Source organism: Erwinia sp. AnSW2-5 (assembly GCF_045107195.1).
Taxonomy (GTDB): Bacteria; Pseudomonadota; Gammaproteobacteria; order Enterobacterales; family Enterobacteriaceae; genus Erwinia.
Genome location: NZ_JBJGXA010000020.1, coordinates 1 through 57,240, shown reverse-complemented (window position 1 = coordinate 57,240; position 57,240 = coordinate 1). Strand labels below are relative to the sequence as shown.

At 54.2% G+C, this 57,240-nt stretch carries 59 protein-coding genes (1 of these 59 only partly in view); 40 read left to right on the top strand and 19 right to left on the bottom strand.

Going from position 1 to position 57,240, the window contains the following annotated elements:
• The 8 genes from solA to grxB form a co-directional block, all read right to left on the bottom strand.
• Window positions 1-848, bottom strand: the 5' portion of a protein-coding gene (solA, locus tag ACFL9S_RS15490) for an N-methyl-L-tryptophan oxidase (protein WP_405262782.1). The gene continues 268 nt to the left of window position 1, outside the view; the window shows 848 of its 1,116 coding nt (coding positions 1-848); the start codon lies at window positions 846-848; its stop codon lies beyond the left edge, outside the window.
• Between the two features lie 106 nt (window positions 849-954).
• A complete protein-coding gene (bssS, locus tag ACFL9S_RS15485; protein WP_133842771.1) occupies window positions 955-1,209 on the bottom strand; it encodes a biofilm formation regulator BssS in 255 nt (84 codons plus the stop codon).
• A gap of 235 nt (window positions 1,210-1,444) precedes the next feature.
• On the bottom strand, window positions 1,445-1,717 hold the full coding sequence (locus ACFL9S_RS15480) for a hypothetical protein (protein WP_405262792.1): 273 nt from the start codon (window positions 1,715-1,717) through the stop codon (window positions 1,445-1,447).
• 182 nt (window positions 1,718-1,899) lie between these two features.
• Window positions 1,900-2,142, bottom strand: a complete 243-nt coding sequence (gene dinI, locus ACFL9S_RS15475; protein WP_133842775.1) for a DNA damage-inducible protein I — start codon at window positions 2,140-2,142, stop codon at window positions 1,900-1,902.
• Between the two features lie 88 nt (window positions 2,143-2,230).
• Window positions 2,231-3,283: a dihydroorotase gene (pyrC, locus tag ACFL9S_RS15470; RefSeq protein ID WP_405262781.1), complete on the bottom strand. Its 1,053-nt coding sequence runs from the start codon at window positions 3,281-3,283 to the stop codon at window positions 2,231-2,233.
• Between the two features lie 115 nt (window positions 3,284-3,398).
• Window positions 3,399-4,163, bottom strand: coding sequence for an N-acetylmuramoyl-L-alanine amidase (locus tag ACFL9S_RS15465; protein WP_405262780.1), 765 nt, complete (start codon window positions 4,161-4,163; stop codon window positions 3,399-3,401).
• A gap of 214 nt (window positions 4,164-4,377) precedes the next feature.
• Window positions 4,378-4,941, bottom strand: a complete 564-nt coding sequence (locus ACFL9S_RS15460; RefSeq protein WP_405262779.1) for a lipoprotein — start codon at window positions 4,939-4,941, stop codon at window positions 4,378-4,380.
• A 153-nt stretch (window positions 4,942-5,094) separates the two neighbouring features.
• Entirely contained in the window at window positions 5,095-5,742 is a 648-nt protein-coding gene (gene grxB, locus ACFL9S_RS15455; protein ID WP_405262778.1) for a glutaredoxin 2, read from the bottom strand.
• A gap of 261 nt (window positions 5,743-6,003) precedes the next feature.
• Here grxB and rimJ point away from each other — a divergent pair, with 261 nt between their 5' ends.
• The 4 genes from rimJ (at window position 6,004) to murJ (ending at window position 9,859) form a co-directional block, all read left to right on the top strand.
• On the top strand, window positions 6,004-6,597 hold the full coding sequence (gene rimJ / locus ACFL9S_RS15450) for a ribosomal protein S5-alanine N-acetyltransferase (RefSeq protein WP_405262777.1): 594 nt from the start codon (window positions 6,004-6,006) through the stop codon (window positions 6,595-6,597).
• Window positions 6,598-6,607: 10 nt separating this feature from the next.
• A complete protein-coding gene (locus ACFL9S_RS15445; RefSeq protein WP_405262791.1) occupies window positions 6,608-7,258 on the top strand; it encodes a DUF480 domain-containing protein in 651 nt (216 codons plus the stop codon).
• On the top strand, window positions 7,255-8,178 hold the full coding sequence (locus ACFL9S_RS15440) for a Gfo/Idh/MocA family protein (RefSeq protein ID WP_405262776.1): 924 nt from the start codon (window positions 7,255-7,257) through the stop codon (window positions 8,176-8,178). The genes ACFL9S_RS15445 and ACFL9S_RS15440 overlap by 4 nt, the downstream gene beginning before the upstream one ends.
• Window positions 8,179-8,320: 142 nt before the next feature.
• Window positions 8,321-9,859 (top strand): murein biosynthesis integral membrane protein MurJ, encoded by a 1,539-nt coding sequence (gene murJ, locus ACFL9S_RS15435; protein WP_405262775.1) that lies wholly within the window; start codon window positions 8,321-8,323, stop codon window positions 9,857-9,859.
• A gap of 258 nt (window positions 9,860-10,117) precedes the next feature.
• Here the strand turns inward: murJ and flgN are convergent, their stop codons facing one another.
• From flgN to flgA, 3 genes are all read right to left on the bottom strand, one after another.
• Entirely contained in the window at window positions 10,118-10,549 is a 432-nt protein-coding gene (flgN, locus tag ACFL9S_RS15430) for a flagellar export chaperone FlgN (RefSeq protein WP_405262774.1), read from the bottom strand.
• A 3-nt stretch (window positions 10,550-10,552) separates the two neighbouring features.
• Window positions 10,553-10,855, bottom strand: coding sequence for a flagellar biosynthesis anti-sigma factor FlgM (flgM, locus tag ACFL9S_RS15425; protein ID WP_167864384.1), 303 nt, complete (start codon window positions 10,853-10,855; stop codon window positions 10,553-10,555).
• Window positions 10,856-10,959: 104 nt separating this feature from the next.
• Window positions 10,960-11,628, bottom strand: a complete 669-nt coding sequence (flgA, locus tag ACFL9S_RS15420) for a flagellar basal body P-ring formation chaperone FlgA (RefSeq protein ID WP_405262773.1) — start codon at window positions 11,626-11,628, stop codon at window positions 10,960-10,962.
• 156 nt (window positions 11,629-11,784) lie between these two features.
• Here flgA and flgB point away from each other — a divergent pair, with 156 nt between their 5' ends.
• The 11 genes from flgB (at window position 11,785) to flgL (ending at window position 21,711) form a co-directional block, all read left to right on the top strand.
• Window positions 11,785-12,198, top strand: coding sequence for a flagellar basal body rod protein FlgB (gene flgB / locus ACFL9S_RS15415; protein WP_154750752.1), 414 nt, complete (start codon window positions 11,785-11,787; stop codon window positions 12,196-12,198).
• A 2-nt stretch (window positions 12,199-12,200) separates the two neighbouring features.
• Entirely contained in the window at window positions 12,201-12,605 is a 405-nt protein-coding gene (gene flgC, locus ACFL9S_RS15410; RefSeq protein ID WP_062743747.1) for a flagellar basal body rod protein FlgC, read from the top strand.
• Between the two features lie 11 nt (window positions 12,606-12,616).
• Entirely contained in the window at window positions 12,617-13,288 is a 672-nt protein-coding gene (gene flgD, locus ACFL9S_RS15405) for a flagellar hook assembly protein FlgD (RefSeq protein WP_405262772.1), read from the top strand.
• A gap of 30 nt (window positions 13,289-13,318) precedes the next feature.
• Window positions 13,319-14,527 (top strand): flagellar hook protein FlgE, encoded by a 1,209-nt coding sequence (gene flgE / locus ACFL9S_RS15400; RefSeq protein ID WP_405262771.1) that lies wholly within the window; start codon window positions 13,319-13,321, stop codon window positions 14,525-14,527.
• Between the two features lie 21 nt (window positions 14,528-14,548).
• Window positions 14,549-15,304: a flagellar basal body rod protein FlgF gene (locus ACFL9S_RS15395; protein ID WP_405262770.1), complete on the top strand. Its 756-nt coding sequence runs from the start codon at window positions 14,549-14,551 to the stop codon at window positions 15,302-15,304.
• 15 nt (window positions 15,305-15,319) lie between these two features.
• Window positions 15,320-16,102, top strand: a complete 783-nt coding sequence (gene flgG / locus ACFL9S_RS15390) for a flagellar basal-body rod protein FlgG (protein WP_405262769.1) — start codon at window positions 15,320-15,322, stop codon at window positions 16,100-16,102.
• An 86-nt stretch (window positions 16,103-16,188) separates the two neighbouring features.
• Window positions 16,189-16,890: a flagellar basal body L-ring protein FlgH gene (locus ACFL9S_RS15385; RefSeq protein ID WP_405262768.1), complete on the top strand. Its 702-nt coding sequence runs from the start codon at window positions 16,189-16,191 to the stop codon at window positions 16,888-16,890.
• A 9-nt stretch (window positions 16,891-16,899) separates the two neighbouring features.
• Window positions 16,900-18,006 carry a flagellar basal body P-ring protein FlgI gene (locus tag ACFL9S_RS15380; RefSeq protein ID WP_405262767.1) on the top strand — a complete coding sequence of 369 codons (1,107 nt, stop codon included), beginning with the start codon at window positions 16,900-16,902 and terminating at the stop codon, window positions 18,004-18,006.
• Entirely contained in the window at window positions 18,006-18,947 is a 942-nt protein-coding gene (flgJ, locus tag ACFL9S_RS15375) for a flagellar assembly peptidoglycan hydrolase FlgJ (RefSeq protein ID WP_405262766.1), read from the top strand. Before ACFL9S_RS15380 ends, flgJ begins: the two co-directional genes overlap by 1 nt.
• A gap of 132 nt (window positions 18,948-19,079) precedes the next feature.
• Window positions 19,080-20,723, top strand: coding sequence for a flagellar hook-associated protein FlgK (gene flgK / locus ACFL9S_RS15370; RefSeq protein WP_405262765.1), 1,644 nt, complete (start codon window positions 19,080-19,082; stop codon window positions 20,721-20,723).
• A gap of 19 nt (window positions 20,724-20,742) precedes the next feature.
• Window positions 20,743-21,711, top strand: a complete 969-nt coding sequence (gene flgL / locus ACFL9S_RS15365) for a flagellar hook-associated protein FlgL (RefSeq protein WP_405262764.1) — start codon at window positions 20,743-20,745, stop codon at window positions 21,709-21,711.
• A gap of 341 nt (window positions 21,712-22,052) precedes the next feature.
• On the opposite strand, the gene rne is transcribed toward flgL, so the two are convergent.
• Window positions 22,053-25,535, bottom strand: coding sequence for a ribonuclease E (rne, locus tag ACFL9S_RS15360; RefSeq protein WP_405262763.1), 3,483 nt, complete (start codon window positions 25,533-25,535; stop codon window positions 22,053-22,055).
• A gap of 688 nt (window positions 25,536-26,223) precedes the next feature.
• On the opposite strand from rne, the gene rluC reads away from it, so the two are divergent.
• Entirely contained in the window at window positions 26,224-27,186 is a 963-nt protein-coding gene (rluC, locus tag ACFL9S_RS15355) for a 23S rRNA pseudouridine(955/2504/2580) synthase RluC (protein ID WP_405262761.1), read from the top strand.
• Between the two features lie 52 nt (window positions 27,187-27,238).
• Here the strand turns inward: rluC and ACFL9S_RS15350 are convergent, their stop codons facing one another.
• On the bottom strand, window positions 27,239-27,832 hold the full coding sequence (locus ACFL9S_RS15350) for a Maf family protein (RefSeq protein ID WP_405262760.1): 594 nt from the start codon (window positions 27,830-27,832) through the stop codon (window positions 27,239-27,241).
• Window positions 27,833-27,974: 142 nt separating this feature from the next.
• Here ACFL9S_RS15350 and yceD point away from each other — a divergent pair, with 142 nt between their 5' ends.
• The 14 genes from yceD to ptsG all read left to right on the top strand — a co-directional run bounded on the left by yceD (window position 27,975) and on the right by ptsG (window position 40,269).
• Window positions 27,975-28,496, top strand: coding sequence for a 23S rRNA accumulation protein YceD (gene yceD / locus ACFL9S_RS15345; protein ID WP_405262759.1), 522 nt, complete (start codon window positions 27,975-27,977; stop codon window positions 28,494-28,496).
• Between the two features lie 14 nt (window positions 28,497-28,510).
• The gene (gene rpmF / locus ACFL9S_RS15340; protein ID WP_003849870.1) at window positions 28,511-28,681 is read left to right on the top strand and encodes a 50S ribosomal protein L32; all 171 of its coding nucleotides are present in this window, start codon (window positions 28,511-28,513) and stop codon (window positions 28,679-28,681) included.
• Window positions 28,682-28,703: 22 nt separating this feature from the next.
• Window positions 28,704-29,738 (top strand): phosphate acyltransferase PlsX, encoded by a 1,035-nt coding sequence (gene plsX, locus ACFL9S_RS15335; RefSeq protein WP_405262758.1) that lies wholly within the window; start codon window positions 28,704-28,706, stop codon window positions 29,736-29,738.
• A gap of 6 nt (window positions 29,739-29,744) precedes the next feature.
• Entirely contained in the window at window positions 29,745-30,698 is a 954-nt protein-coding gene (locus tag ACFL9S_RS15330) for a beta-ketoacyl-ACP synthase III (protein WP_405262757.1), read from the top strand.
• Window positions 30,699-30,732: 34 nt separating this feature from the next.
• Window positions 30,733-31,662: an ACP S-malonyltransferase gene (gene fabD / locus ACFL9S_RS15325; RefSeq protein WP_405262756.1), complete on the top strand. Its 930-nt coding sequence runs from the start codon at window positions 30,733-30,735 to the stop codon at window positions 31,660-31,662.
• Window positions 31,663-31,675: 13 nt separating this feature from the next.
• Window positions 31,676-32,410, top strand: coding sequence for a 3-oxoacyl-ACP reductase FabG (gene fabG / locus ACFL9S_RS15320; protein ID WP_062743729.1), 735 nt, complete (start codon window positions 31,676-31,678; stop codon window positions 32,408-32,410).
• A gap of 154 nt (window positions 32,411-32,564) precedes the next feature.
• Window positions 32,565-32,801 carry an acyl carrier protein gene (gene acpP / locus ACFL9S_RS15315; protein ID WP_004157115.1) on the top strand — a complete coding sequence of 79 codons (237 nt, stop codon included), beginning with the start codon at window positions 32,565-32,567 and terminating at the stop codon, window positions 32,799-32,801.
• Window positions 32,802-32,889: 88 nt separating this feature from the next.
• Complete coding sequence (gene fabF, locus ACFL9S_RS15310; protein ID WP_405262755.1) at window positions 32,890-34,131, top strand: beta-ketoacyl-ACP synthase II; 1,242 nt, start codon at window positions 32,890-32,892, stop codon at window positions 34,129-34,131.
• Between the two features lie 132 nt (window positions 34,132-34,263).
• Window positions 34,264-35,064 (top strand): aminodeoxychorismate lyase, encoded by an 801-nt coding sequence (gene pabC, locus ACFL9S_RS15305; protein WP_405262754.1) that lies wholly within the window; start codon window positions 34,264-34,266, stop codon window positions 35,062-35,064.
• A gap of 12 nt (window positions 35,065-35,076) precedes the next feature.
• Window positions 35,077-36,102 (top strand): cell division protein YceG, encoded by a 1,026-nt coding sequence (gene yceG, locus ACFL9S_RS15300; protein ID WP_405262753.1) that lies wholly within the window; start codon window positions 35,077-35,079, stop codon window positions 36,100-36,102.
• Window positions 36,092-36,724: a dTMP kinase gene (gene tmk / locus ACFL9S_RS15295; protein ID WP_405262752.1), complete on the top strand. Its 633-nt coding sequence runs from the start codon at window positions 36,092-36,094 to the stop codon at window positions 36,722-36,724. Before yceG ends, tmk begins: the two co-directional genes overlap by 11 nt.
• Complete coding sequence (gene holB / locus ACFL9S_RS15290; RefSeq protein ID WP_405262751.1) at window positions 36,721-37,719, top strand: DNA polymerase III subunit delta'; 999 nt, start codon at window positions 36,721-36,723, stop codon at window positions 37,717-37,719. Before tmk ends, holB begins: the two co-directional genes overlap by 4 nt.
• Window positions 37,720-37,729: 10 nt before the next feature.
• On the top strand, window positions 37,730-38,521 hold the full coding sequence (locus ACFL9S_RS15285) for a metal-dependent hydrolase (RefSeq protein WP_405262750.1): 792 nt from the start codon (window positions 37,730-37,732) through the stop codon (window positions 38,519-38,521).
• 314 nt (window positions 38,522-38,835) lie between these two features.
• A complete protein-coding gene (ptsG, locus tag ACFL9S_RS15280) occupies window positions 38,836-40,269 on the top strand; it encodes a PTS glucose transporter subunit IIBC (protein ID WP_405262749.1) in 1,434 nt (477 codons plus the stop codon).
• 54 nt (window positions 40,270-40,323) lie between these two features.
• On the opposite strand, the gene ACFL9S_RS15275 is transcribed toward ptsG, so the two are convergent.
• Complete coding sequence (locus ACFL9S_RS15275; RefSeq protein ID WP_405262747.1) at window positions 40,324-41,463, bottom strand: glycoside hydrolase family 105 protein; 1,140 nt, start codon at window positions 41,461-41,463, stop codon at window positions 40,324-40,326.
• Window positions 41,444-43,054, bottom strand: a complete 1,611-nt coding sequence (locus ACFL9S_RS15270; RefSeq protein WP_405262746.1) for an MFS transporter — start codon at window positions 43,052-43,054, stop codon at window positions 41,444-41,446. The genes ACFL9S_RS15275 and ACFL9S_RS15270 overlap by 20 nt, the downstream gene beginning before the upstream one ends.
• Window positions 43,055-43,426: 372 nt before the next feature.
• Here ACFL9S_RS15270 and hinT point away from each other — a divergent pair, with 372 nt between their 5' ends.
• The 8 genes from hinT to ACFL9S_RS15230 all read left to right on the top strand — a co-directional run bounded on the left by hinT (window position 43,427) and on the right by ACFL9S_RS15230 (window position 49,606).
• Window positions 43,427-43,777 (top strand): purine nucleoside phosphoramidase, encoded by a 351-nt coding sequence (hinT, locus tag ACFL9S_RS15265; protein WP_405262745.1) that lies wholly within the window; start codon window positions 43,427-43,429, stop codon window positions 43,775-43,777.
• A 26-nt stretch (window positions 43,778-43,803) separates the two neighbouring features.
• Window positions 43,804-44,172: a YcfL family protein gene (locus tag ACFL9S_RS15260; protein ID WP_405262744.1), complete on the top strand. Its 369-nt coding sequence runs from the start codon at window positions 43,804-43,806 to the stop codon at window positions 44,170-44,172.
• A 46-nt stretch (window positions 44,173-44,218) separates the two neighbouring features.
• Complete coding sequence (gene lpoB, locus ACFL9S_RS15255; protein ID WP_405262790.1) at window positions 44,219-44,785, top strand: penicillin-binding protein activator LpoB; 567 nt, start codon at window positions 44,219-44,221, stop codon at window positions 44,783-44,785.
• Window positions 44,769-45,614: a thiamine kinase gene (gene thiK, locus ACFL9S_RS15250; RefSeq protein WP_405262743.1), complete on the top strand. Its 846-nt coding sequence runs from the start codon at window positions 44,769-44,771 to the stop codon at window positions 45,612-45,614. Before lpoB ends, thiK begins: the two co-directional genes overlap by 17 nt.
• Before the next feature lie 22 nt (window positions 45,615-45,636).
• Window positions 45,637-46,656, top strand: a complete 1,020-nt coding sequence (gene nagZ, locus ACFL9S_RS15245) for a beta-N-acetylhexosaminidase (RefSeq protein ID WP_405262742.1) — start codon at window positions 45,637-45,639, stop codon at window positions 46,654-46,656.
• Between the two features lie 39 nt (window positions 46,657-46,695).
• Entirely contained in the window at window positions 46,696-47,238 is a 543-nt protein-coding gene (ycfP, locus tag ACFL9S_RS15240; protein WP_405262741.1) for an alpha/beta hydrolase YcfP, read from the top strand.
• A gap of 247 nt (window positions 47,239-47,485) precedes the next feature.
• Window positions 47,486-48,790 carry an NAD(P)/FAD-dependent oxidoreductase gene (locus ACFL9S_RS15235; RefSeq protein ID WP_405262740.1) on the top strand — a complete coding sequence of 435 codons (1,305 nt, stop codon included), beginning with the start codon at window positions 47,486-47,488 and terminating at the stop codon, window positions 48,788-48,790.
• Between the two features lie 276 nt (window positions 48,791-49,066).
• On the top strand, window positions 49,067-49,606 hold the full coding sequence (locus ACFL9S_RS15230) for a glycine zipper 2TM domain-containing protein (RefSeq protein ID WP_405262739.1): 540 nt from the start codon (window positions 49,067-49,069) through the stop codon (window positions 49,604-49,606).
• Between the two features lie 251 nt (window positions 49,607-49,857).
• On the opposite strand, the gene mfd is transcribed toward ACFL9S_RS15230, so the two are convergent.
• The 4 genes from mfd to ACFL9S_RS15210 all read right to left on the bottom strand — a co-directional run bounded on the left by mfd (window position 49,858) and on the right by ACFL9S_RS15210 (window position 55,889).
• A complete protein-coding gene (gene mfd / locus ACFL9S_RS15225; protein WP_405262738.1) occupies window positions 49,858-53,304 on the bottom strand; it encodes a transcription-repair coupling factor in 3,447 nt (1,148 codons plus the stop codon).
• A 113-nt stretch (window positions 53,305-53,417) separates the two neighbouring features.
• A complete protein-coding gene (locus ACFL9S_RS15220) occupies window positions 53,418-53,627 on the bottom strand; it encodes a hypothetical protein (RefSeq protein ID WP_405262737.1) in 210 nt (69 codons plus the stop codon).
• A gap of 212 nt (window positions 53,628-53,839) precedes the next feature.
• Window positions 53,840-55,060 (bottom strand): glycosyl transferase, encoded by a 1,221-nt coding sequence (locus tag ACFL9S_RS15215; RefSeq protein WP_405262736.1) that lies wholly within the window; start codon window positions 55,058-55,060, stop codon window positions 53,840-53,842.
• Window positions 55,061-55,088: 28 nt separating this feature from the next.
• A complete protein-coding gene (locus tag ACFL9S_RS15210) occupies window positions 55,089-55,889 on the bottom strand; it encodes a mannosyl-3-phosphoglycerate phosphatase-related protein (protein WP_405262735.1) in 801 nt (266 codons plus the stop codon).
• A 712-nt stretch (window positions 55,890-56,601) separates the two neighbouring features.
• Here ACFL9S_RS15210 and ACFL9S_RS15205 point away from each other — a divergent pair.
• Window positions 56,602-56,760, top strand: coding sequence for a YqaE/Pmp3 family membrane protein (locus tag ACFL9S_RS15205; RefSeq protein WP_200640399.1), 159 nt, complete (start codon window positions 56,602-56,604; stop codon window positions 56,758-56,760).
• Window positions 56,761-56,831: 71 nt separating this feature from the next.
• Complete coding sequence (gene dsrB, locus ACFL9S_RS15200) at window positions 56,832-57,020, top strand: protein DsrB (protein ID WP_339455195.1); 189 nt, start codon at window positions 56,832-56,834, stop codon at window positions 57,018-57,020.
• Window positions 57,021-57,240 lie beyond the last annotated feature (220 nt).

Sequence of the window (57,240 nt, the reverse complement as noted above, 5' to 3'; positions counted from 1 at the left end):
TCTTCCGCCACGCTGCCGAAGGGTTTACGCCCTTCCGGCCCATCAATCGGTTGCCCGCCTTCATGCTTGCCAATTTTGATGGCGTTATTATCGGCGGGGAAACCGTAATAGTGGATGCCATCCGGCATCTCGACGGTAAATGCCGGAAATTTATTGTCTTCGCTGTAGCGACCGTCGGCCTGATGCCACGCAAACACTTTGCGCACCGGGGTGACAGGCAGGGAAGGGTAGAGGGTTTTCACCCAGGTCCCGGCGCTGATCAGCAGTTTGCGCGCGCGGTAAACGCCGTCCGGGGTGGTGACCGCTTGCAGGCCGTCCTCTGTCTCGATTTGCGTCACGCCGCAGTTGAATAGTTGGGCACAACCGGCATCTTTCGCCATGCGGATCCAGCTTTTAACAGCAACTTCTGACTTCAGGTAACCCGACTGCGGTTCAAACACACCGATATATCCGTCGGGTACGCTAATCTGTGGCCAGCGCTGGCTGATTTCTGCTTCAGTCAGGATCTGTACATTCAGCGCAAATTGCTCAGCACTCTGGATGACATTCTGAATAAATTCGGAGTGATGGGGGGCAAGGTTCAGTACGCCGCTGCGCTGCATGACGCGCTCGCCGCTCTGTTGTTCCAGCTGATCCCACAGCTGTTGGGCGCGCAGCACCATCGGCACATAGCGTGCGCCTTCTCCGTAGGCGTGGCGGATGAGGCGGCTTTCGCCATGATGGCTGCCTTCTGCGTGCGGCGGATGATGGCGGTCAATCATCAGCACTTTCAGACCCGCCTGCGTGGCATACCAGCCAGTGGCAGCACCGACGGAGCCGCTGCCCACCACAATTAAATCGTAAACCATCAGTATCAGCCTCTGTTAATCAAGCAATTGAAACAGAATAGCAAATATGGCGGACATGAAAAAGGCACCCTGTTGGGTGCCTTGGGAAACAAGATTCAGTCGCAGATTAGTGCTTCTTGTAATCACGGTCCTGGTATTCGGTCGCTTCTATTTTGGCAATGCCAGCTTCAAGAATGGAAATAAATTGCCTTGCAACATCAGTGGTCAGCCAGTAGGTCTGACCGACTTCAGCATCTTCAGCCGGTTGATGGTCGGAAGAGAGCGAGTGCAGACGGATCATCATGGCATCATAGCTGTCTACGGTACTGATATCCCATCCGATGAGGGGATGTGTCTGGATGACCTCTTTGTTTCTGTCCATTATAACCCCCTATTACTCGTGAAAGATGACAACGAAGTGATTTATCGAGGTTCAATGCGGCTTTTTTTCTTAGAGCTTTGTAATTATAACAGGAGTTTTTTTGTTCGCAGATTTAAATTTGGTTCTGCGTGAAAATCAGGCGCTATTCGCGCGCTAATTAAGCACCGCAGGGCGGAAAATAATCACCCTGCTGATGAATGGCAGCATTATTTCGGGCGTGACAATACAGGTTAAATTAAGGTGCATCCGGTATTGTTGGCAGCACTCCCGTGCGTTTTTCCAGTTCCCCAGCCAGACGGATGAAATGGTGCTGAAGCTGTTCATCGTAGTTCTGGTTCTGCCCTTCAAGCTTTAAACTGTGTATTAACAGTTGGTTAGCTCTGTCATCAAGACAAAAAGAGAGGGTGGAAAAGGCATTTTCTAATACTGTCAGACGGCGTTGCTGTTCGCCAATCATCGCCAGCAGTTCGCCAAACGTCATTGCCTCATCTGGATTATCGGCAGCCATAGCAAAAACCTCAGTAATAAATGTCAGCATCAGAATAGGGTATTCTAGCCGAGCCGTCTATCAGCGTTCAGTCGCAAAACTCAGGCATAAAAAAGCCGGATAGCGTATCCGGCAAAAACGGCACAATCATTATGGTATCGAGGTGGAATAGCGCTATTGCCTGACATTGCAACGGCATTGACTCAGGCGATAAACCAGTCGTCAGCGCTTTCCCAGGTTTCCTGTAAAATATCGGTGATCTGATCTTTAGCTTCTTTTCCGCCGCCCATCACCGTCAGATTATTGGCACCGGCATAGCGTACCGAGATGGTATTGGTGCCATCTGGAAACTGTTTATCGATTCGCTTACTGAGTTCCTGCGTCAGCGCATCAATGGCGCCAGCAGGCAGGGACGTGGTTTTTGCTACAGTGACTTCAATACGCATGATAGCCTCCGGTTGAATTACTGTGAATATATACAGTAACTCAACCGTGCGCAATCATTATCTTGGGATGGTTTGGGGGATTCTGCGATTAAATCCTGACCTTCCAGTTCATCGTTTCACCCGCCAGGAACGGCACCAGAGTGTGGCCATCGCTGCCAACGGATACGGATTCCGCTACGGTCCACGGTTCACGAACCAGCGTCACTGTGCCTTCATTCAGCGGCAGACCGTAGAAGCGCGGGCCATTTTCGGAGCAGAAAGCTTCGAAGTGGGCAAGGGCGCCAATCTCTTCGAATACCGTGGCATAGGCCGCCAGCATTGAGGGTGCGTTGAATACTCCGGCGCAGCCGCAGCTGGTCTCTTTGCGATCGCGGGTATGCGGCGCAGTATCTGTGCCCAGGAAGAAGCGATTGTGACCGCTGGCCACCGCGTCACGCAGTGCCTGCTGGTGAATATTGCGTTTCAGGATTGGCAGGCAGTACAGATGCGGGCGAATACCGCCCACCAGCATATGGTTGCGGTTAAACATCAGATGCTGCGGTGTGATGGTGGCGCCAAGGAAACGATTGCCTTCCAGCACGTAAGCGGCCGCTTCTTTGGTGGTGATATGTTCACACACCACTTTCAGCTCCGGGAATTGCAGGCGTAGCGGGTGCAGCACGGTCTCAATAAAGCGCGCTTCACGGTCAAAAATATCGATATGCGCATCGGTGACTTCACCGTGGATCAACAGCGGCATGCCTATTTTCTGCATGCGCTCCAGCACCGGAGCAATGGAGGCAATGCGGGTGACGCCGTGGGCAGAGTTAGTGGTGGCATGTGCGGGATAGAGTTTTGCGGCGGTGAATACGCCTTCGGTGAATCCGGTTTCGATCTCGTTCGGGTCCAGTCCGTCAGTCAGGTAGCAGGTCATCAGTGGAGTAAAGTGATGACCGGCAGGAACGGCCGCCAGAATGCGCTCACGATAGGCACGGGCGGCGGCAACGCTGCTCACCGGGGGGACGAGGTTTGGCATGACAATGGCGCGGCCACAAACCTCACTGGTAAACGGCACAACCGCCTCCAGCATCTCACCATCACGCAGGTGGATGTGCCAGTCATCTGGGCGGCGAATAATCAATTGCTGAGGTTGTGCGGTCATGCGATGTGCTCCGGCAGAGTGGGAAAAAGGCAGGTTTTGGCCGGGTACAAAGAATAGGGATAAAACGGGTGGAATGCACCCGTTTTTTAGCGATACCCGCTAACGGCGTCTTTGCTTATGATTTATATTTTTCGACCAGGGCATACAGAATGGCAGCTGTTTCGCTATCCAGCACCCCATCGTAAAGGCGTTGTCTGAAGTGAAGCTGAAAAGCACGAACTAATGCGGTGTATCCCGTGTCACTGTTGGCACCTGAAATGTCATAACCGTATTGGTTCAGTTTCAGGAGAACCGTGTTTTTCGCTGGAAGTGCGCCATCGAACAGGGTTTGATAATGGATCCGGGTGGTATCGTCATACCAGGCACCAATACCCGCTTTATAAAGCTCATACCAGGGGAAACTGGCACCGGGATCACTTTTTCGCCCTGGTGCAATATCGCTATGCGCCACGATATTTTCTGGTTTCATATCGGGATAGCGCTGAATAATATTCAATGCCAGCTGTTTGACCGCGTCAATCTGGCAGGGATTATAGGGTGGGAAAGTGAATTTACCGTTTTGGTCTGTCGCGAGATTGACAATTTCAATACCCAGCGAGGTATCATTCAGATTACTTCTGTTTGCCCAAACACTGGTGCCCGCGTGCCAGGCGCGTTCATTTTCATCTACCATATTAATAATACGCAGTTCACTGAAACCTGCGGCGAGATAAGTTTCATCTGCAGGGTCAGGAATAAGATAATGAACGCTTACCGTGGAGCCGGTCAGCGACGTCACCGAGTCACTGAAATTCTCTGCGGTATAATGTAATACCAGAAAACGTACGCGGTGATTGAACCCTTTAACTGAACGATAGCTATTATAATCAACTTGATACATACAGATTCCTTCTGGATTTGTATTCAGGTGTTGATGCCATATCTGTTATGGCTCCGCTGATTATTTAACCATGAGAGGGTGGGCGAGGCGTGTTATTGTTTGTAGTAATTAATGATGGAATGTATCTGTCTTTCTGGGTGGCTTGATAGCCCGGCATCCTGTTTTGCACGCAATGCGGACGGGTAGAACACCGGGCACTTTATTGTTCAGCCGATCAGTCAGTAAAGGGGATCACCAGTTCACCCGGTTTCACTTCCAGCCCTTTGGCGAAGCGTTTCGCCAGCGACTCTGCTTTACTGCGGTCGGTACTTAACACATAAGCCGGTTTCTGATTAAAGTAATTCTTCAGTGACTCGTTAAGATAGGGTGTCAGGGTTTTCAGGACGCCAGCCATTTTTTCCGGCTGCACTGTCACATCAACCAGCTGCATATCTTTCAGATAAACCGCGCCTTCCTGCTGGTTAAATACCGGCTGAGCTTTCATCTTCAACGTCATTTCTGCCTGCTGCGGGCCGAACAGGGAACTGATGTTGACGTTCGCTTTGCCCGTCAGGGTGATTTTGTTCGGTTCTTCACGGCCAATCTGGCTGTTGAGGTCGCTCAGTGTAATATGCGCATCGGCCAACCCGGAGACGCCAATATTTTTCTCATAGTTATTATGTTTCACCAGGGCCTGGTTCACGTCCTGTTCGCTGATGCGGTACTGGGCAATATCATTACAGCCGCTGACCAAACCCGCTAACAGTAAAGCGCTTAGGCCAAAAAGTATTTTTTTCATGTTATTCCTCTGTTATCAACCACCGGTCGATCCTACCGGATCTGGGGGATAGCATGCACCACTCGCCTCTGTTCGTCACCAGGACAACACTGAGAGAAACCAGAGTAAATGACAACGGGATGTGTCGGGCCGACGTTTGACGGCCCGAACAGGTCAGGAAGCGGAAGAGGAGAGCAGGGTGATCTGGGCCTGTTTGGCCATATTGTCGCGGTAATCCGCCACGCGGGTCGGGTATTCCACCCCGGCCACCAGCGTCAATGAACGCAGCAGTGGAAACAGATGGATATCGTCCAGCGACAGTTCACCGCTTACGGCATTCGGTTTAACAATCAGCTTGTCGAGTTTACGCAGGTCATCATTGATGTTTTTAATCCAGCCGGCTGAATGTGCTCTCAGCTCAGCGAAATCACCCGCGACGGCCTGCTTTTTGGCTTTAAAATAATGGCGAGCTTCCGGGGTGGCGAACTCGGCAAACGGTGCTTCCGCCACGCGCGGATACAGTAATTTATTCACATAAGTGTGGACGTGTCGAAGCCAGTCGCTGATAGCCGGATTGGTTTTGCCTGTCAGCAGCGGTTCACGATCCCCGCGATCAATGTACTGCACAATATCCAGGCTTTCCGGCATGCAGCTGCCGTCCTCTTTCATCAGGATGGGGGCCATTTTCTGGCCGATCAGGCGATGGGGTGTGGCTTCGTCATCGTTCATCATCACCACCAGTTCAACCGGAATATTTTTCAGGCCGAAGATCATGCGGGCTTTCACGCAGAACGGGCAGTGGTCATAAATATAGAGTTTCAAGCGGTTCCCCTTCAATCGGGATATTTGATGAGCATTCATCAAATATCTGAATGTACAAGGGAAGTATGGAAGAGAACCCGCCATAGGGCAAACCTGACCCTGACATTCGTTGTTTTCTCCACAATTTTACGAATTTTTAGTCGGCAGTATTTTACCGGGGATCCTGATGGCGGTTATAGTAAAGCGATTGGGATAACGTGCTTTTTCCGCCGATTAATCCCCCCGTAAACTTATACCCGGCCAGGGATTTCAGGAGAGAAAATGTTTGGCTACCGTACTGCTGCGCCGAAAGTGCGCCTGACTACCGATCGACTGGTGGTCCGTCTGGTCAACGAGCGTGATGCCTGGCGACTGGCTGATTACTATGCGGAAAACCGCGCTTTTCTGAAACCCTGGGAGCCGGTGCGTGATGAAAGTCACTGTTATCCTTCCGGCTGGCAGGTGCGGCTCGGGCTGATTGCCGAAATGCAGAAGCAGGGCAGCGCTTTTTACTTCGCGGTGATGGACCCGGATGAAAATGAAGTCCGTGGTGTGGCGAACTTCAGCAATATTTTGCACGGGTCATTTCATGCCTGCTACCTCGGTTATTCGCTGGGGGAAAAATGGCAGGGGCAAGGGATGATGTTTGAAGCATTACAAAGTGTGATTCGTTATATGCAGCGCCAGCAGCGTATGCATCGTATTATGGCCAATTACATGCCGCACAATCACCGTAGTGGTGGTTTACTGGCGCGCCTCGGTTTTGAAAAAGAGGGCTACGCCAAAGATTATCTTCTGATTGACGGACGCTGGCAGGACCATGTTCTGACGGCGCTGACTTCCCATGAATGGACGCCGGAGCGGCGCGGAGTGTAACCCCCAGATGATCAAAAACCCTTTTACCGCCGTTGAAGCGCGCGTCATCGGCTGCCTGCTGGAAAAACAGGTCACGACCCCGGATCAGTATCCGATGTCGCTGAACGGCGTGGTGACGGCCTGTAACCAGAAGTCCAACCGTGAGCCAGTGATGTCACTGACCGACAGCGATGTGCAAAACACGCTTGATTTGCTGGTGAAAAAGCACCAGCTGACGGCGCTGAGTGGTTTTGGCAGCCGGGTGGTCAAGTATGAACAGCGTTTTTGTAACTCCGAGTTTGGGCAGTTGAAGTTTACTGCGGCTGAAGTGGCAGTGATAACGACACTGCTGCTGCGTGGGGCGCAGACACCGGGTGAGCTGCGCACCCGCAGTACACGGATGCATGATTTTGCCGATATGTCCGAAGTGGAACAGACGCTGGAGCGGCTGACACAGCGCGAAACTGGCGCGCTGGTGGTGCGTCTGGCGCGTGAACCGGGTAAACGCGAAAGCCGTTATATGCATCTGTTTAGCGGTGAAGTGGATGAAAGTTCGTTGGCTGCCAGCGACGCGAGTGACCTTGACAGCGGACTGGAAGCGCGCGTGGGATCCCTTGAACAACAGGTTGTGGCGCTACAACAGCAGGTAGCTCGGTTACTGGCCGCGCAGGAGGCCGAATGAGCGCAGTAAAGGTGGGGATCGTTGGCCTGGGCGGGATTGCGCAGAAAGCCTGGCTGCCGGTGCTGACGAAAACAGACGGCTGGCAGATTGCAGGTGCGTTTTCACCGAATCAGGAGAAGGCGCGCCCGGTCTGCGATAGCTATCGTATTCCATTACACCGCTCCCTCGACGATTTGGCTGCGGCCAGTGATGCCGTGTTTGTCCACAGCACCACCGCCAGCCATTATGCGATAGTCGATCGGTTACTGCGCGCCGGAGTGGATGTCTGCGTGGATAAACCGCTGGCTGCCACCTTGAGTGAGGCAGAGCGGTTGGTGGATCTGGCGGATAAGCGCGGGCGTAAGCTGATGGTGGCGTTTAACCGCCGTTTTGCACCACGCTACCTGCAGTTGAAATCAGCGCTGTCGCAACCTGCGGCGATACGTATGGATAAACACCGCAGTGACAGCGTGGGGCCGCAGGATCTGTTTTTCACCCTGCTGGATGACTATCTGCATGTGGTCGACAGCGCGCTGTGGCTGGGCGGCGGCGAAGGAAAGTTACTGAGTGGCACGTTACAGACTAATGACAGCGGGCAGATGCTGTATGCCGAACACCACTTTAACGTGGCGGGTGTTCAGGTGACGACCAGTATGCATCGTCGTGCTGGCAGCCAGATGGAACGCGTGATGGCGGTGGATGATGGTGCGGTCTATCAGGTCAGCGATATGCGTGACTGGCAACAAGAGAAAGCCGGGCAGATCACGATTGATCCGATCAAAGGCTGGCAGACTACGCTGGAACAGCGGGGTTTTGTCGGCGCGGCGCATCATTTTATCCGCTGCGTGGAAAATCAGACAATGCCGCAAATCAGCGGCGAGCAGGCATTGCTGGCCCAGCGCATGGTCGAGAAATTGTGGCGCGATGCCGAACGGGAATAGGTTTACACAACAAACCCCGTAACAATCCACTGTGGTTATTTCCTTTCACTTCAGTAGACTATCCGCACCTTAAATGGCCCGACGATCGTTGGGCCGTGATTGTCGCAAGCCGGTCTTCCCGGATATCAGAATCAGGAAATACATGAACCTGTTGAAATCACTGGCAGCGGTCAGCTCCATGACCCTGTTTTCACGCGTGTTGGGCTTTGTGCGTGATGCTATTGTGGCGCGCGTGTTTGGCGCGGGGATGGCGACCGATGCCTTCTTTATTGCTTTTAAACTGCCAAACCTGTTGCGCCGTATTTTTGCCGAAGGCGCATTTTCTCAGGCGTTTGTGCCGATCCTGGCAGAGTACAAAAGCAAGCAGGGCGAAGAAGCCACCAAAGTGTTTATTGCCTATGTGTCCGGGCTGCTGACGCTGGCCCTGGCCATTATCACCGTACTGGGGATGTTCGCCGCCCCCTGGGTGATCCTGATTACCGCCCCCGGTTTTGCCGACACGCCGGATAAGTTCGCGCTGACCTCTTCACTGCTGCGCGTCACCTTTCCTTATATTCTGTTGATTTCGCTGGCGTCGCTGGCGGGGGCGATCCTTAACACCTGGAACCGTTTTTCCGTTCCGGCCTTTGCACCAACGCTGCTCAACGTCAGTATGATCGGCTTTGCGCTGTTTGCGGCGCCGCACTTCCATCCGCCTGTCATGGCCCTGGCGTGGGCGGTGGTCGCGGGGGGCGTGCTGCAACTGGGCTATCAGCTGCCGCATCTGAAGAAAATCGGCATGCTGGTGTTGCCGCGTCTCAACTTAAAGGATGCGGGCGTATGGCGTGTGATGCGCCAGATGGGGCCGGCGATCCTCGGCGTCTCGGTCAGCCAGATTTCATTGATCATTAACACCATTTTTGCCTCTTTCCTTGTTTCCGGTTCGGTGTCGTGGATGTACTACGCTGACCGCCTGATGGAGTTTCCTTCCGGGGTGCTGGGCGTGGCGCTGGGAACCATTCTGCTGCCTTCGCTGGCGAAGAGTTTTGCCAGCGGGAACCAGGACGAGTATTCAAAGCTGATGGACTGGGGGCTGCGCCTCTGTTTCCTGCTGGCGTTGCCGAGCGCGGTGGCGTTGGGGATTCTGGCGAAACCGCTCACCGTATCGTTATTCCAGTACGGCAAGTTCAGTGCGTTTGATGCCGCCATGACGCAACGGGCGCTGGTGGCCTATTCGGTCGGGCTGATGGGGCTGATTGTGGTGAAGGTGCTGGCGCCGGGTTTTTACTCGCGACAAAACATCAAGACTCCGGTGAAGATTGCGCTGTTTACGCTGCTGGCCACGCAGGTGATGAACCTGGCGTTTATCGGTCCGTTGAAACATGCCGGGTTGTCGCTGTCGATCGGGCTGGCTGCCTGCCTCAACGCCGCGCTGCTCTACTGGCAACTGCGCAAGCAGGATATTTTCCAGCCGCAGCCCGGCTGGTTGAGTTTCCTGGTGCGCCTGATTATTGCGGTTGTGGTGATGGCGGCGGCATTAATCGGCATGATGTACGTAATGCCTGACTGGGCCAGCGGGAATATGTTGTCGCGTTTACTGCGTCTGGCGGCGGTTTGTGCGGTTGGCGGCGGCGTCTATTTTGTGGTGCTGGGTGTTCTTGGCTTCCGCCCGCGCCACTTTTCCCGCAGGACGGCGCTGTAAAAAAACAAACAGAAAAACCCCGCGGCGCCAAGGCGCAGCGGGGTAAAGTAAATCAAAATCGAACCCCTAAATAATTCGAGCTGGATGACAAAAACGCAATGCGTTTTTGAACAGCACCTGTGCTGGCCCCGAAGGGGCGAGGCCCATTAAAGGGCCGAGTAACGCGGCAATCGAGCGAATCCCGATGAGCTTACTGAAGTAAGTGATTCGGGTGAACGAGTGCAGCCAACGCGCAGGCAGCTTGAAGTATGACGGGGGTCAGGCTTTGCGACTCACCGGAGCGGTGGTAATCGCATGACCGTCAGGACCATAAAATTTTTGTGACTGATAAGGCTTCAAGACTTGCAGCGCATGCTCGTTATGACTGATCTGATGGTTGAGCAACATACCGTTATGTAAATTGGTATCACGCAGTTTTACCGTCTGTTCCTGAATGGCCGCCCAGCGCCGTGCAAGCGCAGGGTGCTGGCTATAAGGCACGTGTGTGCCAGTGGCTTTCTCCGCGTCACGACGCATCTCTTCCAGGAAGTTGAGGGTAGCCAGTAAAGAGCTTTTATCCTCGGTAATTCGCTGTAATAAGCTGCTGTTGACCTGACCTGCCGAGAGCTGTTCTTGCTCTGCATTCATGACATCGGCCAGCGACGAAAGAACTTCAAGCATTTTATCAAGTGCGTTTTGCAGCTTATCCATGGGTTAATTACCTTGCAGTGAGTCTTTAGCTTCCTGAATCAGCGCGTCGGCAATTTTGCCGGTGTCCATTTTCAGTTCGCCGTTGCGAATTGCATTCTTCAGCTCTTCAACACGGGCGGTATTAATGTCCTGTGAGCTGGCTTTGCTCAACTGTGACTGTGCGCCGCTGAGAACAACCTGAGTACCGGTTGTGGTTTCAGTGGTTTTGCTTTCTGCTGCACGCGCTTTTGGCTGGGCAACATCATTGGTGTCACGTGACTGTACAGTGCTGGCTGGTTTCAATGCCTGGGTTCTGTCGATGCTCATATGCGCTCCTGTTAACTCAGACCTACGAGTCTGATGTTCAATATTCTAATAGTACAATGACCGTTATTAACACTATCGGCAGAACTGTAGCCTTCTTTAGTGGTTTATAGCGATATCAGAATATTCCCATTAGCGTCGACCTTACCCATCACTATCTGCCCTGAACTCATCCGAACTCTGACCGGTTGCGTGGCGGTGGCATTGTTCATTGCCTTGCCTTCGCTGCTGATATTAAAACCTTCGCCGCTGGCGGTCACGGTGACCATCTGGCCGGCTTTCACCCGCCACGGCTGGCGCATCATCATCATGGTCACTGGCTGGCCGGGATTGATATCGCGCAGGGCGACGGCACCGACCGCGTCAGCGGAACTCGTCAGGGTACGGGCGGGCAGGGTATCCAGTCGGCCCTGCTCCATCCGCATGTCGCTGGCGGCAATCGTCGCGCCGCGTGGCACCTGGCGGGTGGCAACCAGATACTCGCCACTAACTTGTACCTGAACCTGAATATAACGGCGATTTTGATCGCAATTGGCGGCAACGCTGATATTGCCCCACATACGGCTGTTGCCCGGCAGCGAAAACTGCGGCTGCTCACAGGCTGGCCACATGTTCTGCGGGGTTTTCACCACCACGGTGAGGTTATCGGCAGACTGCCCGCTTTGCCCATAGCGATTTTTAAAAAATTCATTCAGCTGTGCGTTAAGGTCGACGGCACTGGCAGAGACGCTTATCAGAGCCAGTAAAACGGCCAGTAGTCGTGTGAATCCTCGCATCAGAGACCCCCTTAATTTCAACATGGCACCGATTCTACCCTCAGATGCATATTGTCAAGGCGCAAATTAGCGACGGTTTTTAGCGCTATTCAAACGATAGCCCTTTCCCCCCCGAGATTATGCTGTCAGCTCTAAATTCTCACTTGCGGAGGACGCATGCTCGACAAACTGGACGCAGCACTACGGTTTAATACCGAAGCCCTGAACCTGCGTGCACAGCGACAGGAAATCCTGGCATCCAACATCGCCAATGCTGACACGCCGGGCTATCAGGCACGCGATATCGATTTCGCCAGCCAGATGAATAAGGTGCTGGAACAAGGGCGGGCGCAGGGTTCCGGGCTGTCGCTGGCGGTGACGTCGGCACGCCATATTCCTGCGGAAAATCTTCAACCTCCTTCGATGGACCTGATGTACCGCGTTCCTGACCAGCCTGCGCTGGACGGTAACACGGTCGATATGGACCGCGAACGTACAGAGTTTGCCGATAACAGTCTGAAATATCAGACGGATTTGATGGCTATCAGCAGTCAGATTAAAGGCATGATGTCTGTGCTACAGGGGCAATAACGATGGCACTTTTAAATATTTTCAATATTGCCGGTTCGGCAATGGCTGCACAGTCACAGCGTCTTAACGTTAGCGCCAGTAACCTGGCCAACGCCGACAGCGTTACCGGGCCAGATGGTCAGCCCTATGTGGCGAAGCAGGTAGTGTTTCAAACCGACGCGGCACCCGGCTCCCCGACCGGCGGCGTGAAAGTGGCGCAGGTGATCGATGATCCTGCCCCGGCGCGTCTGGTGTACGAACCCGGTAATCCGATGGCCGATGCCAAAGGTTACGTGAAAATGCCCAATGTGGATGTAGTAGGAGAAACGGTGAACACCATGTCGGCCTCGCGCAGTTATCAGGCCAACGTTGAGGTTTTAAACACCGTTAAACAGATGATGTTGAAAACCTTAACCATGGGTCAATAAGGAGCTTCCCGATGAGTATTGCTGTTGGTGTTAATGAAACACAGGCGTCCACCACGCTTAAATCCTCTTCGTCTTCTTCTGACACGTCAGCAGCAGACTTACAGAGTAACTTCCTGACGCTGCTGGTGACTCAGTTGCAGAACCAGGACCCGACCAACCCGATGGACAACAGTCAGTTGACCTCGCAGCTGGCGCAGATCAATACCCTGAGCGGTATTGAAAAACTGAACACGACTCTGGGATCGATTTCCGGGCAGATCACCTCTGGTCAGTCTTTACAGGCGTCAACCCTGATTGGTCACGGTGTGATGGTTAATGGTTCACAGGTTCTGGTGGGCAGCAGTACCTCCACGCCGTTTGGCGTTGAGCTGGCGCAGGCTTCTACCGCCACCACTGCCACCATTAAAGATTCAAGCGGCGCAGTGATTCAGACCATTGATCTGGGCGCACAGTCCGCCGGTGTGCATACCTTCCAGTGGGATGGTAAAGCGGCCGATGGCACCACGGCGGCCGATGGTAAATACACCGTTTCTATCAGCGCCAGCAATGCTACCGGCCAGCTGGTTGCGCAGCCGCTGAACTATGCCTACGTGAGCGGCGTCAGCAGTAATGCGAAAGGGGCTGTACTTGACCTTGGCACCATGGGTACTACCACCCTGGATAACGTACGTCAGATTATTTAATCCACTAATTTATGCTTCAGGAGTGACAACATGGGCTTTTCACAAGCGGTCAGCGGTTTAAACGCAGCATCCAGCAACCTCGACGTTATTGGTAACAACATTTCCAACTCCGCTACAGCGGGCTTTAAATCCAGCACCGTCGCGTTTGCTGATATGTTTGCCGGTTCCAAAGTCGGTCTGGGAACCAAGGTTGCGGCCGTGGTGCAGGACTTTAACGACGGTACCACCACCACCACCAGCCGTGGCCTTGATGTGGCGATCAGCCAGCAGGGTTTCTTCCGTATGGCGGACACCACCGGTGCCGTGTATTACAGCCGCAACGGCCAGTTCACGCTGGATGCAAACCGTAATATCGTTAACATGCAGGGCCTGCAGCTGACCGGCTATCCGGCCACCGGCACCCCGCCAACCATTCAGACGGGGGCTAACCCGGTGGCATTGAGCGTGCCAACCACCGCGATGTCAGCCAAGGCGACCACCACCGCAGCGATGACGGCCAACCTGAACTCGACGGATACTGTCAAAGCGGTAGGGACTTTAGATATCACCGACCCGACGACCTATAACGCCAAGTCATCAATGACCACCTATGACTCGCTGGGTAACTCACACACCATCAACCTGTACTTCAATAAGACCGCTGATAACAACTGGACGGTGACGCCATACGATGCGTCAACTGGCCTGAAAGGGACGGCGACTCCTCTGGTATTTGACAAGAGCGGTAATTTGACGACCCCAGCGAGCGGTCTGGTGAGCTACACCATGGATACGCTGAACGGTTCATTAGGTCCGACCGCGCTGAACGTTGATATCACCGGCAGCCTGCAGCAGAACAATGGCACCAGCACCTTTGGTAACCCCACTCAGAACGGTTACAAACCGGGTGAACTGACCAGCTACCAGATCAACGATGACGGCACCCTGATCGGTACCTATTCCAACGAACAGACTCAGGTACTGGGTCAGATCGTCCTGGCTAACTTCGCTAACCCGGAAGGCCTGAAATCAGAAGGTAACAACGTCTGGTCTGCGACGTCTTCTTCTGGTCAGGCGCTGACCGGCATCGCGGGTACCGGTAACCTCGGTACGCTGACCGCCGGTGCGCTGGAGTCGTCGAACGTGGATCTGAGTAAAGAGCTGGTGAACATGATCGTCGCGCAACGTAACTATCAGTCGAATGCGCAGACCATCAAAACTCAGGACCAGATTCTTAACACGCTGGTCAACCTGCGCTAATTCGGTTAACAGGATCGTTCTATGGATCACGCAATCTATACCGCAATGGGGGCTGCCAGTCAGACCCTCGATCAGCAGGCAGTGACGGCGGCCAACCTGGCCAACGCCGCAACACCGGGATTCCGTGCGCAGCTGAGTGCTGCGCGTGCGGTGCCGGTGGAAGGTTTGTCATTGCCTACCCGTACGCTGGTCACGGCCTCAACGCCGGGAGCAGATATGACTCAGGGCGCGCTGGACTATACCGAGCGTGCGCTGGACGTGGCGATGCAGGGTGACGGCTGGCTGGCGGTACAAACCGCCGACGGCACCGAAGCCTACACCCGCAACGGGAATATGGAAGTCAGCCCAGCCGGGCAGCTGACCGTACAGGGCAACGTGGTGATGGGCGATGGCGGACCGATTGCGGTTCCGCAGGGTTCTGAACTCACTATCGCGGCTGACGGTTCAATTACTGCGCTGAACCCGGGCGATGCGCCGAATGCAACGGTACAGCTGGGCAAGCTCAAACTGGTGAAAGCCACGGGTAACGAGTTGACGCGCGGCGATGACGGTATGTTCCGCGTTTCCGCCAGCGCGGTGGCACAACGTGGCGCCACCTTACCGCTCGACCCGACGATGAAAGTGATGCCGGGCGTTCTGGAAGGCAGCAACGTCAGTTCCACGCAGACCATGGTCGATATGATTGCCAACGCCCGTCGTTTCGAGATGCAGATGAAAGTCATTTCCAGCGTCGATGAAAACGAACAAAGAGCCAACCAGCTGCTGTCAATGAGCTGATAAGAGGAATAACACATGATCCGTTCTCTATGGATTGCCAAGACCGGCCTTGACGCCCAGCAGACCAATATGGACGTTATTGCCAACAACCTGGCAAACGTTAGCACCAACGGTTTTAAACGTCAGCGCGCGGTATTTGAAGATCTGATGTACCAGACCATGCGTCAGCCGGGTGCTCAGTCATCTGAACAGACCACGCTGCCTTCTGGTTTACAGATCGGTACGGGTGTGCGTCCGGTGGCGACTGAACGTCTGCATAACCAGGGCAACCTGTCACAGACCGATTCATCGAAAGATGTCGCGATCAGCGGTCAGGGTTTCTTCTCGGTACAGATGCCGGATGGGACTACCGCGTATACACGCGATGGTTCTTTCCAGACCGATCAGAATGGCCAGCTGGTCACCAACGGCGGTTTCCCGGTACAGCCAGCCATCACCATCCCTGCTAACGCCCTGAGCATGACCGTCAGCCGCGACGGTGTGGTGAGCGTGACGCAGCAGGGCCAGACTAACCCGATACAGGTAGGGCAGCTGACGCTGAGTACCTTTATCAATGACGCCGGTCTGGAAAGTATGGGTGAGAACCTTTACCAGGAAACGCAGGCTTCTGGTGCGCCAACGGAAAGCAACCCAGGCAACAATGGTGCCGGTACGCTGTACCAGGGCTATGTGGAAACATCGAACGTTAACGTAGCGGAAGAGCTGGTCAGCATGATCCAGACTCAGCGCGCTTACGAAATTAACAGTAAGGCTGTGAGCACTTCCGATCAGATGCTGGCGAAACTGACCCAGCTGTAAGTGTAAAACGGACAGATTGACCGTTACAGGTGCCGGGCTTGCCCGGCCCGTTAATAAAATATTCACGTAATGAAAGGTTTATATCCATGGCGCAGCAGATCTCATTGCCTGGACGTTTGTTGGTAGCCACGTTGCTGCTGACGCTTAACGGTTGTGCGTTAGTTCCCCGTAAGCCACTGGTCGAAGGCTCGACGACGGCCCAGCCGCTGCCTGCTTCGCCTGCACTGGTTAACGGTTCGATTTTTCAGGGTGTGATGCCAATGAACTACGGCTATCAGCCGCTGTTTGAGGATCGCCGCCCACGTAATATTGGCGACACATTAACCATCACGCTGCAGGAAAATGTCAGCGCGAGTAAGAGTTCTTCTGCCAATGCCGGACGTGATGGTACTTCCAGCTTCGGGTTGACTGCGACACCGCGCGCCCTGGTCGGACTGCTGGGTAGCGATAAGGCCACCTTCGCCGGAGAAGGGAAAAATGATTTTGCCGGGAAGGGGGGCGCGACAGCCAACAATACCTTTACCGGGACTATCACCGTTACCGTTAATCAGGTGCTGCCCAACGGCAACCTGAATGTGGTGGGTGAGAAACAGATTGAGATTAATCAGGGAACAGAGTTTATCCGCTTCTCCGGTGTGGTTAACCCACGCACGATTAGCGCCAGCAATAGCGTTGTTTCCACCCAGGTGGCAGATTCGCGCATTGAGTACGTCGGTAACGGCTACATTAATGAAGCGCAAACCATGGGCTGGCTGCAGCGGTTCTTCCTGAACATATCACCGATGTAAGAGGTTTTAATGCGTAATGTACTGATTCGATTTGCCCTGCTGCTGGCGGTGGGGTTTAGCACCCTGGCTCAGGCCGATCGTATACGCGATCTGACCACCGTCGGCGGCGTGCGAGATAACTCCCTGATTGGTTACGGCCTGGTCGTGGGGCTGGATGGAACGGGTGACCAGACGACCCAGACGCCGTTTACCACGCAGAGCCTGAGCAACATGCTTTCGCAATTAGGGATCACCGTTCCCGCTGGTACCAATATGCAGTTGAAAAACGTGGCTGCGGTGATGATTACCGCCAAACTGCCGGCCTTTGGTCGTCAGGGGCAGGTGCTGGATGTGGTGGTTTCCTCTATGGGTAACGCCAAAAGCCTGCGCGGCGGCACGCTGTTGATGACACCGTTGAAAGGGGTCGACAATCAGGTCTATGCGCTGGCGCAGGGTAACATTCTGATTGGCGGGGCCAGTGCCTCTGCCGGTGGCAGCAGTGTGCAGGTTAACCAGGTGAACGGTGGCCGTATTACTGGCGGTGCGACGATTGAACGTGAACTGCCGAATAACTTCGGGACCAGTAACGTGGTGAGTCTGTTCCTGAACCAGGAAGATTTCAGCATGGCGCAACGCATCAGCGATGCGATTAACAGCCGTGGCGGCTATGGCATGGCGCAGGCTATTGATGGTCGTACCGTGCAGATTCGCTCTACCGCAAACAGTACCTCTCAGGTGCGCCTGCTGGCCGATATTCAGAACATTGAAGTGTCCATGCCGATTCAGGATGCCAAAGTGATTATCAACTCACGCACCGGGTCGGTGGTGATGAACCGCGAAGTGAATCTGACGCAGTGTGCTATTGCGCAGGGTAATCTCTCGGTCACCGTTAATCAGACGCAGAATGTCAGCCAGCCAAACACGCCATTGGGCGGCGGTCAGACGGTGGTGACACCGCAGACGCAGATTGATATGCGTCAGACCGGCGGCGCGCTGCAAACCGTCAATGCTACCGCCAATCTGAACAGCGTCGTGCGGGCACTGAATGCGCTGGGTGCGACCCCGATTGATCTGATGTCTATTTTACAGTCAATGCAGAGCGCAGGTTGCCTGCACGCAAAACTGGAAATTATCTGATGAGCGACAACAGCCAGTCTCTGAGCAGCGCGGCGTATGACAGCCGCTCGCTGAACACCCTGAAACGGTTAGCCGGAAATGACCCGAAAGCGCATGCGCGCGAAGTGGCAAAACAGGTCGAAGGGATGTTTGTACAAATGATGTTGAAAAGCATGCGCCAGGCGCTGCCACAGGATGGCCTGATGAGCAGTGAACAGACGCGGCTTTATACCTCAATGTACGATCAGCAGATTGGCCAGCAGATCGGGGCGAAAGGCCTCGGTCTGGCTGACCTTATCGTGAAGCAGATGGAAGGGCAGAAGCCGCTGGATGAGAAAGCAGGCACGGTGCCCATGCCGCTGGATAAGAGCTTTATCAACACGTTGCCACCGCTGGCGATGGAACAAATCGTCCGTAAAGCGGTGCCGCGTTTCTCCAGCGCAGAGATGCCGCTGTCAGGTGACAATGGTGACTTTATCGCGATGCTGTCGAAGCCAGCACAGGCGGCGAGTGAGAAAAGTGGTATTCCTCATCACCTGATTCTGGCCCAGGCCGCACTCGAATCGGGTTGGGGCCAGCGCCAGATCCTGACGCGTGACGGCAAGCCCAGTTATAACGTCTTTGGTATTAAAGCGACGGGCAGCTGGCAGGGTAAAACCACCGATGTGATGACCACCGAATTTGAGAACGGTGAAGCGAAAAAGGTGAAGCAAAAATTCCGCGTTTACGACTCCTATTTCGATGCCCTGAACGACTACGTCAAGCTGCTGAGTAACAACCCACGCTATGCGGCTGTGACCACCGCATCCTCACCTGAACAGGGCGCGCAGGCGTTGCAGGCTGCGGGTTATGCCACCGATCCTAAATATGCGCAAAAGCTGGTCGGTATGATCCAGCAGTTCAAGAATATGGGTGAGAAAGTGGTCAAAGCCTACAGCCAGGATATCGGCGATTTGTTTTAAATTTTTCGGGGAAATGCTCAAGTTTGCCCCGGTTTAACCGATAACCTTTTCAGGCCGGAATGACCTTAATCCCTTCCCGGCAAACGATTCGTCAATGCTGGCTCTGCAGTTGCCGGTGAACAAGGAACCGAAATGGCAAACTTAATTAATACCGCGATGAGCGGGTTAAGCGCCGCATCTGCTGCGCTGAACACCACCAGTAACAACATTACTAACTATGCCGTTACCGGTTATTCACGCCAGACCACCGTGCTGGCTCAGGCCAGCAGTACCCTGAACGGCGGCAGTTACTATGGTAACGGTGCTAATGTCTCCACGGTGTATCGTGAGTATGACCAGTTCATCACCAACCAGCTGCGTGCGGCCAGCGCTCAATCCAGCGCCATTACCACGCAGTACAGCCAGCTTTCCAGTATTGACGACATGCTGTCCAGCACCACCAACACACTGTCGACCAATATGCAGGACTTCTTCAGCTCGCTGCAGACGCTTTCCAGCAACGCCAGCGACTCTTCTTCCCGCCAGGCCGTTATCGGCAAAGCAGAAGGGCTGGTCAATCAGTTCAAAGTCACTGACACCTATTTGACCAACCTTGACAGCAGTGTGAACACGTCGTTGAAAGCCACTGTTGAGCAGGTCAACAACTACGCCAAACAGATCGCTAACGTTAACCAGCAGATCATCAAACTGAAAGGTGCGGGCGGCGGCAATGAGCCGAACGATTTGCTCGATCAGCGCGATCAGCTGGTCAGTGAACTGAATAAGCTGGTCGGCGTTAACGTCACCCAGCAGGATGGCGGTAGTTACAATATCTCCGTGGGTAACGGCATTTCTCTGGTTCAGGGCGACACTTACAGTCAACTGGCCACCGTGCCTTCCAGTGCCGATCCATCGCGTAATACGATCGCGACCGTTGATTCTGTGACGGGCCAAAAAGTCGAGATTTCGGAAAAACTGATCACGACAGGTTCTCTGGGGGGATTACTGGCATTCCGCAGCGATCTTGACAGCGTGCGCAACCAGGTGGGTCAACTGGCGATGGCGCTGGGCACCAGCTTCAATACTCAGCATGAATTGGGTAAAGACATTGATGGTGCAGTTGGCGGTGCTTTCTTCGCCCTCGGCAGCCCATCCGTGATCTCGAACGCCAAAAATACCGGCAGTGCGAATCTGACTGCAACCTGGGCAGATACGACAGTCGTACAGGCATCGAACTACACCGTCAGTTATGACGGGACTAACTGGACGGCAACTCGCCTGTCAGATAACACCAAATCCCCGGTCACGGTTGATGCAACGGCTCAAACGCTGTCGTTTGATGGTCTTTCTGTGGCGTATGACACGCTGCCAGCGGCTAAAGACAGTTTCACCATCAAGCCCGTGTCGAGTGTGGTGACCGGGATGAGTGTGCTGGTGACCGAAGAAGCCAAGCTGGCTGCGGCCAGCTCGACCGGCGGTGAAAGTAACAATGAAAACGTACAAAAGCTGTTGGGTCTGCAAACAGCCAATGTGATAAACGGCAAAAGTACACTGACGCAGGCGTATGCCAGCCTGGTGGCCAATGTCGGTAACAAAACCAGCACGCTGGAAACCACCAGCACCACGCAGGCAGCGGTGGTTACGCAGCTGACTAACCAACAGCAGTCGGTGTCCGGGGTTAACCTCGATGAAGAGTATTCCAACCTTACGCGCTATCAGCAGTACTACATGGCCAACGCCCAGGTATTGCAGACCGCTTCTACTATTTTTCAGTCACTCCTCAGTGCTGTCAGCTAATTTTCAGAGGAACTAACCCATGCGACTCAGTACCGGCATGATCTATGACCAGCAGATGCGCGGCATCCAGACCTCTCAGTCTAGCTGGCTGAAAGTAGGTGAGCAGCTCTCTACGGGTAACCGTGTTAACCGGCCGTCCGATGACCCGGTGGCTGCAGCACAGGCGGTTGTGGTGTCTCAGGCTCAGGCCGAAACCGCGCAGTTCAAAACGGCGCGTGTGTTTGCTACGCAGAACCAGTCCACTGAAGACACCACGCTTGCTCAGGTGGTTGATGTGATTATCACCGCCAAGACCACCGTAGTCGCCGCGTCGAACGGGATTTTATCTGATGATGACCGTGCCTCTTATGCCACGCAGTTAGAAGGTATTCGCGCGCAGTTGCTCAACCTGGCGAACAGTACCGATGGCAATGGTCGCTATGTCTTTGCCGGTTATGAAAGCGATAAAGCACCTTTCACCACCGATGCCACTACAGGTGATACCACCTATAACGGCGGCCTGACGGCGATTACACAGAAAGTGGATTCCAGTCGTACGCTGACCATTAACCATACCGGTAATCAGGTATTCGACTCGCTGACCAGCAACGCAGTGAAAGAGCCTGACGGTACAACCGGCGAAAGCAATATCTTCACCATCCTGGATACGGCGATTAAGTCACTGAAAGTACCGTTGAAAGATGCCGATCAAACGGCGGTTGATGCCGAGGCCTTGCAGATGGGCAAAGCTAACCGTGGTTTAGGCAATGCGATGGAAAACGTCTCCAAAGTGCGTTCTGAGATCGGGACCAATCTGGATGAGCTGGGAAAACTGGATGCGAAAGGTGACGATACTACGCTGAACCTGAAAACGCAGATGAGTGGGCTGATCGGTGCTGATACTACTGAGACCATCTCCAGCTACACCATGCAGCAGGCAGCCTTACAGGCTTCCTACACCGTGTTCCAGCAGATGTCCAAACTGTCTCTGTTCAAGATGAATTCATAGACTGACTTCTAAGATTTGAGCGTGCTTAAACCGGGTACGTTCAGTTTCTCCCGCTGACAGCGACCAAATGCTGACAGCGGGTTTTTTTTGTCTGCTATTCCCCTCAGTACCGGCGTGGCCCGCCCCTTTCAATGACTTGTCGATGATGTATTGGTGGCTATGATTCGCCAGGCTGATGACAGCCGGTGTACGCATGCTCGCAGCGCGTCGTTCTTAACGCTTTGGCACAACAGCGTTGCGCACATCGGGAAGAGCCGTGCGTTGAACAGCCAGGAGAGGGGAAAGGGGATAAAAAAAGCCCCGGCCGGATGGCCAGGGCTTGGTTGACGCGTTATCAGGTATTACGGGCGGGTTGCCGGAGCAGTCGCCTGATGAGTCGCAGCGTGACCGCCTGCTGAACCTTTACCTTCAAAGTTAAAGTCCGGACGCACCCAGTCGCTCTGACTTGGTGCTTCTGGCTGATAAGCCGGAGCCGGTGCTTTCGTCATTGGTGCGGTGGCATGATGCGGAGCGATGGCCTGTGCAGGTTCAGCCGCAACCGGTGCAGCCGCGACAGGTTCATCACGGGCAGGAACCGGAGCGTGTGGCTCGCTGGTTGCCACAGTTTGCTGTGCCGCAGTCACTTCCGGCGCATGTAGCACCTCGGCAACCTGCTGCTCAACTTCAGGGCTGACTTCAACCTGAGCAACGCGGGCAATATCAGCCGCCTGCTGGGTTTCTTCCACGATATCTGCAACAGCATCAACCGCGGCGAACGCTGGCTCAGGCTGAACATCTTCTACAGGCGTCGCTTCGGCAGCAGTCTCTTCCGCGACAACTTCGTCAGCGGCGGAAATCACGGCAGGTTCTTCGTTAACCGGTGCATCGATGGCCGCCGTCTCTTCAGCAATCACCGGTGTGATTTCTGGCTGCGGTTCGACATGCAGCACGGGTTCTGCCTGCTGTGCGACGGGTGCTTCATGCACAGGGGTTTCAGCAACAGGCTCGGCGGCAACGATATTGTCTACCGCGCTAACGGCTGCAACAGCGGCAGTTGTTTCTGCAACAGGTGCTTCAACTTCTGCGTGACCGTAAGGAGGGACCACTGAATGGCCATGCTCTTCATGCGTTTCATGATCGCTTGTCTGAGCAACCGGATAAGAAACCCACACCTTACCTGATGCCATTTCTGGCGATGCAGCAGCGTTAGACAGCGGCATTGGTGACTGTGTTGGGTAACGCTCATCACGGTAACGGCGACGACGCTGACCGCTCACACGCAGGTGGCGTGGAGAGCGACGTGAACGGCGTGGCATATTATTGCCATCACGATCGTCGTGGTCGTCAGACTCGGCGACAGGTTCGTTAACCACTGGCGTTGCTGCCGGAGTCACCGCTTCTTCTTGCGGTTCAAACGAGCGCGCAGCGGTCTGTTCAGCGGTTTCGATACGCACTTTCTGGTTCAGCTGGCGCGGTTTACGGCGCGGCATCACCTGTACGTTCTCTTCCTGTGTTTCCAGATTTTCTACGGCTTCGATGATCGGTTCAACGATGCTCTCTTCCTGCACAACCGGACGTTTTTCTTCCTGGTTCTGACCAGGACGACGGCGCTGGCGATCCTGACGAGGCTGACGCGGTTGTGAGGTTTCACTGCGTTCAAATTCGTCTGGCACCATACGCTCGCTACGGGTATCCGCCTGCGGTGCGTTGCGCTTGTTGGTGTTGTTACGACGGTTGTCATCACGGCCACCTTCACGCGCTTCGTTGTTACGTTCGCGTGGTGCACGTTCAGTACGCTCACCGTTGCGCTCGTTACGTTCGCCGTTGCGCTCGTTACGGTCGTTACGTTCGCCGTTACGGTCGTTACGTTCGCCGTTGCGGTCATTACGTTCGCCGTTACGGTCGTTACGTTCGCCATTGCGATCGCTACGGTCCGCATTACGGTCGCCATAACGTTCACCACGTTCACCGTTGCGGTCGCGACGGTTATTGTTCTGGCGGCGGTTATTACGACGTTCACCCCGTGGCGCAGCGGTTTCGGCCGCTTTTTCTTCAACAACAGGCGGCTGCGGCTGTTCGGCAGGTTTCTCTTCCGCTGCGAACAGTTTTTTCAACCCGTTGAAGAAGCGGCTAACCAGGCCCGGCTGTGCAGCCGCGGCAGGTGCTTTCACTTCAGGTTGTGCAACCGGGCTGGTGGCAGCAACTTCTGCGATTTCTTCCTGTGGTGCTGGCGGCGCATCTGGCATTACGAAAGCGGCGAGGGCTGGTTGCTCAGGGCGCTTGCGCTCAGCGTGTTCTTCTTCAGAAGGCAACGCCATTTCTGCTTCGTGCAGTTTAGGCAGGTGATAACTGAGAGTTTGTGTCTCTTCACCACTGCGCACGCGCAGAACGGAGTAGTGCGGTGTCTGCATATTATCGTTTGGTACGATAATGGCACGCACGCCGCCCTGACGTTTTTCAATGGCGCTAACCGCTTCACGCTTCTCGTTCAGCAGGTATGACGCAACCTGAACCGGTACGATGGCATGAACTTCTTTGGTGTTCTCTTTCAGCGCTTCTTCTTCAATCAGGCGCAGAATGGATAACGCCAGCGATTCATTATCACGAATGGTGCCGGTGCCGCTACAGCGCGGGCAGACGTGATGGCTGGATTCACCCAGCGACGGGCTTAGACGCTGACGCGACATTTCCAGCAGGCCGAAGCGTGAAATATGGCTAATCTGAATACGAGCACGATCCTGACGCACGGCTTCACGCAGGCGGTTTTCTACCGCACGCTGGTGGCGAACCGGGGTCATATCGATAAAGTCGATAACGATCAGTCCACCAAGGTCACGCAAGCGCAGCTGGCGGGCAATTTCATCGGCCGCTTCCAGGTTGGTGTTAAACGCCGTTTCTTCGATATCGCCGCCGCGAGTGGCGCGTGCGGAGTTGATATCGATAGCGGTCAGCGCTTCAGTGGAGTCAATAACAATCGATCCGCCAGAAGGCAGACGCACTTCACGCTGGAATGCAGATTCGATCTGCGATTCGATTTGATAATGGCTGAACAACGGGATTTCACCGGTGTACAGTTTAATTTTGCTGCTGAAATCCGGACGACCCAACGCGGCGATATGCTGGCGAGCCAGTTCAAGCACTTTAGGGTTGTCGATCAGGATTTCGCCGATGTCCTGGCGCAGATAGTCGCGGAAGGCACGTACAATAACGTTGCTTTCCTGATGGATCAGGAATGGAGCAGGGCGGCTGTCAGCGGCTTTCTTGATGGCTTCCCAGTGTTTCAGGCGGAAGCTGAGATCCCACTGTAGCGCATCAGCTGATTTGCCTACACCGGCGGTGCGTACAATCAGGCCCATGCCGTCAGGCAGTTCCAGCGCTGAGAGCGCTTCTTTCAGTTCAGTGCGGTCATCGCCTTCGATACGGCGTGAAATACCGCCCGCACGTGGGTTGTTTGGCATCAGAACCAGATAACTTCCCGCCAGGCTGATAAAGGTGGTGAGGGCTGCGCCTTTATTACCACGTTCTTCTTTATCGATCTGAACAATGACTTCCTGACCTTCGCGCAGTACATCCTTAATATTTGGACGACCGTGAGAGTTGTAATTAGCTGGGAAGTATTCGCGGGAAATTTCTTTCAGAGGTAGGAAACCGTGCCGTTCAGCGCCGTAATCAACGAAAGCCGCTTCAAGGCTGGGTTCAATGCGAGTGATCTTGCCTTTGTAGATGTTGGCTTTTTTCTGTTCGTGTCCAGGGCTTTCAATATCCAGATCGTACAGACGTTGTCCATCCACGAGGGCAACACGCAACTCTTCCTGCTGAGTTGCGTTTATCAACATTCTTTTCATCGTAACTTACTCATTATTCTTACATTAGTGACAAAGCTGCGGGCAAAGTAACGCTGGACATGAAAACCGATGACCCCGTGTCTCATCGCAAAGCCGTCAACCTCCCGGTTGTCAGCAGCTAAAGGGGTGCAAATACTCGGTAGCCTGTTTTACATATGGAAAAACAGCGCTTTTAAGGGGGAGCCGCCAGTAGAATACCAGGTGAACCAATCCCGTTTTATCGTCCAGGCTGCAACCCGCAGCCCGCTAAATGCCTGATTGCACAATACGTCTTACGCCATTGCTGCGTGTATGGGCTATCCGGCAAAATTTCTCACCCTTCATCTTTCGAGCCGCAGCCTTTTTAGCTGCTCTCATTCACCCCAAATACCGACTTATGTCTGTTTTCGGGGATTCTTTCGCTTGCCGCCTCGCTGCAACACGAAATCTATTGGGTGTACGCTAACTATTCCCTTACGTTCGCAAGTCTTAGCGTCAAAAACGGAGATATTATTCCATTGCTAAGGTGGTGATCGCAAGGTGACTTTATCCGCGTTGAGAGGTTTCTCTCAGCTTTTAGAACGTATTGCAGTGCTTTTCAGCAGATTGTCTAAAAACCGGTCACAACTTCCTGCGGTAACCGTCTCCGTCAGTTAAGCACAGAAAAAGAGGTGGCGCTATCACAGCGCACTATTTAGAATCGCCAACCATGAAAACCAATACTCCAGCCGTACATTTTATTGCCATTTCTGCTGATGAAGCAGGACAGCGCATCGATAACTTTTTACGCACCCAGTTAAAAGGGGTGCCGAAAAGCATGATTTATCGCATTTTGCGTAAAGGCGAAGTGCGGGTGAACAAGAAACGCGTCAAACCGGAATACAAGCTGGAGGCCGGTGATGAGCTGCGCATTCCCCCCGTGCGGGTAGCGGAGCGTGAAGATGATAATGTGTCACCTAAGCTGGCGAAGGTGGCCGCACTGGAACACGCTATCATTTATGAAGACGAACACATCCTCGTGATGAACAAACCGTCCGGCACCGCCGTACACGGTGGCAGTGGTCTGAGTTTCGGTGTCATTGAAGGGCTGCGTGCGTTGCGCCCCGATGCGCGCTTCCTGGAGTTAGTGCACCGCCTGGATCGCGACACTTCCGGGGTGTTGCTGGTGGCCAAAAAACGCTCCGCGCTGCGTTCGCTGCATGAGCAGCTGCGTGAGAAGGGGATGCAGAAGGATTACCTCGCACTCGTGCGCGGGCAGTGGCCATCTCATGTAAAAGCGGTCCGTGCACCTTTACTGAAAAATATTCTGCAAAGCGGTGAGCGCATTGTGAAGGTGAACAGTGAAGGCAAGCCGTCTGAGACGCTGTTTAAAGTAGAAGAGCGTTATGCCATGGCCACGCTGGTAAAAGCCAGTCCGGTCACCGGGCGTACTCACCAGATCCGCGTACATACATTACACGCAGGGCACCCGATTGCGTTTGACGATCGCTACGGCGAAGCAGACTTTGACCAGCAACTGAGTGGAACCGGGTTGAAACGCCTGTTCCTGCATGCAGCCGCGCTGCGCTTCACGCACCCGAATACCGGGGAAGTGATGCGCGTGGAAGCGCCCCTGGACAACGAACTGAAACGTTGTCTGGAGATTCTGCGTAAACAGCATCCGGCGACCTGATCGCAGGTGCTGCGCTTTTCCAGGGTCAGGTACGTCTGACCCTGGCGGGGCGCTATACCTGCTGTGACAGCAACGGGTCAACACCGGCGTTTCTCAGCATCTCACACAGCGCAATCAGCGGTAGCCCTACGAGCGTATTAGGGTCACGCCCTGACAGGCGATCAAACAGTGTGATACCCAGCCCTTCACTTTTAAAGCTTCCTGCACAGTTAAGCGGCTGCTCTTTACTGATGTAGGCCGCAATCTCTGCGTCACTCAGTGTACGAAAATCGACGCTAAAGGGCTCACAAAGCACCTGCAATGATGCGTTGCGGCTGTCGTAGAGCGCCAGACCGGTATAAAACACCACGCTGTGACCGCTGGCTGCACGCAGTTGCTCCTGTGCCCGTGCGGTTGTATGAGGTTTGCCAAAAATTTTCCCGGCCACTACGCAGACCTGATCGGAACCAATAATTAGGTGATCGGGGTAGTCTTCGGCCAGTGCCTGCGCCTTGGCGGTAGCCAGTCGTACCACCAGTTCAGTGGCATCTTCATCGGCTAGCGGGGTTTCATCCACCTCTGGAGCCGCAGTGATAAACGGCAGTTCAAGTTTGGTCAATAAGGCTTTTCGATAGCTTGATGTGGAGGCTAATACCAGGTGCCGCATAATTTTTTCCAGAATATATAGCGAATCAGTGTCAGGCATTTTAAACTATGCGCCGCACTGGATGCGAATCATGGGTGAAAGATGCCGTAAAACGGCCTTTTTCTTTGACTCTATGTCGTTACAAAGTTAATATGCGCGCCCTATGCAAAAGGTAAAATTACCCCTAACTCTCGATGCGGCTCGTACCGCTCAAAAACGCCTGGACTACCAGGGTGTTTACACCCCTGAACAGGTTGAGCGGATTGCCGAGTCGGTAGTGAGTGTGGACAGTGATGTAGAATGTGTTATGTCGTTCGCGATTGACGAGCAGCGTCTGGCAGTACTGAAAGGTACGGCCGAAGTTTCAGTGACGCTGTGCTGCCAACGCTGCAACAAGACTTTTCCACAGCACGTCCACGTATCGTACTGTTTCAGCCCGGTCGTCACTGACGAACAGGCCGAAGCACTGCCGGAAGCGTACGAGCCGATCAACGTCAACGAGTTTGGCGAAACCGATCTGCTGGCAATGGTTGAGGATGAAATCATTCTCGCCCTGCCTGTCGTTCCGGTGCATGATTCTGAACACTGTGAAGTGTCCGAGGCGGACATGGTCTTTGGTCAGTTGCCTGAAGAGGCAGAAAAACCAAACCCATTTGCCGTATTAGCCAGTTTAAAGCGTAAGTAATAGGAGTAAGGTCCATGGCCGTACAACAGAATAAACCAACCCGTTCCAAACGTGGCATGCGTCGTTCACACGATGCGCTGACCACAGCAGCTCTTTCCGTAGATAAAGTTTCTGGCGAAACTCATCTGCGTCACCACATCACTGCGGATGGTTACTACCGCGGTCGCAAGGTCATCGTTAAGTAATTCCGCGGTTCGCGGCGCTACCTTGACACGTTTGACCCTGGCGATAGATGCCATGGGCGGGGATTTCGGTCCCTGCGTGACAGTGCCTGCATCACTGCAGGCACTGGCCTTAAATCCGCATCTGCATCTCCTTCTGGTCGGCGATCCCGACATCATCACGTCATTACTTGCCAAAGCTGATTCTGCCCTCAAGGTACGTCTGCAGATCATTGCTGCCGAATCGGTTATTGCCAGTGATGCCAGACCTTCGCAGGCGATCCGCGCCAGTCGTGGAAGCTCTATGCGCGTCGCGCTGGAGCAGGTGAAATCAGGGCAGGCTCAGGCCTGTATCAGTGCAGGCAATACCGGTGCGCTGATGGGATTAGCTAAATTATTATTAAAACCGCTGGACGGCATTGATCGCCCGGCGTTGATGACCGTGTTACCGCATCAGCAATACGGGAAAACCGTGGTGCTGGATTTAGGCGCTAATGTCGATTCTGACAGTGCTATGCTGGTGCAGTTTGCCGTTATGGGCGCGGTAATGGCCGAGGAAATCTTAGCCATCGACCGACCGAGAGTGGCACTGCTTAATATTGGTCAGGAAGAGACTAAAGGGTTGAGTTCAATACGCGAAGCTGCGGCAATACTGCGTGCATCGCCAGAACTTAACTATATTGGATACCTCGAGGGTAACGACCTTCTCACCGGTAAGACAGACGTGCTTGTTTGCGATGGTTTCGTGGGCAATGTCACGCTGAAAACGATGGAAGGTGTGGTAAGAATGTTTCTTTCGCTGTTGAATTCACAGGGCGAAGGTAAAAAGAAAGCCTGGTGGCTGAGATTGCTGGGACGCTGGATTAAGAAGCGTCTGGCAAAGAAATTCGGCCATCTCAATCCCGACCAGTACAATGGCGCCTGCCTGTTAGGATTACGTGGCACTGTGATTAAGAGTCACGGAGCGGCGAATCAACGCGCATTTACTGTGGCGATCCAACAGGCAGAGCAGGCGGTGCGGCGGCAAGTTCCCGAGCGGATTGCTGCGCGCCTTCAAGCTGTATTACCTAAGAGTGACTAAGCGTACATGTATACGAAGATTATCGGTACGGGCAGCTATTTGCCCGAGCAGGTGCGGACTAACGCCGATCTGGAAAAAATGGTAGAAACGTCGGATGAGTGGATTGTGACTCGTACCGGCATTCGTGAACGTCGTATTGCCGGCCCGGACGAAACCGTGGCAACCATGGGCTTCCATGCGGCCGCGCGGGCGCTGGAGATGGCCGGTATCGATAAAAATGATATCGGTCTGATCGTGGTAGCGACCACCTCGTCCAGCCACGCATTCCCAAGCTCAGCATGTATGATCCAGCAGATGCTGGAAATTGATGATGCCGCCGCCTTCGACCTCGCCGCCGCCTGCGCAGGCTTCACTTATGCGCTGAGTGTGGCCGATCAGTACATTAAAAATGGTGCAGTGAAACACGCGCTGGTGATCGGTGCTGATGTTCTCGCGCGTATGCTCGATCCTGAAGATCGTGGCACCATTATCCTGTTTGGTGATGGCGCAGGCGCAGTAGTACTGGGTGCCAGCGAAGAGCCGGGAATTATCTCTACTCATCTGCATGCCGATGGCCGTTATGGCCAGTTGCTGACGCTACCTAATCAGGATCGTGCAAATCAGGACACCCCAGCTTACGTCACCATGGCGGGCAACGAAGTGTTCAAGGTTGCTGTGACCGAACTGGCTCACATTGTTGATGAAACGCTGGAAGCCAATAAGCTTGATCGCTCTGCTATCGACTGGCTGGTGCCGCATCAGGCAAACCTGCGTATTATCAGTGCCACTGCCCGTAAACTGGGTATGGACATGGATAAAGTCGTTGTGACGCTCGATCGTCATGGCAATACCTCGGCGGCCTCTGTGCCGACCGCACTAGATGAAGCGGTACGTGATGGCCGTATTCAACGTGGTCAGTTGATTCTGCTGGAAGCTTTTGGTGGCGGGTTTACCTGGGGTTCAGCACTGGTTCGCTTTTAATTAAGCAAAAAATAGCGATTAACAGGAAATCACAATGACGCAATTTGCAATGGTCTTCCCGGGACAGGGATCGCAAACGGTAGGTATGTTGGCCGATCTGGCTGCAACGAATCCGCTTGTGGAAAAAACCTTCCGTGAAGCTTCTGATGCACTCGGTTACGATCTCTGGCAGTTGGTACAACAAGGCCCTGCTGAAGAATTGAACAAAACCTGGCAAACTCAGCCTGCTTTACTCGCCGCTTCTGTTGCCATTTTCCGCGTTTGGCAGGAAAAAGGCGGAAAAGCGCCGTCAATGCTTGCAGGGCACAGCCTGGGTGAGTACAGTGCGCTGGTTTGTGCAGGTGTGATGGCGTTTGCTGATGCGATTAAGCTGGTTGAACTGCGCGGCAAACTGATGCAGGAAGCCGTTCCGGAAGGAACGGGCGCGATGCAGGCGATTATTGGTTTGGACGATGCGTCCATTGCAAAAGCGTGCGAAGAGTCTGCTCAGGGGCAAGTTGTCTCACCAGTGAACTTTAACTCACCGGGTCAGGTTGTGATTGCCGGTAACAAAGAAGCTGTCGAACGTGCGGGTGCTGCCTGTAAGGCCGCCGGTGCGAAGCGCGCACTGCCGCTGCCTGTCAGCGTGCCGTCACACTGTGCGCTGATGAAGCCTGCGGCGGATAAACTAGCAGCAGCACTTGAACAGCTGACTTTCAACGCGCCTGCCTTCCCGGTAGTGAACAACGTTGATGTGAAGTGCGAGACGTCAGCAGAAGCCATCCGCAGTGCGCTGGTTCGCCAGCTGTACAATCCAGTGCGCTGGACCGGATGTGTAGAATTTATGGCCGGGCAGGGCGTAACGTCGCTGCTGGAAGTGGGTCCGGGTAAAGTTCTGACCGGGCTGACTAAACGTATTGTTGACACCCTGACGGCGGCGGCGGTAAACGACCAGGCCAGCCTGACAGCGGCGCTTGAACAATAACACGGAGATAAACATGAACTTCGAAGGTAAAATTGCGCTGGTAACCGGCGCAAGCCGTGGAATCGGCCGTGCAATTGCAGAAACCCTGGTGGCACGTGGTGCCAAAGTTGTGGGTACTGCGACCAGCCAAAGTGGCGCCGACGCTATCAGTACCTATCTGGGTGATAACGGGAAAGGCCTGCTTCTGAACGTGACCGACAGCGCATCGATTGAGAGCGTATTGGAAAATATTCGCGCCGAATTTGGCGAAGTGGACATTTTAGTCAATAATGCAGGCATCACGCGTGATAATCTTCTGATGCGCATGAAGGACGATGAGTGGCAGGATATCCTGGACACTAATCTGACTTCAGTATTCCGTCTTTCAAAAGCGGTAATGCGTGCCATGATGAAAAAACGTGCGGGTCGAATTATTACCATTGGCTCCGTAGTTGGAACAATGGGTAATGCGGGTCAGGCAAACTATGCGGCAGCAAAAGCAGGTTTGATTGGCTTTAGCAAATCACTGGCGCGTGAAATCGCGTCCCGTGGTATTACTGTTAACGTCGTGGCACCTGGTTTCATTGAAACCGACATGACGCGTGCACTGAGCGAAGATCAGCGTGCGGGCATTCTGGCGGAAGTTCCTGCAGGTCGCCTCGGCGGCGCGCAGGAGATCGCTAATGCCGTTGCATTTTTAGCCTCTGACGAGGCAGCGTACATCACTGGTGAAACGCTGCACGTCAATGGCGGAATGTACATGGTCTGATAATCACGAAAATTATTTGCGTTATTTGGGGTGAAGGCCGCAGAATAGCGTAAAATCGTGGTTGGACCAGCCGGGATTTAGTTGCATCTTTTTCAACATTTTATACACTACGAAAACCATCGCGAAAGCGAGTTTTGATAGGAAATTTAATAGTATGAGCACTATCGAAGAACGCGTTAAGAAAATCATTGGCGAGCAGCTGGGCGTTAAGCAGGAAGAAGTTGTTAATACTGCCTCTTTTGTAGAAGATCTGGGCGCTGATTCTCTTGATACCGTTGAGCTGGTAATGGCTCTGGAAGAAGAGTTCGATACCGAGATTCCGGACGAAGAAGCTGAGAAAATCACTACCGTTCAGGCTGCTATTGATTACATCAATGGTCACCAGGCATAAGTGAGCATCTCCAGGCGGTCGCTCGACCGCCTGAGTTTTATCTGAACGCCCCACACAGTGTCAACTTTTCCCTCTCTGGAGGACGAACGTGTCTAAGCGTCGTGTAGTTGTGACTGGTCTTGGCATGTTGTCTCCTGTCGGCAATACCGTAGAGTCCACCTGGAATGCTCTTGTTGCCGGTCAGAGTGGCATCAGCCTCATCGACCATTTTGATACTAGTGCCTACGCAACACGTTTTGCTGGCTTAGTAAAAGATTTTAATTGTGATGAATTCATCTCGCGCAAAGATCAGCGCAAGATGGACGCCTTCATCCAATATGGAATTGTTGCTGGCATTCAAGCCATGCAGGATTCCGGCCTGGAAATCACCGAAGAGAACGCTGATCGTATTGGCGCTGCAATTGGCTCCGGCATTGGCGGTCTTGGTCTTATTGAAGAAAACCACACCTCTCTGGTGAATGGTGGCCCACGTAAAATCAGCCCGTTCTTTGTTCCTTCGACCATTGTTAACATGATTGCGGGTCACCTGACGATCATGTTTGGCATGAAAGGCCCAAGTATCTCCATCGCAACTGCCTGTACTTCTGGCGTGCATAACATTGGTCACGCTGCACGTATCATCGCCTATAACGATGCTGATGTTATGCTGGCGGGTGGTGCTGAAAAAGCCAGTACGCCTCTGGGTGTCGGTGGATTTGGTGCAGCACGTGCGCTTTCTACCCGCAACGACAACCCGCAGGCGGCAAGCCGTCCGTGGGACAAAGATCGTGACGGCTTTGTACTGGGTGATGGTGCAGGTCTGGTGGTGTTGGAAGAGTATGAGCACGCGAAAAAACGCGGAGCGAAAATCTACGCTGAAATCGTCGGGTTTGGTATGAGCAGCGATGCTTACCACATGACCTCTCCACCGGAAAACGGTGCGGGTGCTGCGCTGGCGATGGTGAATGCACTGAAAGATGCACAACTGTCACCTGAGCAAATCGGCTATATCAATGCGCATGGCACCTCGACGCCGGCCGGAGATAAAGCAGAAACGCAGGCAGTGAAATCAGTCTTTGGTGCCAGCGCGAAAAGCGTGATGGTCAGCTCGACGAAATCCATGACCGGTCACCTGTTAGGTGCTGCGGGCGCGGTGGAGTCGATCTTCACTATTCTTGCCTTACGCGACCAGGTCGTTCCACCAACCATCAATCTGGATAATCCAGATGAAGGTTGTGATCTTGATTTTGTTCCGCACACGGCGCGTCAGACGAAAGGTCTGGAGTACACTCTGTGTAACTCCTTCGGATTCGGCGGTACTAACGGTTCGCTTATTTTCCGTAAGATCTGAGTTTGTTCTGTCCGATTGAAAGGCCCGCACAGTGCGGGCCTTTTTTTATTCTGGTCTTCAGTGAGCGACAATCAGATGATTCTGGCGGGATTGGCAGGTAATCTTGGCAGAGGGCGATAACGGAGAGTGAACATGATGTGGGTCAATGGTGACACGCGCGACAATATCGATATCCGCGATCGCGCAGTGCAGTTCGGCGATGGGTGTTTTACCACGGCGCGTGTTCAGCAGGGTAGAGTACGGCTTCTTGATGCCCACCTGACGCGTTTACAGCAGGCCTGCGAGCGTCTTAAGATCAGTGGCGTTGACTGGCAGAAACTGGAAAACGAAATGAGCTTTGCTGCGACGACCCGCCACGATGCCGTATTGAAGGTCATTTTGACACGGGGCAGCGGCGGACGCGGCTACAGCGCGACGGGATGCAGCCAGCCGCTACGCATTCTTTCGCTCTCTGACTATCCTGCTCACTATCATACGCTGCGCCAGACCGGTGCGAGGCTGGCCCTCAGTAGCGTGCGCCTGGGGAAAAACCCCCATCTTGCAGGCATAAAACATCTTAACCGCCTTGAGCAGGTGCTGATCCGCACAGAGCTTGAGCAGACTGCCGCCGATGAGGCGCTGGTGCTTGACAGTGACGCTATGCTGGTGGAATGCTGTGCGGCTAATTTATTCTGGCGTACGGGAAATCAGGTGTTTACCCCTGATTTAACGGCATCCGGTGTGAACGGCATTCAACGTCAATGGGTGATGCAGCAGGTGGTTCAACTGGGCTTCACCCTGACAGAAGTCCGTGCTGAGATTGACGCACTGGCTACAGCAGAAGAAGTGCTGATCACCAATGCACTGATGCCCGTATTGCCGGTTTACCAGGTTGAGAACTGGCATTATTCATCGCGCCAGCTTTTTGGTCTGCTCAACCACCATAATGAATGACGTGGGACCTTCATGACTAAACTCCGAAAAACGATAGTAGTGCTGGTTGCATTAGTGCTGCTGGTTGTCGCATACGGTTACTGGCAAACACGCCAGCTGGCTGATTCTGCGTTAACGATAGACAAAGAAACGATATTTACCCTGCCTGCAGGCTCAGGCCGCGTGGTGCTGGAGGCTCAGCTGGAGTCGAAGCACATTGTGCCTGAAAGCATGTGGTTTGGCGTTCTGCTGAAGCTGGAACCTGAGCTGGCGAAATTTAAAGCCGGAACCTATCGCTTCACGCCCGAAATGACCGTGCGCGAGATGCTGGCGCTGCTGGCCAGCGGTAAAGAGGCGCAATTCCCCCTGCGTTTCGTTGAAGGCACGCGGATGCAGGAGTGGCTGAGCCAGCTGCGCAAAGCGCCTTACATCAAACACACCCTGACGGATGACCAGCTGACAACGCTGGCTACTGCGTTAAAGCTGGAAGGGGAACAAGCTGGCGTTGAGGGTTGGTTCTATCCCGATACTTACCTCTATACGGCGAATACTACGGATGTCGCGCTGCTGAAACGTGCGCATGACCGCATGGTGACGCTGGTGGACAGCGAATGGCAGGGTAAAATGGATAACCTGCCGTATAAAAGCAAAAATGATATGCTCACCATGGCCTCGATTATTGAGAAAGAGACCGCGGTCAGTGACGAGCGTCGCCGGGTCGCCTCGGTATTTATCAACCGTCTGCGCCTGGGCATGCGCCTGCAAACCGATCCAACGGTGATCTACGGCATGGGCGATGCCTATAAAGGCACGCTGACGCGCAAGAATCTGGAAACGGCGACGGCATATAACACCTATACCATTAACGGGTTACCGCCTGGCCCGATTGCGATGCCGGGCAAAGCCTCGCTGGCTGCGGCAGCACACCCGGATAAGACTAACTTCCTCTATTTTGTGGCCGATGGAAAAGGGGGGCACACCTTTACCACCAATCTGGCCAGCCATAATAAAGCCGTACAGGTGTATCGCCTGGCGATGAAGGAAAAAAATGAACAGTAAATTTATCGTTATTGAAGGCCTGGAAGGCGCAGGGAAAACCACCGCACGCGATGCAGTGGTCAGCGAACTTCAGCGCCATGGCATTAACGACATTGTCTTTACCCGCGAACCCGGCGGTACGCCGCTGGCAGAAAAACTGCGTGAGCTGATCAAGCAGGGCATTAACGATGAGCCAATCACCGATCAGGCCGAACTGCTGATGCTGTATGCCGCCCGCGTACAGCTGGTTGAAAATGTGATTAAACCTGCGCTGGCACGCGGTGCCTGGGTCGTGGGGGATCGTCACGATCTCTCATCGCAGGCTTATCAGGGAGGGGGCCGTGGCATGGACAGCGATTTAATGCGCAGCCTGAAACTGGCGGTACTGGGCGATTTTTCCCCGGACCTGACGTTGTATCTCGATGTCACACCTGAAATTGGCCTGCAACGTGCCCGTGCCCGTGGTGCGCTGGACCGCATCGAACAGGAATCCCTGAACTTCTTTATCCGTACGCGTGACCGTTATCTGGCGCTGGCGGCGTCTGACAGTCGCATCAAAACCGTGGATGCCACCCAGTCGCTGGAACAGGTTACCGCGTCGCTGCGCCAGACGCTTGATCAGTGGCTACAGGAACAGCAATGAACTGGTATCCGTGGCTGAATCACAGCTACCGTCAGATCCTCAGCCAGCATCAGGCACAGCGCGGCCATCATGCTCTGCTGATTCAGGCGCTGCCGGGGATGGGCGATGATGCCCTGATTTGGGGGATCAGCCGCTGGCTGATGTGCAAGCGCCCTGATGGCTTGAAAAGCTGCGGTGAATGTCATGCCTGTCAGTTGATGCTGGCTGGAACGCATCCTGACTGGTATCGGCTGGAAGCAGAAAAAGGCAAAAGCTCGCTCGGGATTGACGCGGTACGTAGTGTTACCGAGAAACTGTACCATCATGCGCAGCAGGGCGGGGCGAAAGTCGTCTGGCTGCCGGATGCCGGGCAGTTGACCGAAGCGGCCGCGAATGCGCTGCTGAAAACGCTGGAAGAGCCGCCGAAAAATACCTGGTTTCTACTCAGTAGCCACGAGCCATCGCGTCTGCTGCCAACGCTGCGCAGCCGCTGCCTGCTGTGGCACGTGGCGCCTCCTGCGGAGGCACAAAGTCTGCAATGGTTACAGAAACAGTCTGCGGCGGGTCTGAACGAACGGACTGCCGCCTTGCGCCTGTCAGCAGGTGCTCCTGCGGCGGCGCTGGCGTTACTGGACGATAAAATCTGGCAACAGCGTCAGCGGCTCTGCGAGGCGCTGCCCAATGCTTTGCAGGGCGATATGCTGAGCCTGCTGCCCGCGTTACATCATGATGATGCTGCCCAGCGTATCGGTTGGCTCTGTTCACTGCTGTTGGATGCCGTGAAATGGCAGCAGGGCGGCGGGCAGTTTATCTGCAACGTCGATCGCCAGGCAGAGGTGACGCGTATCGCCAGCCTGCTACCGGCCAGCGCCATTGATGCCAGCCTGCGTCAGTGGATGATCTGTCGCGACCGCCTGCTGAATGTGGTCGCCGTCAACCGCGAATTGCTGTTGACCGATCAGCTGCTGGGCTGGGAAGCCATGCTCAACCCGGCGTCTGCCGGTTCACCGCTTTAGAGAGTACATTATGTTTTTAGTTGATTCCCACTGCCACCTTGATGGCCTGAATTATGAAACCCTGCACCAGGATGTATCGGATGTGCTGGCTAAGGCCGCTGCCCGCGATGTGAAATTCATGCTGGCGGTAGCGACGACGCTGCCGGGCTACAAGGCGATGGTTGACCTGATTGGTGAACGTCCAAACGTGGCATACTCCTGCGGCGTGCATCCGCTGAATCAGGAGGAGGCATATGACTTCGCTGAACTGCGTCAGCTGGCCGCCCACCCGCGCGTTATCGCGATGGGCGAAACCGGGTTGGATTATTTTTATCAGAAAGAGACGATGGTGCGCCAGCAGGCCTCTTTCCGCGAGCATATTCGCGTCGGACGCGATTTGAATAAGCCGGTGATCGTCCATACTCGCGACGCCCGCGAAGATACTCTGGCGATCTTGCAGGAAGAGAAAGCGGAAGAGTGTGGCGGCGTGTTGCACTGTTTCACGGAAGATCGTGAAACCGCAACCCGACTGCTGGATATGGGGTTCTATATTTCCTTCTCCGGGATTGCCACTTTCAAGAACGCCGAGCAGATCCGCGAAGCTGCGCGCCACGTGCCGCTGGACCGTATGCTGGTGGAAACCGACTCGCCGTATCTGGCCCCGGTGCCGTATCGTGGTAAAGAAAACCAGCCTGCTTATACCCGCGATGTGGCGGAATACATGGCGGTGGTTAAAGGGGTCAGCATTGAGCAGATGGCGCAGGCGACCACAGAAAACTTTTCCCGCTTATTCCATGTGCCGATGTCACGCCTGACAGACTGAGATCGCCGTGGGGATTTCTTTTATAGCTCGTAATTAATAAGCAAAAGTCGTAAAGTGCAGCGCCCTTAAATCGGGTGCTGCATTTTTTTTATGCAAAAAGCTGGCGTTTTGTGTCAACTTTTACTAGAGAAGTGACGTGCGTTCAACGAAACGTGATAGCCATCAAACTAATTTGAGCGGATTTATTTTACTCTTCGTAATAAATACCGAGAGCGCTTAAGACGCTCCTTATTTTGTACTACCCGCAAAGGATCCTCCCCCTTTGCAACGCGCACAGCGCGAAGAAAAGCACTCATACTCAGGAGCTTTATATTATGTTCAAAAATGCATTTGCGAACCTGCAAAAGGTCGGTAAATCGCTGATGTTGCCCGTATCGGTGCTGCCGATTGCGGGGATCCTGCTGGGCGTTGGTTCTGCCAACTTCGACTGGCTGCCAGCGGTAGTTTCTCATGTGATGGCCGAAGCCGGTGGGTCGGTATTTGCCAATATGCCGCTGATCTTCGCGATTGGTGTGGCACTGGGCTTCACCAATAACGATGGCGTTTCAGCACTGGCCGCTGTTGTTGCTTACGGCATCATGGTGAAAACCATGGCAGTCGTGGCACCGCTGGTACTGCATCTGCCTGCCGAAGAGATAGCGGCTAAACACCTGGCTGACACTGGGGTACTGGGCGGGATTATCGCCGGTTCCATTGCAGCCTATATGTTTAACCGTTTTTATCGCATCAAGCTGCCTGAGTATCTGGGCTTCTTCGCGGGTAAACGCTTCGTTCCGATCATCTCCGGTTTTACCGCGATTTTCCTCGGTGTGCTGCTTTCCTTTATCTGGCCACCAGTGGGTACAGCGATTCAGGAATTCTCACAGTGGGCAGCGTATCAGAACCCGGTCGTAGCCTTTGGTATCTACGGCGTGGTTGAGCGTTCGCTGGTGCCATTTGGTCTGCACCACATCTGGAACGTTCCATTCCAGATGCAGATTGGTGAATTCACCAATGCGGCAGGTCAGGTATTCCACGGTGATATCCCACGTTACATGGCGGGTGACCCAACGGCAGGTATGCTGTCTGGTGGCTTCCTGTTCAAAATGTACGGCCTGCCAGCGGCTGCGATTGCTATCTGGCACTCAGCGAAACCTGAGAACCGTGCCAAAGTCGGCGGCATCATGATCTCCGCCGCGCTGACCTCGTTCCTGACCGGTATCACCGAGCCGATCGAGTTCTCATTCATGTTCGTTGCGCCGATTCTTTATGGGATCCACGCCATCCTGGCGGGTCTGGCCTTCCCAATCGCTATCCTGTTGGGTATGCGTGACGGTACCAGCTTCTCGCATGGTCTGATCGACTTCATCGTTCTGAGCGGCAACAGCAGCAAAATCTGGCTGTTCCCAATCGTCGGTATCGTCTACGGCCTGATCTACTACACCATTTTCCGTGTACTGATCGCCAAGCTGGATCTGAAAACACCTGGCCGCGAAGAAACGACCAGCGAGCAGACTGTCGGCACCTCCAGCGAAATGGCGGGTAACCTGGTGGCTGCATTCGGCGGTAAAGACAACATCACCAACCTGGATGCTTGTATCACCCGTCTGCGCGTTAGCGTGGCGGATGTGAGCAAAGTTGACCAGGCTGGCTTGAAGAAACTGGGTGCGGCAGGCGTTGTCGTCGCCGGTTCTGGTGTTCAGGCCATTTTCGGTACCAAATCCGATAACCTGAAAACAGATATGGATGACTTCATCCGTAATTCTTAATTCATTACAGGATGAACATCAGAAGGGGGCGCAATCGCGCCCCCTTTTTTATGTTCAGAGATAAACCCGCAGATATTCCGTCAGACAGAGCAGCGCCATTGCCTGGCCATACGGCATGGATGTCAGCGGTATCTGGCGGTAATACTCCAGATCGCTGCCCATCGCCGTGCCAAACGACACCTGCGTTAGCTCACCTTCGTCATTGATATGCTCCATTACACCTTTCAGTGCGCGTTCAGCGACCGGATAATACTCACGAGAGAGATAGCGTTTGCGTACCGCTTTCAGTATTCCGTAGGCAAAGCCGGCTGTCGCAGAGGCTTCCAGATAAGAGTCGCGGTCGTCCAGCAACGTGTGCCACAACCCATTGTCATGCTGGCAGCCTGCCAGCGCTTTCACCTGATTTTCGAGCACCTGAAGCAGATAGCGGCGCGTGGCATGCTGCTCCGGCCAGTTCATCAGTTCAAGAAAATCGGGAATGGCAATCGTCAGCCAGCTGTTGCCGCGCGCCCAGCGAGCATTGGCGAAATTATGATGACCATCGAACGTCCAGCCGTGAAACCACAGGCCGGTCTGCCTGTCCATAAGATACTGTGTATGCAGCAGAAACTGATAGGTTGCTTCTTCAACAAACTCCGGGCGGTCGAGCAGCTGCCCGATTTTTGCCAATGGCATCACGCTCATCATCAGCGTGTCATCCCACATTTGCTGGTGGTTCTCATTGTTGTATACCAGATGCTGAATACCGTTGTGTTCGGTACGCGGCATGTCATACATCACCCATTCTGCCCAGCGCTCCAGCACCGGACGCAGGGTGGCATCGCGAGTTTCCTCGTAGCGATATGCCAGGGTGAGAAACGGGCAGACGGTATTCACGTTTTTAGTCGGTGTCCCTTCCTGCAGCCGTGCGCTAAACCAGTCATCAATGCGTTGCAGCGTCAGCTTATCGCCGGTCTGCTGGTAATAGTGATACATGCCATAGAGTCCGATGCCATGCGTCCATTCCCATCCTGCCCAACCTTTAGTATCAATCACTCTGCCATCATCCAGGTGCAGCAAAAACTCGCCGCTCTCATCGGTTATACCGACCAGATTGTCACTGATGCGGGCGATTAACTGTTGTAATGTGGTTCGCGGCAGCAGGTATTCTGGCTGGCGTAGCAAAGTACTGTGCTTAACCGGGTAAACTGTCATCGTGGTGCTCCTGAGTCTGGATAGCAGGGAAGGCGGCGCGAGTCTCTGATAGCGCGGATGCCTGAGGTTTATTACGGTTGAGGAAGCCGATATTGTTGTTGCCCCACAGGTTTTCATACGGCATGCCCGTCAGGGTTTCGACGACGGCTCGTGCCTGTGGGGTTAACTGCTGCGGAACAACGCCATCGGCCTTGCGCATTTTGAGCGTTTCTTCACGAAGGATCTGGTGTGTGGCGAGATTGAGCTTAAAACGCAGAGAGATAATGAAGCCGAAGGTCAGCATCGCCAGCGTGCCGGCACTCAGGATAAAGACGATGGTCTGCCCCACTTGAGGTACCTGCTCCGTTCTGCCAGAGATAAACCCGGAAAGCTGTAAGACGATGCCGACGACCATCACCGCACCGGCCTGAGACGCTTTGCGCGTCAGTGTCATAATCCCGGCAAAAATGCCTTCACGACGCTGGCCGGTAATCGCCTCGTCGACATCCGCGATATAGGTGTAAATATTCCACGGTACATAGTTGATGCCGCCACGTCCCAGACCGGCTACCGCAGAGATCAATACCAGCAGTGACAGGCTGCTACTCATCCCGGCGTACCACAGCAGGCAGTAGGAGAGTGTACTGGCGGCGAACAGCGTGACAGCCATGCGATAGGCGGGTGCAGGTCCGATGCGAATGCAGAGGGGGATCATGCCAATCACCGCGATAAATTGCAGTACTGCCATCGTACCCATCAGATTTGAGGCCAGTTGCGCACTCTGCATCAGCACGAATACGACGTACCAGGTAAACACCGCGTTGAACACGTCCTGGGCAATATAGCCGCCGAGATACATCCCAAGATGCTGGCGGAAAATGCGAATGCGTAACGTCGATGTGAGTTCCACATACAGACGTTTCAGACTCTGACTCAGCGTCAGCTGTTTCTTTTCAGCTTCGGCGCGTTTTGATTCTTCCGATAGCGCATCGGCCGGACGCTCCCAGGTGAAGAACCACACCAGCGTGAGTACGATGGCGCAGAGGCTGGAGAACACCAGGCTGGAATAGAAGAACGAGATAGCATTGTCTTTACCCAATATCCCTAACAGAATCCCTGGCAGGAACGCGGCGAGAATGGCAGAAAGCTGTGCCAGCGCGATACGTGCCCCGGAGAAACGGGTTTTCTGTTTAAAATCGTCGGTCATTTCCGGTACCAGCGTTTCATACGGCACCAGTACCATGGTGTAGACAATATCAAACATCAGGTAGGTGAGCAGATACCACAGGTAGCTCATATCACTGACCCACATCAGGCTGTAGCTGAATACGCAGGGAATACCGAGCAGGATAAAAAATTTACGACGGCCAAAACGTTTACCCAGCCGGGTACTGCCAAAGTTATCAGTGAGAAAACCCATCAGCGGACTGATGACGGCATCCAGCACGCGTGCCAGCGCGAAGATAAAGGTCGCTTCAATGGGCGTCAGGCCGCAGAAGGTGGTGTAAAAATAGAGCAGCCAGGCGGCAGTCAGTGCCGTGGTTCCGGCGCCGAGGAAATCCCCGGAACCGTAGGCGAGGTAATTTGCCAGTCCGATTTTACGAGTATGCATCAGGACAACTCCTTGCACAGTGGGGTGGTATTAACCACAGGTTCCGGACAACTCACACGGATGCTGAAAAAATAGAGCGTTCACGGCAGGTGAACCTTGTCGCTTTTGCCACGAGATTGACGATGGTGGCAAAATGGCAGTGATTAATGTGCCGTACATCTAATTTATAAAACGTTGTTTTATTTTTATAGATATTCAGGTTCATTATTCTGCGTGTAATACAGAAAAACATCAGAGGGGGGAGCATAAGGGGGACTCAATGCCGTAAAGACGAGCGATTGACGAAAGAAAAGTGAGTTGCAGGTTGAAAGGAAACGATTCTCTCGCTCATACTGCGGTAACGTTAACGACATGAGCACAAGGACAGATAGCATGGCTGAAGAAACGATTTTCAGTAAAATTATCCGCCGTGAAATCCCGGCCGACATCGTCTATCAGGATGAACTGGTCACTGCATTTCGCGATATCTCCCCGCAGGCGCCGACGCATATTCTCATCATTCCTAACGTGCTGATTGCCACGGCTAACGATGCCGTCGCCGGACACGAAGCTGCGCTGGGGCGTATGATCACCGTCGCGGCGAAAATCGCGAAGGACGAAGGGATTGCTGAAGACGGCTACCGTTTGATCATGAACTGCAATAAACACGGCGGCCAGGAGGTTTATCATATCCACCTGCACCTTGTCGGCGGCCGACCTTTAGGCCCAATGCTGGCGTCCTGAACGCCAATCAATACGGACATAATCCTATGCGGGCAAGCGTAACGGCCATCACGTTACTGATAGCGTTAGCCGGATGCAGCAGCGATCGCACCGTCATCAACACCTCACAGTCACTGGTGATGGAGTCGTCGGTATTGTCGGCGGGGATCACCACCGACGAACCGGCGATCCGCGAGACAGAAGGGCAGCAGCGCGCGTCAACGATGCTATTTAATCAGCAGGAAAAACCGGTCCGGGTGAACTACCGTTTCTATTGGTATGATGACAAAGGGCTGGAAATACTGCCGTTTGAACGACCGCGTACCCTGATGGTACCCGCTCATGGTAAAGCCGAAATCTCATCTCAAACCGGTAATCTGACGGCGAGCAAAGTTCGTCTCTATCTGTATCTGTAAGGAGTTATGCGTGAACAGCAACATCTTTAAACTTTCAGGCGTGCTGATGCTGGCCCTGTTCCTGAGTGGTTGTCTTCTTAAACAACAGCCTTCTGAGCAGCCTGCACCGGTCGAACCCGTGCAACCGCCAGTCACGGTGCCGGAACCGGAACAGCCGAAACCGGAGCCTGGCCAGACGGTGCCTTCGCCGCCAAAAATGCAAACGCTTAACTGGCCAGCATCTGTGTCGCCGCTGGTGGCACAGATGCTGAAAACCGACGGCATCACGCCTGGCAACGTATTGCTGGTGGATAATGTCAAAAACAGCACCAACGGCAGCCTGCAAAGTGCGAAAGCAACGGCCGCGCTGCAAGGTGCGCTGAAGAATAACAGCCAGTTTACGGTGGTGACTCCGCAGCAACTGGCGGTGGCAAAGCAGACGCTCGGTCTGTCGGCGGAAGACAGCCTGGTCTCGCGCAGTAAAGCGGTGGGCCTGGCGCGCTACGTGGGTGCCCAGTATGTGCTATACAGCAATGCGGAAGGGGATGTGAAATCACCCACGCTGCAAATGCAGTTAATGCTGGTGCAGACCGGCGAAATCATCTGGTCAGGTAGCGGTGCCGTTCTGCACTGATCCCGCTCTTGAGCGGCTGATCACGCAACAATTTCCGGCGGCGCGAGCCGCCGGTTCTTTTTCTCCCCTGGCAGGATTGAGCGGGTTCAGTGTTCAGGTTTCGCTTGAGGAGGTTTCCCTGCTGGCCCGGCGTGCCGCCGGGCATCAGACTATGCCGGGGGTGGATCGCCAGCGGGAATACCGTCTGCTACGCAAACTGGCCGCCAGCGGCCTCACACCGCGCGTCTATGGGCGCAACGCGCACTGGCTGCTGCTGGCCTGGCAACCGGGTGAGGAGCTGCCGTCAGGGCAGTGGGATGCGTGGGTGGAACCCGTTGTCAGTGAGATCGCCCGCTTGCACCGTCAGCCGCTGTCGGGATATCCCTTACAGCTGCGGCCGTTGCTGATGTGCTATTGGCAGCGCAGCCAGCCAGCGCGGCGCCAGATACACTGGCTGCGGGCGCTAAAGCGCTGTCAGCGACAGGGAGAGCCGAAGCCTTTGCGAACGGCTGTACTGCATATGGATATTCACTGCGGGAATCTGATCGTCAATGATGGGCGCCTGCGGCTGATTGACTGGGAATACGCCGGAGATGGTGATGTGGCGCTGGAACTGGCCGCGATCATCATGGGAAACGGGCTGGATGCACAGCAACAGCAGCGTTTGATTGGCTATTATGCGCATCAGCAACAATTCGATTATGACCCGCTACGACGGCAGATTGACCGTTGGCTGCCGTGGCTCGATCTGCTGGCGACCAGCTGGTACGAGTTACGCTGGCAGCAAAGTGGCGAACACCAATTTAAGACGCTGGCAGCCGAGGGCTGGCAGCGCATGTCATCAGGTTAAGAGGTGAAGTGTGGGACCGGTAATGTTAGATGTACAAGGCTGCGAACTGGATGCCGAAGAGCGTGAAATTTTACAACATCCTCTGGTAGGCGGGCTGATCCTGTTCAGCCGTAACTATCACGATCCGGCGCAGCTGCGTGAGCTGGTGCGGCAGATCCGTGCGGCCTCGCGCCATCGTCTGGTGGTGGCGGTCGATCAGGAAGGCGGCCGGGTTCAACGTTTCCGCGACGGATTTACCCGTCTGCCCGCGATGCAAGCCTTTGCGGCGCTGCATCGCGGAGAGCAGGCTGAGGCGCTGGCACAGCAGGCAGGCTGGTTGATGGCCTCCGAAATGATTGCGATGGACATTGATATCAGCTTCGCCCCGGTACTGGATATCGGTCACGGCAGTGCGGCTATCGGTGAACGTTCATTTCATGACGATCCGGCGATTGCCCTGCAAATGGCGCGCTGCTTTATTCGCGGCATGCACGATGCGGGAATGAAAACCACCGGTAAGCATTTCCCTGGGCATGGCGCCGTGAGTGCGGATTCTCACAAAGAAACCCCGCGCGATACCCGCAGTGAAGCCGAGATCCGCCAGCATGATATGCCGATCTTCAGGCAGCTGATTGCGGAACAGGCGCTGGATGCAATTATGCCTGCCCACGTTATCTATACTGAAGTAGATCCGCGCCCGGCCAGCGGGTCATCACACTGGCTGAAAACCGTGTTGCGTCAGGAACTGGGCTTTAACGGTGTGATTTTCTCCGATGATCTGTCGATGGAAGGCGCGGCGATCATGGGCAGCTATGCTGAGCGAGGCCAGGCGGCGCTGGATGCCGGATGTGACATGATTCTGGTGTGCAATAATCGTCAGGGGGCAGTGAGCGTGTTGGATAACCTGTCGCCGATCAATGCTGAAAGGGTGACACAGCTTTACCATCGAAGCTCATTTACCCACCAGCAACTGCGTGACTCGTCGCGCTGGAAAGAGACCAGTGCCACACTGAGTCAACTGCAGGAGCGCTGGATGGAACACAAAGCGGCGGCGGGCATCTGATTTCAGGCTGCCCGCGGCACATCAACGGTGAGGATGACGATGATTATTTATCTGCACGGTTTTGATTCAAACAGCCCGGGCAACCATGAAAAAGTGTTGCAGCTTCAGTTTATTGACCCGGATGTCCGGTTGCTCAGCTACAGCACCCGGCATCCGAAGCACGATATGCAACATCTGCTGAAAGAGACCTACAAGATGTTGCAGCAGAGTGACGACGAACGGCCATTGATTTGTGGCGTCGGTCTTGGCGGCTACTGGGCTGAACGTATCGGCTTCTTGTGTGATGTGCGCCAGGTGATGTTCAATCCTAACCTGTGGCCACAGGAAGTGATGGACGGGAAAATTGACCGCCCGGAAGAGTATGTTGATATCGCCACCAAATGCGTTGGTAATTTCCGTGAGAAGAACCGTGACCGCTGTATGACTATCCTTTCCCGCCATGACGATGCGCTTGATAGCCAGCGCAGTGCCCAGGAATTACACCACTTTTATGAGCTGGTATGGGATGAGGTGGAAGGGCACAAATTCAAAAATATCTCCCATCATCTCCCGCGCATTAAAGCGTTCAAATCATTAGGTTAACCCCCCGTTTTTACCCCCCCCAAGACAGGCCTCATGCCCGCTAAAAGGCGGGCTGGAGGCAGGGTCTTTATTCGTACTATTCTCAGTTTTGCTAATAAAATTGACCAGGATCAATTTTCTTGTAACAGATGAATTCCCACGTGTTATTCTGGCCCCAGATCGCGAATTAACATCGCCAACCCTATGTTTACTAAGGTTATTTATTTAACTTTTAGTTAACGATTGGTTTACTTTTAGAGAGGGTCGTTTGACAACACCTATGAAAAAAATCGTTATCATCGGCGGAGGTGCCGGGGGTCTTGAACTGGCTACTCAGCTGGGGCACAAACTGGGCCGCAAGAAGAAAGCGCAAATTACGCTGGTGGATCGCAACCACAGCCATTTGTGGAAACCCTTGTTACACGAAGTGGCAACCGGATCGCTGGATGAAGGCATTGACGGGCTGAGCTACCTGGCGCATGCGCACAAACATGGTTTCAGCTTCCAGCTGGGAACGCTCACCCAACTCGATCGTGAGAATAACCGTCTGCGACTGGCAGAAATTCGCGATGCGCAGGGTGAACTGCTGGTACCGGAACGTGAACTGGCGTATGACACGCTGGTGATGGCGCTGGGCAGTACCTCAAACGACTTCGGCACGCCGGGTGTGAAAGACAACTGTATCTTCCTCGATAACCCCCATCAGGCCCGCCGTTTCCACAATGAGATGCTGAACCTGTTCCTGAAGTTCTCCGCCAGTGAGAGTCAGCAGGATAAGGTCAATATCGCTATCGTGGGTGCAGGTGCCACCGGCGTTGAGCTGTCAGCCGAGCTGCATAACGCAGTGAAACAGCTGCACAGCTATGGCTACAAAGGTCTGGACAGTCAGACGCTGAACGTGACGCTGGTGGAAGCCGGTGAACGCATTCTGCCTGCACTGCCGCCGCGTATTTCCAGCGCGGCTCACAGCGAGCTGACCAAGCTGGGTGTACGCGTGCTGACACAGACGATGGTGACCAGCGCGGATAAAAAAGGCCTGAACACCAAGAGCGGCGAATTTATCGATGCCGATCTGATGGTCTGGGCGGCGGGGATCAAGGCACCAGACTTTATGAAAGATCTGGGTGGCCTGGAAACCAACCGTATCAACCAGTTAGTGGTTGAGCCAACCTTGCAGACGAGCCGTGATCCGAACATCTACGCGATTGGTGACTGTGCATCCTGCGCGTTGCCGTCCGGGGGTTTTGTTCCTCCGCGCGCGCAGTCTGCGCACCAGATGGCCTCACGCGTGCTGGCCAATATTCTGGCAGAGATGAAAGGACAGCCGCAGAAGCCGTATGTCTATAAAGATCACGGTTCACTGGTCTCACTGTCCCGCTTCAGTACCGTGGGCAGCCTGATGGGTAACCTGATGCGCGGTTCGATGATGGTAGAAGGGCGCATTGCGCGTTTCGTCTATATCTCGCTGTACCGTATGCACCAGGTTGCCCTGCACGGTTACTTTAAGACCGGGTTGATGATGTTGGTTGGCAGCATCAACCGCGCGATCCGTCCACGCCTCAAGCTGCACTAAGCAGTAAAAAAAACGGCTTATATCCCTGGATGACGCTCCGGGTATAAGCCGTTCTTCTGACTCACCCGCCAATTCCCTCTGATAAGAACTCTCTTAAAAGCTTTCTCTTATCATGCCTAATCCGATTTTCGTCCAGTATTCTTATTGTCACAATCCCTGACTGGCAGCAAAATTCTTATCAATTACCACGGCGCGTCGCGCACGCCGAATATGCCGCACCTGTTCAGGATGTCGCAGTAATCAAGAATGCGCGGTAACAATGTCAGGAGGCTTCCTGTGAATAAATCAATGTTAGCGGGTATTGGTATTGGTGTTGTGGCTGCACTCGGTGTTGCGGCGGTGGCCAGTATGAATGTGTTCGATCGCAGCCCACAGTTTGCGCAGGTACTTTCAGCCACGCCAATTAAAGAGACCCTGAAGAATCCCCGTCAGGAGTGCCGTAACGTCACGCTGACGCATCGTCGTGCCGTTCAGGATGAAAACCGCATCGCCGGTTCCGTGCTGGGTGCTGTTGCCGGTGGTGTGCTGGGCCATCAGTTTGGTGGCGGTCGTGGCCGGGATGTTGCCACGGTAGCCGGTGCGCTGGCGGGGGGTTACGGTGGTAACCAGGTCCAGGGGGCCATGCAGGATCGTGATACCTACACCACGACCGAGCAGCGCTGTAAAACAGTCTACGATAAGCAGGAAAAAATGCTGGGTTATGACGTCACTTATAAAATTGGCGACCAGCAGGGTAAAATCCGCATGGAGAATGACCCCGGTACGCGTATTCCTTTAGACAATAATGGCCAGCTGGTGCTGAGCAATAAAGCATAAATTTGCCATTTCTCGTAGGGGTTGACCATTTTTTCCGGTCAACCCTTCATCATCTTTTTCGATCGACCCTTCATCATTTTTTCCGATTGCCCGTGCCGATGATGGCTCACCGTAGGGGTTGACCATTTTTTCCGGTCAACCCGTGCCGATGGTGCGCACCAGAGTTCAGTTCGGTATAACTGGCCGACCGGAACAGAGGGTCGGCCACTACACGACCGAAACAACGGGTCGGTCACTACAAACTCCCCACCTTATCCCGTCGCATTCTCCAGCATCTGCTGCATAAACGTTTGTACCCACTTCATCCGTACCTTACGTTCACCCAGATCCCGGATAAACTTCAGACGCGTCGGTCCATCCAGGCGCCAGTGCTGCGGCTCTTTCTGTAACAGACCAATCAGCCACATCGGGTCGACCTTGTTTTTCTCAGCAAACTCAACAAAACCGCCTTTCTCACTGGCTTCAACCTTGCGGATACCCAGCGTTTTCGCCATCAGACGCAGTGCCGCAATATCCAGCAGATTGCGCGCTGCATCCGGCAGCAGGCCGAAACGGTCAATCAGCTCAACCTTCAGATCGTCCAGCTCGCCTGCCTGTACGGCGCTGGCAATGCGCTTATAGAACGAAAGACGGGTATTTACATCCGGGATAAAGTCATCCGGCAGCAGCGACGGCATACGCAGCTCGATCTCGGTCTGGTTGTTGGTCAGATCCTCAAGCGATGGCTCCCGTCCGTCTTTTAACGCTTCGACGGCGTTTTCCAGCAGCTCCATATACAGCGAGAAACCAATGGTTTCCATCTGACCGCTCTGGCCTTCACCCAGCAACTCTCCGGCACCGCGAATCTCCAGATCGTGCGTTGCCAGCGCAAAGCCAGCCCCCAGATCTTCTAACGAAGCAATAGCTTCCAGGCGCTTGTGCGCATCGGCGGTCATCGATTTTGGATGCGGAGTCAGCAGCCAGGCATAAGCCTGGTGGTGCGAGCGCCCGACGCGACCACGCAGCTGATGCAGCTGCGCCAGCCCAAAGTGATCGGCGCGTTCGATAATAATGGTGTTCGCGGTCGGGATATCAATACCGGTTTCAATAATGGTGGTACAGACCAGCACGTTAAAACGCTGGTGATGGAAGTCATTCATCACCCGCTCCAGCTCGCGCTCACGCATCTGGCCATGACCGACGGCCACGCGGGCTTCCGGCACCAGATCCGACAGCCGTTTGGCCGCCTTCTCAATATTCTCAACGTCGTTGTAAAGGTAATACACCTGGCCACCGCGCAGCACCTCACGCAGAATTGCCTCGCGCACCACCATATCGTCATATTCACGGACAAAGGTTTTCACCGCCAGACGACGTGCGGGCGGCGTGGCAATTATCGACAGATCGCGCATCCCGCTCATCGCCATATTCAGCGTACGTGGGATCGGCGTGGCGGTCAGCGTCAGGATATCCACGTCGGCGCGCATCGCTTTGATACGCTCTTTATGGCGCACGCCAAAGCGGTGTTCTTCATCGACGATCAGTAAGCCCAGATCGCGCCATTTGATGTCGTTTTGCAGCAATTTATGGGTGCCGATAAGAATATCGACTTTACCGTCCTGCGCTTCAGCCAGTACCTGCGTCTGTTCTTTAGCGGTACGGAAGCGCGACAGCATCTCAATACGCACCGGCCAGTTAGCAAAACGGTCACGGAAGTTGTCGAAATGCTGCTGGGCCAGCAGGGTGGTCGGCACCAGTACGGCGACCTGTTTGTGGTTTTCTACTGCCAGGAAGGCGGCACGCATGGCGACTTCGGTTTTACCGAAGCCAACATCGCCGCACACCAGACGATCCATAGCCAGCGGCTGGCACATATCGCTCAGCACTGCGTTGATGGCCTGCGCCTGATCTGGGGTGGTTTCAAAAGGGAAACTCTCGCAGAACAGCTGGTACTGCTGTTTGTCGTGCTTGAACGCGAACCCGGTTTTCGCCTCACGTTGCGCGTAGATATCCAGCAGCTCTGCCGCCACGTCACGCACTTTCTCGGCGGCCTTTTGCCGCGCACGTGACCAGGCATCGCTGCCCAGTTTGTGCAGTGGTGCATTCTCTTCTGCACCGCCAGCATAACGGCTGATCAGATGCAGTGACGAGACCGGCACATATAACTTGGCATCCCCGGCATAAGCCAGCATCAGATACTCGGCCTGAATACCGCCTGTTTCCAGCGTGGTGAGGCCGATGTAGCGACCAACGCCGTGCTCCAGATGCACCACTGGCTGACCAGGGCGCAGCTCGGCGAGGTTACGGATCAGTACATCCGGGTTAATGGTGCGACGGCTATCCTGACGGCGGCGGCTGACGCGTTCGCCCAGCAGATCGCTTTCACAGATCAGGGCGCGGTTGCGCAGCCCATCAATAAAACCGTGTTCGCTGGCCCCAATCAACAGATAGTGACCGGGCTGGTCGGCTTGCGGCAGTGAGTCGATAGCCGTGGGCTTGACCTTGATGCGCGCCAGCAGTTCCTGCAATGTTTCACGGCGGCCTTCGCTTTCCACCGAGAACACCACCGGACCGTCGAAAGACTCGAGGAAACGGCGCAGCGCGTCCAGCGGCGCTTTGGCCTGCGCCTGGACGGCGAGATCCGGCAGCGATTCATAATGCAGGTTGGTATTGGCGGCTTTATCGGGCAACAGGTCGGTTTTTAGCTGCACGCGCGGCCACTGCTTCAGCTCGTTGAACAATTCATCCATACGCAGCCACAGCGTCGGAGGCGGCAGCAGCGGGCGCATCGGGTCGATGCGGCGGTTTTCATAACGCGCATTGACGTCCTGCCAGAAGCGCTCGGTGCTGCTTTCCAGATCGCCGGAAATCACCAGCAGTGTGGAGGGCGGAAGATAACTGAACAACGCCGGAAGAGGCTGCTCAAAAAACAGCGGCTGCCAGTATTCAATCCCGGTGGGCAGCGTCCCTTTGCTGACCTGCTGATAGATATGTTCGGGTTCACGGCGTACATCAAAATGTTCGCGCCACTGGGTACGAAACAGCTCGATGGCTTTTTTATCGGTCGGGAATTCGTGGGCAGGCAGCAAATTGATGGCGACCACTTCTTCCTGCGTGCGCTGGCTGTCGATATCGAACAGGCGCAGGCTGTCGATTTCATCATCGAAGAAGTCGATGCGGTAGGGGCGTTCACTGCCCATCGGGTAGAGGTCGAGCAGGGCGCCACGGGTGGCAAATTCACCGTGGGCCATCACCTGGTCAACACTGCGGTATCCCGCCTGCTCAAGTTGGGCACGCAGCTTATCGCGCGAGAGCTTCTGCCCTTTTTTCATCACCAGTGCGTGGCCGTGCAGGAAGTTATGCGGGCAGACGCGCTGCATCAGGGTATTGACCGGCATAATCAGTAACCCGCGCTCCAGCACGGGAAGTTGATACAACGTGGAGAGCCGGGAAGAGATAATTTCCTGATGGGGAGAGAAACTGTCGTACGGCAGGGTTTCCCAGTCTGCCAGCGCCATCACAGGATGGGAGGTAAACTGTTTGATCTCATCCTGCAGGCGCAGTGCATTCTGCATATCCTGCGCAATCAAAATCACCAGACCATGATGACGTTCAACCATTTCGGCACATTCAACGGCACAGGCAGCGCCAGTCAGTTGCCCCAGTTGGCGCTGGTCACCTGCTTTGGTTGGCAGGTTATAACGGTAGAGTTCAGGCATATAAGTTAGACGGTCTCTTCACAAAAGGGAGATCGGGAACCCTGTGTGCCGGGTGGTCCCGATTCAGCTAGATGCAGTATACCTTGATTTTATCGCTTGTTGGGGGCGCGGCGTTATTTTGGTGATTGCTGACCATCATGCATTCTTGGGCGGTCAATATTCGCCCACATCAGTTCGTTTTCACTGTGATAGCTGTGATTACCATCATCCCATTTGATGTAATACCCTGCGGAATGGGCGCTCTGCTCAAACACGTTCAGCACCACACCTCTGATCTGCCCGGTTTTATGGCGAACAATACTGCCTTTAGGAAATCTGGACATGAATACCTCCCATAACAACAAGGCTATTAGCAAATACTGTCTACAGTAATAGCGCTATTTTCTTCGGGTTGAAAGTAGCTTGAACGGGGGAAGATCAATAAAAAGGTGATAAGCATTGCCCCCAATCCGGGGGCGTGGCCGTCAGGCAAACGGCAGTCTGCACGCGGGTATCAGGCAAAACACGCCGGGCGAAACGCTGTCAGCAGCGGGACTTAAACATCCCCGCTATTGTCATCTTCCACCGCCTGATAGATGCGTTGCAGAATATCCGGGAAAGCAGACTGCACCCGGCTCCAGCTGGGGATAAATGGCTTCTCATTCGGACGTTCAATAAAGGCCTGTCCGGCATCGAGAATGGCTTGTGTAAACATCTCGACGGCAGCTTCTTCCGTGTGCTGATCAAACTTCAGCCCGTTCATTGTCGCTTCATGGTTATAAATTTCCATCATATCCAGCGCGTTACGATAATAGGTTGCTTTCAGCACGCGGAAAGAGTCGCTGGTAATGTTGACACCCATCGTTGCCATTTTACGCAGTAGCGACTGCACAATATCGTTACTCATGCGCTTCAGGCCGCCGGTGCCATCTTCTTCGGACAGCGGCTGATGCTTATGATCGTAGTTGTCCGCAATTTCCACCTGGCAGCTCTGTCGGGTGGTGTAGTTACGATAAATCTCCGACAGCACACCAATTTCCAGCCCCCAGTCCCCTGGAATTTTAATTCCGTTGAGAACATGAGTGCGCATGGCGAATTCACCAGAGAGTGGATAACGGAAGCTGGTCAGATAGTCGAGATACTCGGAATGCCCATAGACCTTCTGCAAAGAGCGCAGCAGTGGACCGACTAACAGACGGCCGACGCGACCATTCAGTTTGTTGTCGGCAACGCGGGCATAGAAGCCCTTGCAGAACTCATAATGGAAAGCGGGATTTGCCAGCGGATAAAGCAGGCGCGCCAGCATTCCCCGCTCGTAGGTGACAATATCGCAGTCATGCAGCGCAACGCAGTTAGACTTATCGGAAGCGAGGGTATAGCCACTGCAAAACCAGACGTTGCGGCCCTTACCTGGCTGAGAGGGGGACAGCCCTTCTTTGTCGAGTTCCGCATCCAGCGCTTTCAGGCGCGGCCCGTCGTTCCACAAAATACGATGGCGCTGGGGCAGACGTGAAAAGAACTCGCGGGCAAGCAGAAACTGGTCGCGATCAGCACGATCCAGCCCGATAACAATCTCAGAAAGATACGGGACTTTTGCCAGTTCATCGACAATATTGCTGAGGGCTGGGCCTTCCAGTTCGGAAAAGAGTGACGGCAGGATCAGCCCCATCTTGCGCTTGCGTGAAAAGCGCACCAAATCTTTTTCCAGCGCCTCTACGGATCGTCCGGTCAGGTTATGGAAATTCGTGATAACGCCGTTCTGGTAAAAATCGCTCATCGCTAACCCCTTTAAAGGTGACCTCAGCTCACTGAGTGATAAAGTATGTCAGTCCCTCGCTCCAGCCCTGCGGGCCAAACTCCCCGGTATGATAGATATTCTGTTTATCCTGCCGTTGCAGAATGACAGGCTCTTTGCTGTAGCCTTTGATCACCACCGCATAATCGACGATATCCAGCATCGGCGCATCGTTGGGGCCATCGCCCAGCCCGAGGGTGACGGGCGGTTTGTCTCCATAGGTGTTCTGAAGCAGCCAGCGCAGTGCCGCACCTTTGCCGCTGCCCTCACGCATCACATGCCAGAAGCGTCCGCCCTGAACTAACGTTAATGCACGGGCTTCCAGCTGCTGGCGGAACCGGGCAAACTGTTCGCTACTGTCACGCCAGATAAGGCTTTCGGAGGCTTCGCGCAGTCGGGCCAGAGCCGCGTCATGCGGCGTCAGACCTGTCCATTCTGAAACCTCTTTTTCGCTCACGTCAGAAAAACCGGTGAACTTGAAACTGTGCTGCTGCTTCAGTTGGGCTAACTGCTGGCACAACGAAGGGTAGTCGAGTGAACTTCCTGACAGGTGCGGCGAGGGCGTACATGCGTGACCATCGCTCACAACGGCACCATTTTCAGCAATAAAAGGAGCGCCGCTGAGTCCCAGCATCCGCTGTAGCGGAATAATTTCTGCTGCGGTTTTACTCGAGCAGATCACCAGCGGAATGTGGTGCGCCTGCAAACGTGCCAGCCAGGCTTCTGCGGGCTGCCAGCTGTAGGTGTGGTGATCAAGCAGCGAACCGTCGAGATCGGTAACGATCATCAGTGGGTCCTGCAACGTTGGCATGAGTTCTACCTCAAAGTGAAGTTGCCGCGCCGATGATGGCTAAATTGGCACCAGAACCGTTCAGTATAGTCCAGCCATCGCGCAGAGAAGCGTGAGGAAGGGGGTGAGGCGAGACTTCTGCTCACTCCAGGAACTATCTTAAAAAAAGGTGCTGTTAAATAACTGGCGTGATTATCCCGGCAGGACAAGGAAGCCAGATAGGATGCAGGTTAGCGTAGTTTTAGTTGTACGAGAATCATCATGCTGTACAAATTAGACCGTGTATTGAGACTTATCCGAACGCTGGATAGGTTACTCTGATAGCGTTAAAGAATTCCCGGATGTAACGAACTTCATTTCCTGTGAGAAACACTTTATCCCGACCTGTTAGGTCGGGATTTTTTTTGCCAGTGAATATCAGGTCAGGTGTTGCAGGGCAGGGCACTTTATTCAGGGCAAAAAAAAGCCCGCGCTGCGCGGGCAAAAATCCTTGTTACTTAGGTGGCGCCCACTGAGTGGACATCACCGTCTGCCCCTTTGGGGGTTGGCGCAGTAAGAATATTTTAAGGGGTTGCACCGTGAGAAATCTCACCGTGAAGCGTAAAGAAAGCGAAAAACCCCGATGGCATAAGGCTTTACCCAGCTTTACCCGGCGCAGACAGTGCTGTGAAGCCCCCTGGCTATACTCTTTATTCGGGTCATCCCGTGCGATAAAACAGATAACGGAGAATTTATGGACTTTTTACGAATTGTAATTGCGATTCTATTACCACCACTGGGTGTGTTTATGCAGGTCGGTTTTGCCGGAGCCTTCTGGCTGAATATCCTGCTGACGATATGTGGTTACATCCCCGGCATCGTGCATGCTGTCTGGATCATCGCCCGTCGCTAATCATTGATGTGAGTTCCTGCGCATTGTGAAATTTTCGGTTAAACTCATCCAAAAATGGCGCAGGAGTGGTTATGAAGGTCAATGAACGGGTAACGGTTAAAACGGATGGCGGGCCACGTCGTGAAGGCACGGTTCTGGCGGTTGAGGACTTCAGTGAAGGCACTATGTTTTTGGTGGCACTTGAGGACTACCCGTTAGGGATCTGGTTCTTTAATGAAGTCGGTCATGACGACGGCATTTTTGTTGAGCCGCACCCATAATCATCTGTAGGGGTCGACCAGCACAGCCGACCCTCAGTCCCGGTCGGCCATTGACGCTGACCAGAAATTTGGTGCACACCAGCAACACGGGTCGATCGGAAAAGATGATCGACCCCTGAGGGATCCCCACAAAAATGAATGGCTGGCAGTCTGGTTTCAGGTCCGGGGCCAGTTTGAGCACGCCGGAACGGCAAACTGCCGCATCCCTGCGGGCCTCGGC

Bases quoted from the DNA above. Each gene is read 5' to 3' on its own strand.
- bssS (WP_133842771.1), bottom strand. From the start codon at position 1,209: ATGGACAGAAACAAAGAGGTCATCCAGACACATCCCCTCATCGGATGG.
- ACFL9S_RS15480 (WP_405262792.1), bottom strand. From the start codon at position 1,717: ATGGCTGCCGATAATCCAGATGAGGCAATGACGTTTGGCGAACTGCTG.
- dinI (WP_133842775.1), bottom strand. From the start codon at position 2,142: ATGCGTATTGAAGTCACTGTAGCAAAAACCACGTCCCTGCCTGCTGGC.
- pyrC (WP_405262781.1), bottom strand. From the start codon at position 3,283: ATGACCGCACAACCTCAGCAATTGATTATTCGCCGCCCAGATGACTGG.
- ACFL9S_RS15465 (WP_405262780.1), bottom strand. From the start codon at position 4,163: ATGTATCAAGTTGATTATAATAGCTATCGTTCAGTTAAAGGGTTCAAT.
- ACFL9S_RS15460 (WP_405262779.1), bottom strand. From the start codon at position 4,941: ATGAAAAAAATACTTTTTGGCCTAAGCGCTTTACTGTTAGCGGGTTTG.
- rimJ (WP_405262777.1), top strand. From the start codon at position 6,004: ATGTTTGGCTACCGTACTGCTGCGCCGAAAGTGCGCCTGACTACCGAT.
- ACFL9S_RS15440 (WP_405262776.1), top strand. From the start codon at position 7,255: ATGAGCGCAGTAAAGGTGGGGATCGTTGGCCTGGGCGGGATTGCGCAG.
- murJ (WP_405262775.1), top strand. From the start codon at position 8,321: ATGAACCTGTTGAAATCACTGGCAGCGGTCAGCTCCATGACCCTGTTT.
- flgN (WP_405262774.1), bottom strand. From the start codon at position 10,549: ATGGATAAGCTGCAAAACGCACTTGATAAAATGCTTGAAGTTCTTTCG.
- flgM (WP_167864384.1), bottom strand. From the start codon at position 10,855: ATGAGCATCGACAGAACCCAGGCATTGAAACCAGCCAGCACTGTACAG.
- flgA (WP_405262773.1), bottom strand. From the start codon at position 11,628: ATGCGAGGATTCACACGACTACTGGCCGTTTTACTGGCTCTGATAAGC.
- flgB (WP_154750752.1), top strand. From the start codon at position 11,785: ATGCTCGACAAACTGGACGCAGCACTACGGTTTAATACCGAAGCCCTG.
- flgC (WP_062743747.1), top strand. From the start codon at position 12,201: ATGGCACTTTTAAATATTTTCAATATTGCCGGTTCGGCAATGGCTGCA.
- flgD (WP_405262772.1), top strand. From the start codon at position 12,617: ATGAGTATTGCTGTTGGTGTTAATGAAACACAGGCGTCCACCACGCTT.
- flgE (WP_405262771.1), top strand. From the start codon at position 13,319: ATGGGCTTTTCACAAGCGGTCAGCGGTTTAAACGCAGCATCCAGCAAC.
- ACFL9S_RS15395 (WP_405262770.1), top strand. From the start codon at position 14,549: ATGGATCACGCAATCTATACCGCAATGGGGGCTGCCAGTCAGACCCTC.
- flgG (WP_405262769.1), top strand. From the start codon at position 15,320: ATGATCCGTTCTCTATGGATTGCCAAGACCGGCCTTGACGCCCAGCAG.
- ACFL9S_RS15385 (WP_405262768.1), top strand. From the start codon at position 16,189: ATGGCGCAGCAGATCTCATTGCCTGGACGTTTGTTGGTAGCCACGTTG.
- ACFL9S_RS15380 (WP_405262767.1), top strand. From the start codon at position 16,900: ATGCGTAATGTACTGATTCGATTTGCCCTGCTGCTGGCGGTGGGGTTT.
- flgJ (WP_405262766.1), top strand. From the start codon at position 18,006: ATGAGCGACAACAGCCAGTCTCTGAGCAGCGCGGCGTATGACAGCCGC.
- flgK (WP_405262765.1), top strand. From the start codon at position 19,080: ATGGCAAACTTAATTAATACCGCGATGAGCGGGTTAAGCGCCGCATCT.
- flgL (WP_405262764.1), top strand. From the start codon at position 20,743: ATGCGACTCAGTACCGGCATGATCTATGACCAGCAGATGCGCGGCATC.
- rne (WP_405262763.1), bottom strand. From the start codon at position 25,535: ATGAAAAGAATGTTGATAAACGCAACTCAGCAGGAAGAGTTGCGTGTT.
- rluC (WP_405262761.1), top strand. From the start codon at position 26,224: ATGAAAACCAATACTCCAGCCGTACATTTTATTGCCATTTCTGCTGAT.
- ACFL9S_RS15350 (WP_405262760.1), bottom strand. From the start codon at position 27,832: ATGCGGCACCTGGTATTAGCCTCCACATCAAGCTATCGAAAAGCCTTA.
- yceD (WP_405262759.1), top strand. From the start codon at position 27,975: ATGCAAAAGGTAAAATTACCCCTAACTCTCGATGCGGCTCGTACCGCT.
- rpmF (WP_003849870.1), top strand. From the start codon at position 28,511: ATGGCCGTACAACAGAATAAACCAACCCGTTCCAAACGTGGCATGCGT.
- ACFL9S_RS15330 (WP_405262757.1), top strand. From the start codon at position 29,745: ATGTATACGAAGATTATCGGTACGGGCAGCTATTTGCCCGAGCAGGTG.
- fabD (WP_405262756.1), top strand. From the start codon at position 30,733: ATGACGCAATTTGCAATGGTCTTCCCGGGACAGGGATCGCAAACGGTA.
- fabG (WP_062743729.1), top strand. From the start codon at position 31,676: ATGAACTTCGAAGGTAAAATTGCGCTGGTAACCGGCGCAAGCCGTGGA.
- acpP (WP_004157115.1), top strand. From the start codon at position 32,565: ATGAGCACTATCGAAGAACGCGTTAAGAAAATCATTGGCGAGCAGCTG.
- pabC (WP_405262754.1), top strand. From the start codon at position 34,264: ATGATGTGGGTCAATGGTGACACGCGCGACAATATCGATATCCGCGAT.
- yceG (WP_405262753.1), top strand. From the start codon at position 35,077: ATGACTAAACTCCGAAAAACGATAGTAGTGCTGGTTGCATTAGTGCTG.
- tmk (WP_405262752.1), top strand. From the start codon at position 36,092: ATGAACAGTAAATTTATCGTTATTGAAGGCCTGGAAGGCGCAGGGAAA.
- holB (WP_405262751.1), top strand. From the start codon at position 36,721: ATGAACTGGTATCCGTGGCTGAATCACAGCTACCGTCAGATCCTCAGC.
- ACFL9S_RS15285 (WP_405262750.1), top strand. From the start codon at position 37,730: ATGTTTTTAGTTGATTCCCACTGCCACCTTGATGGCCTGAATTATGAA.
- ptsG (WP_405262749.1), top strand. From the start codon at position 38,836: ATGTTCAAAAATGCATTTGCGAACCTGCAAAAGGTCGGTAAATCGCTG.
- ACFL9S_RS15275 (WP_405262747.1), bottom strand. From the start codon at position 41,463: ATGACAGTTTACCCGGTTAAGCACAGTACTTTGCTACGCCAGCCAGAA.
- ACFL9S_RS15270 (WP_405262746.1), bottom strand. From the start codon at position 43,054: ATGCATACTCGTAAAATCGGACTGGCAAATTACCTCGCCTACGGTTCC.
- hinT (WP_405262745.1), top strand. From the start codon at position 43,427: ATGGCTGAAGAAACGATTTTCAGTAAAATTATCCGCCGTGAAATCCCG.
- ACFL9S_RS15260 (WP_405262744.1), top strand. From the start codon at position 43,804: ATGCGGGCAAGCGTAACGGCCATCACGTTACTGATAGCGTTAGCCGGA.
- lpoB (WP_405262790.1), top strand. From the start codon at position 44,219: ATGCTGGCCCTGTTCCTGAGTGGTTGTCTTCTTAAACAACAGCCTTCT.
- nagZ (WP_405262742.1), top strand. From the start codon at position 45,637: ATGTTAGATGTACAAGGCTGCGAACTGGATGCCGAAGAGCGTGAAATT.
- ycfP (WP_405262741.1), top strand. From the start codon at position 46,696: ATGATTATTTATCTGCACGGTTTTGATTCAAACAGCCCGGGCAACCAT.
- mfd (WP_405262738.1), bottom strand. From the start codon at position 53,304: ATGCCTGAACTCTACCGTTATAACCTGCCAACCAAAGCAGGTGACCAG.
- ACFL9S_RS15220 (WP_405262737.1), bottom strand. From the start codon at position 53,627: ATGTCCAGATTTCCTAAAGGCAGTATTGTTCGCCATAAAACCGGGCAG.
- ACFL9S_RS15215 (WP_405262736.1), bottom strand. From the start codon at position 55,060: ATGAGCGATTTTTACCAGAACGGCGTTATCACGAATTTCCATAACCTG.
- ACFL9S_RS15210 (WP_405262735.1), bottom strand. From the start codon at position 55,889: ATGCCAACGTTGCAGGACCCACTGATGATCGTTACCGATCTCGACGGT.
- ACFL9S_RS15205 (WP_200640399.1), top strand. From the start codon at position 56,602: ATGGACTTTTTACGAATTGTAATTGCGATTCTATTACCACCACTGGGT.
- dsrB (WP_339455195.1), top strand. From the start codon at position 56,832: ATGAAGGTCAATGAACGGGTAACGGTTAAAACGGATGGCGGGCCACGT.